Annotated in this window: 56 protein-coding genes and 1 tRNA gene (2 of these 57 cut by a window edge); 21 read left to right on the plus strand and 36 right to left on the minus strand. The window is 61.6% G+C overall.

Annotated features, from left to right (window positions below):
* Positions 1 to 36 (plus strand) — tRNA-Ile (locus tag NE851_RS26390) (it extends 40 nt beyond the left edge of the window).
* Positions 37 to 712: 676 nt separating this feature from the next.
* Here the strand turns inward: NE851_RS26390 and NE851_RS26395 are convergent.
* Together NE851_RS26395 and NE851_RS26400 are read right to left on the minus strand one after the other, a co-directional pair.
* Positions 713 to 1024, minus strand: coding sequence for a hypothetical protein (locus tag NE851_RS26395; protein WP_082849686.1), 312 nt, complete (start codon positions 1022 to 1024; stop codon positions 713 to 715).
* 329 nt (positions 1025 to 1353) lie between these two features.
* Positions 1354 to 2058 carry an FkbM family methyltransferase gene (locus NE851_RS26400; protein WP_028756004.1) on the minus strand — a complete coding sequence of 235 codons (705 nt, stop codon included), beginning with the start codon at positions 2056 to 2058 and terminating at the stop codon, positions 1354 to 1356.
* Between the two features lie 337 nt (positions 2059 to 2395).
* On the opposite strand from NE851_RS26400, the gene NE851_RS26405 reads away from it, so the two are divergent.
* Positions 2396 to 2590 (plus strand): hypothetical protein, encoded by a 195-nt coding sequence (locus tag NE851_RS26405; protein WP_080759842.1) that lies wholly within the window; start codon positions 2396 to 2398, stop codon positions 2588 to 2590.
* Positions 2591 to 2692: 102 nt separating this feature from the next.
* Here the strand turns inward: NE851_RS26405 and NE851_RS26410 are convergent, their stop codons facing one another.
* Positions 2693 to 2881, minus strand: a complete 189-nt coding sequence (locus tag NE851_RS26410; protein ID WP_028756005.1) for a hypothetical protein — start codon at positions 2879 to 2881, stop codon at positions 2693 to 2695.
* A gap of 253 nt (positions 2882 to 3134) precedes the next feature.
* On the opposite strand from NE851_RS26410, the gene NE851_RS26415 reads away from it, so the two are divergent.
* Entirely contained in the window at positions 3135 to 3281 is a 147-nt protein-coding gene (locus NE851_RS26415) for a hypothetical protein (RefSeq protein WP_164735911.1), read from the plus strand.
* Positions 3282 to 3344: 63 nt separating this feature from the next.
* Here the strand turns inward: NE851_RS26415 and NE851_RS26420 are convergent, their stop codons facing one another.
* On the minus strand, positions 3345 to 3896 hold the full coding sequence (locus tag NE851_RS26420) for a hypothetical protein (RefSeq protein ID WP_097542122.1): 552 nt from the start codon (positions 3894 to 3896) through the stop codon (positions 3345 to 3347).
* 328 nt (positions 3897 to 4224) lie between these two features.
* On the opposite strand from NE851_RS26420, the gene NE851_RS26425 reads away from it, so the two are divergent.
* Entirely contained in the window at positions 4225 to 4965 is a 741-nt protein-coding gene (locus NE851_RS26425) for an SIMPL domain-containing protein (RefSeq protein ID WP_028756007.1), read from the plus strand.
* A gap of 329 nt (positions 4966 to 5294) precedes the next feature.
* On the opposite strand, the gene NE851_RS26430 is transcribed toward NE851_RS26425, so the two are convergent.
* The 7 genes from NE851_RS26430 to NE851_RS26460 form a co-directional block, all read right to left on the minus strand.
* Positions 5295 to 5654 (minus strand): hypothetical protein, encoded by a 360-nt coding sequence (locus tag NE851_RS26430; RefSeq protein WP_018242957.1) that lies wholly within the window; start codon positions 5652 to 5654, stop codon positions 5295 to 5297.
* 175 nt (positions 5655 to 5829) lie between these two features.
* Positions 5830 to 6135: a hypothetical protein gene (locus NE851_RS26435; RefSeq protein WP_097542121.1), complete on the minus strand. Its 306-nt coding sequence runs from the start codon at positions 6133 to 6135 to the stop codon at positions 5830 to 5832.
* Between the two features lie 166 nt (positions 6136 to 6301).
* Positions 6302 to 6724: a secondary thiamine-phosphate synthase enzyme YjbQ gene (locus NE851_RS26440; protein WP_063474569.1), complete on the minus strand. Its 423-nt coding sequence runs from the start codon at positions 6722 to 6724 to the stop codon at positions 6302 to 6304.
* 97 nt (positions 6725 to 6821) lie between these two features.
* A complete protein-coding gene (locus NE851_RS26445) occupies positions 6822 to 7175 on the minus strand; it encodes a DUF1428 domain-containing protein (protein WP_028756010.1) in 354 nt (117 codons plus the stop codon).
* A 111-nt stretch (positions 7176 to 7286) separates the two neighbouring features.
* On the minus strand, positions 7287 to 7886 hold the full coding sequence (locus NE851_RS26450) for a DUF922 domain-containing Zn-dependent protease (RefSeq protein ID WP_028756011.1): 600 nt from the start codon (positions 7884 to 7886) through the stop codon (positions 7287 to 7289).
* Between the two features lie 83 nt (positions 7887 to 7969).
* Entirely contained in the window at positions 7970 to 9190 is a 1221-nt protein-coding gene (locus NE851_RS26455; protein WP_254958827.1) for an MFS transporter, read from the minus strand.
* A gap of 142 nt (positions 9191 to 9332) precedes the next feature.
* A complete protein-coding gene (locus NE851_RS26460; protein WP_028756013.1) occupies positions 9333 to 10052 on the minus strand; it encodes a Crp/Fnr family transcriptional regulator in 720 nt (239 codons plus the stop codon).
* Between the two features lie 133 nt (positions 10053 to 10185).
* Here NE851_RS26460 and NE851_RS26465 point away from each other — a divergent pair, with 133 nt between their 5' ends.
* The gene (locus NE851_RS26465) at positions 10186 to 10431 is read left to right on the plus strand and encodes a DUF6894 family protein (RefSeq protein ID WP_028756014.1); all 246 of its coding nucleotides are present in this window, start codon (positions 10186 to 10188) and stop codon (positions 10429 to 10431) included.
* A 145-nt stretch (positions 10432 to 10576) separates the two neighbouring features.
* Here NE851_RS26465 and NE851_RS26470 read toward each other — a convergent pair whose 3' ends face one another.
* From NE851_RS26470 to dnaG, 16 genes are all read right to left on the minus strand, one after another.
* Complete coding sequence (locus NE851_RS26470; RefSeq protein WP_063474566.1) at positions 10577 to 10834, minus strand: DUF6894 family protein; 258 nt, start codon at positions 10832 to 10834, stop codon at positions 10577 to 10579.
* Between the two features lie 75 nt (positions 10835 to 10909).
* Positions 10910 to 11308 (minus strand): DUF427 domain-containing protein, encoded by a 399-nt coding sequence (locus tag NE851_RS26475; RefSeq protein WP_063474565.1) that lies wholly within the window; start codon positions 11306 to 11308, stop codon positions 10910 to 10912.
* A 98-nt stretch (positions 11309 to 11406) separates the two neighbouring features.
* Positions 11407 to 12099 (minus strand): B3/B4 domain-containing protein, encoded by a 693-nt coding sequence (locus NE851_RS26480; protein WP_097542117.1) that lies wholly within the window; start codon positions 12097 to 12099, stop codon positions 11407 to 11409.
* 3 nt (positions 12100 to 12102) lie between these two features.
* On the minus strand, positions 12103 to 13002 hold the full coding sequence (locus NE851_RS26485) for a DMT family transporter (protein WP_028758341.1): 900 nt from the start codon (positions 13000 to 13002) through the stop codon (positions 12103 to 12105).
* An 83-nt stretch (positions 13003 to 13085) separates the two neighbouring features.
* Positions 13086 to 13889 carry a helix-turn-helix transcriptional regulator gene (locus tag NE851_RS26490; protein WP_132572662.1) on the minus strand — a complete coding sequence of 268 codons (804 nt, stop codon included), beginning with the start codon at positions 13887 to 13889 and terminating at the stop codon, positions 13086 to 13088.
* Positions 13890 to 13949: 60 nt separating this feature from the next.
* Entirely contained in the window at positions 13950 to 14747 is a 798-nt protein-coding gene (locus NE851_RS26495; protein WP_127430200.1) for an APH(3')-II family aminoglycoside O-phosphotransferase, read from the minus strand.
* A 102-nt stretch (positions 14748 to 14849) separates the two neighbouring features.
* Entirely contained in the window at positions 14850 to 15011 is a 162-nt protein-coding gene (locus NE851_RS26500) for a hypothetical protein (protein WP_165932205.1), read from the minus strand.
* A gap of 85 nt (positions 15012 to 15096) precedes the next feature.
* Positions 15097 to 16224: a DUF930 domain-containing protein gene (locus NE851_RS26505; protein WP_127430199.1), complete on the minus strand. Its 1128-nt coding sequence runs from the start codon at positions 16222 to 16224 to the stop codon at positions 15097 to 15099.
* 85 nt (positions 16225 to 16309) lie between these two features.
* Complete coding sequence (locus NE851_RS26510; RefSeq protein WP_127430198.1) at positions 16310 to 17050, minus strand: DUF930 domain-containing protein; 741 nt, start codon at positions 17048 to 17050, stop codon at positions 16310 to 16312.
* 167 nt (positions 17051 to 17217) lie between these two features.
* Positions 17218 to 17511 (minus strand): GYD domain-containing protein, encoded by a 294-nt coding sequence (locus NE851_RS26515; protein ID WP_018242976.1) that lies wholly within the window; start codon positions 17509 to 17511, stop codon positions 17218 to 17220.
* Between the two features lie 421 nt (positions 17512 to 17932).
* Complete coding sequence (gene rpoD / locus NE851_RS26520; RefSeq protein ID WP_047611085.1) at positions 17933 to 19990, minus strand: RNA polymerase sigma factor RpoD; 2058 nt, start codon at positions 19988 to 19990, stop codon at positions 17933 to 17935.
* Positions 19991 to 20454: 464 nt separating this feature from the next.
* Complete coding sequence (locus NE851_RS26525; protein ID WP_063474559.1) at positions 20455 to 20802, minus strand: GFA family protein; 348 nt, start codon at positions 20800 to 20802, stop codon at positions 20455 to 20457.
* Positions 20803 to 20812: 10 nt separating this feature from the next.
* Complete coding sequence (gene tdh, locus NE851_RS26530; RefSeq protein WP_028758333.1) at positions 20813 to 21850, minus strand: L-threonine 3-dehydrogenase; 1038 nt, start codon at positions 21848 to 21850, stop codon at positions 20813 to 20815.
* Between the two features lie 181 nt (positions 21851 to 22031).
* A complete protein-coding gene (locus NE851_RS26535; protein ID WP_254958851.1) occupies positions 22032 to 23219 on the minus strand; it encodes a glycine C-acetyltransferase in 1188 nt (395 codons plus the stop codon).
* 97 nt (positions 23220 to 23316) lie between these two features.
* The gene (recQ, locus tag NE851_RS26540; RefSeq protein WP_254958853.1) at positions 23317 to 25185 is read right to left on the minus strand and encodes a DNA helicase RecQ; all 1869 of its coding nucleotides are present in this window, start codon (positions 25183 to 25185) and stop codon (positions 23317 to 23319) included.
* The gene (gene dnaG / locus NE851_RS26545; protein WP_254958855.1) at positions 25185 to 27194 is read right to left on the minus strand and encodes a DNA primase; all 2010 of its coding nucleotides are present in this window, start codon (positions 27192 to 27194) and stop codon (positions 25185 to 25187) included. The genes recQ and dnaG overlap by 1 nt, the downstream gene beginning before the upstream one ends.
* Before the next feature lie 669 nt (positions 27195 to 27863).
* On the opposite strand from dnaG, the gene NE851_RS26550 reads away from it, so the two are divergent.
* Positions 27864 to 28751 (plus strand): hypothetical protein, encoded by an 888-nt coding sequence (locus tag NE851_RS26550; protein WP_063474556.1) that lies wholly within the window; start codon positions 27864 to 27866, stop codon positions 28749 to 28751.
* 3 nt (positions 28752 to 28754) lie between these two features.
* On the opposite strand, the gene NE851_RS26555 is transcribed toward NE851_RS26550, so the two are convergent.
* Positions 28755 to 29210, minus strand: coding sequence for a GatB/YqeY domain-containing protein (locus NE851_RS26555; RefSeq protein WP_028758328.1), 456 nt, complete (start codon positions 29208 to 29210; stop codon positions 28755 to 28757).
* 269 nt (positions 29211 to 29479) lie between these two features.
* Here NE851_RS26555 and carA point away from each other — a divergent pair, with 269 nt between their 5' ends.
* Complete coding sequence (gene carA, locus NE851_RS26560; RefSeq protein WP_097542371.1) at positions 29480 to 30685, plus strand: glutamine-hydrolyzing carbamoyl-phosphate synthase small subunit; 1206 nt, start codon at positions 29480 to 29482, stop codon at positions 30683 to 30685.
* A 129-nt stretch (positions 30686 to 30814) separates the two neighbouring features.
* The gene (locus NE851_RS26565; RefSeq protein WP_047611094.1) at positions 30815 to 31135 is read left to right on the plus strand and encodes an antibiotic biosynthesis monooxygenase family protein; all 321 of its coding nucleotides are present in this window, start codon (positions 30815 to 30817) and stop codon (positions 31133 to 31135) included.
* 17 nt (positions 31136 to 31152) lie between these two features.
* Here NE851_RS26565 and NE851_RS26570 read toward each other — a convergent pair whose 3' ends face one another.
* Both NE851_RS26570 and NE851_RS26575 read right to left on the minus strand, forming a co-directional pair.
* Complete coding sequence (locus NE851_RS26570; protein ID WP_047611097.1) at positions 31153 to 32556, minus strand: MATE family efflux transporter; 1404 nt, start codon at positions 32554 to 32556, stop codon at positions 31153 to 31155.
* A gap of 142 nt (positions 32557 to 32698) precedes the next feature.
* Entirely contained in the window at positions 32699 to 33943 is a 1245-nt protein-coding gene (locus NE851_RS26575; protein ID WP_063474554.1) for a TCR/Tet family MFS transporter, read from the minus strand.
* A gap of 410 nt (positions 33944 to 34353) precedes the next feature.
* On the opposite strand from NE851_RS26575, the gene NE851_RS26580 reads away from it, so the two are divergent.
* Entirely contained in the window at positions 34354 to 35349 is a 996-nt protein-coding gene (locus tag NE851_RS26580; protein WP_127430196.1) for an aldo/keto reductase, read from the plus strand.
* 58 nt (positions 35350 to 35407) lie between these two features.
* Here NE851_RS26580 and ypfJ read toward each other — a convergent pair whose 3' ends face one another.
* Complete coding sequence (gene ypfJ, locus NE851_RS26585; protein ID WP_028759077.1) at positions 35408 to 36328, minus strand: KPN_02809 family neutral zinc metallopeptidase; 921 nt, start codon at positions 36326 to 36328, stop codon at positions 35408 to 35410.
* Positions 36329 to 36406: 78 nt separating this feature from the next.
* On the minus strand, positions 36407 to 36937 hold the full coding sequence (locus tag NE851_RS26590; protein ID WP_127430195.1) for a DUF2306 domain-containing protein: 531 nt from the start codon (positions 36935 to 36937) through the stop codon (positions 36407 to 36409).
* A 47-nt stretch (positions 36938 to 36984) separates the two neighbouring features.
* On the opposite strand from NE851_RS26590, the gene NE851_RS26595 reads away from it, so the two are divergent.
* Together NE851_RS26595 and carB are read left to right on the plus strand one after the other, a co-directional pair.
* Positions 36985 to 37761: a LytTR family DNA-binding domain-containing protein gene (locus tag NE851_RS26595; RefSeq protein WP_254958867.1), complete on the plus strand. Its 777-nt coding sequence runs from the start codon at positions 36985 to 36987 to the stop codon at positions 37759 to 37761.
* Between the two features lie 273 nt (positions 37762 to 38034).
* Entirely contained in the window at positions 38035 to 41523 is a 3489-nt protein-coding gene (gene carB, locus NE851_RS26600; protein WP_047614239.1) for a carbamoyl-phosphate synthase large subunit, read from the plus strand.
* A 60-nt stretch (positions 41524 to 41583) separates the two neighbouring features.
* Here the strand turns inward: carB and NE851_RS26605 are convergent, their stop codons facing one another.
* Together NE851_RS26605 and NE851_RS26610 are read right to left on the minus strand one after the other, a co-directional pair.
* Positions 41584 to 43038 carry a UdgX family uracil-DNA binding protein gene (locus NE851_RS26605; protein ID WP_254958870.1) on the minus strand — a complete coding sequence of 485 codons (1455 nt, stop codon included), beginning with the start codon at positions 43036 to 43038 and terminating at the stop codon, positions 41584 to 41586.
* Positions 43038 to 44270 (minus strand): putative DNA modification/repair radical SAM protein, encoded by a 1233-nt coding sequence (locus tag NE851_RS26610; RefSeq protein ID WP_254962450.1) that lies wholly within the window; start codon positions 44268 to 44270, stop codon positions 43038 to 43040. The genes NE851_RS26605 and NE851_RS26610 overlap by 1 nt, the downstream gene beginning before the upstream one ends.
* A 270-nt stretch (positions 44271 to 44540) precedes the next feature.
* Between NE851_RS26610 and greA the strand changes: the two genes are divergently transcribed.
* A complete protein-coding gene (greA, locus tag NE851_RS26615) occupies positions 44541 to 45017 on the plus strand; it encodes a transcription elongation factor GreA (protein WP_017965278.1) in 477 nt (158 codons plus the stop codon).
* 27 nt (positions 45018 to 45044) lie between these two features.
* Positions 45045 to 46103 (plus strand): glycosyltransferase family 4 protein, encoded by a 1059-nt coding sequence (locus tag NE851_RS26620; RefSeq protein WP_082849685.1) that lies wholly within the window; start codon positions 45045 to 45047, stop codon positions 46101 to 46103.
* A 73-nt stretch (positions 46104 to 46176) separates the two neighbouring features.
* On the opposite strand, the gene NE851_RS26625 is transcribed toward NE851_RS26620, so the two are convergent.
* Positions 46177 to 47511 carry a dicarboxylate/amino acid:cation symporter gene (locus NE851_RS26625; RefSeq protein WP_047611120.1) on the minus strand — a complete coding sequence of 445 codons (1335 nt, stop codon included), beginning with the start codon at positions 47509 to 47511 and terminating at the stop codon, positions 46177 to 46179.
* A gap of 225 nt (positions 47512 to 47736) precedes the next feature.
* On the opposite strand from NE851_RS26625, the gene NE851_RS26630 reads away from it, so the two are divergent.
* Together NE851_RS26630 and NE851_RS26635 are read left to right on the plus strand one after the other, a co-directional pair.
* Positions 47737 to 49605 (plus strand): ATP-binding protein, encoded by a 1869-nt coding sequence (locus NE851_RS26630; protein WP_047611122.1) that lies wholly within the window; start codon positions 47737 to 47739, stop codon positions 49603 to 49605.
* A 4-nt stretch (positions 49606 to 49609) separates the two neighbouring features.
* Positions 49610 to 50956, plus strand: coding sequence for a sigma-54-dependent transcriptional regulator (locus NE851_RS26635; RefSeq protein ID WP_183903200.1), 1347 nt, complete (start codon positions 49610 to 49612; stop codon positions 50954 to 50956).
* A 21-nt stretch (positions 50957 to 50977) separates the two neighbouring features.
* Here NE851_RS26635 and NE851_RS26640 read toward each other — a convergent pair whose 3' ends face one another.
* Positions 50978 to 51445: an Lrp/AsnC family transcriptional regulator gene (locus tag NE851_RS26640; protein ID WP_017994786.1), complete on the minus strand. Its 468-nt coding sequence runs from the start codon at positions 51443 to 51445 to the stop codon at positions 50978 to 50980.
* A 231-nt stretch (positions 51446 to 51676) separates the two neighbouring features.
* Between NE851_RS26640 and trxB the strand changes: the two genes are divergently transcribed.
* From trxB to NE851_RS26670, 6 genes are all read left to right on the plus strand, one after another.
* Positions 51677 to 52651, plus strand: coding sequence for a thioredoxin-disulfide reductase (trxB, locus tag NE851_RS26645; RefSeq protein ID WP_028758411.1), 975 nt, complete (start codon positions 51677 to 51679; stop codon positions 52649 to 52651).
* A 22-nt stretch (positions 52652 to 52673) separates the two neighbouring features.
* Positions 52674 to 53570: a LysR family transcriptional regulator VtlR gene (locus NE851_RS26650; protein WP_003581089.1), complete on the plus strand. Its 897-nt coding sequence runs from the start codon at positions 52674 to 52676 to the stop codon at positions 53568 to 53570.
* 553 nt (positions 53571 to 54123) lie between these two features.
* Entirely contained in the window at positions 54124 to 54417 is a 294-nt protein-coding gene (locus NE851_RS26655; protein ID WP_028758410.1) for an ArsR/SmtB family transcription factor, read from the plus strand.
* 1 nt (position 54418) lies between these two features.
* Complete coding sequence (locus tag NE851_RS26660; RefSeq protein WP_254958895.1) at positions 54419 to 55585, plus strand: MFS transporter; 1167 nt, start codon at positions 54419 to 54421, stop codon at positions 55583 to 55585.
* Positions 55586 to 55610: 25 nt separating this feature from the next.
* The gene (locus NE851_RS26665) at positions 55611 to 56735 is read left to right on the plus strand and encodes an alkene reductase (RefSeq protein WP_047611133.1); all 1125 of its coding nucleotides are present in this window, start codon (positions 55611 to 55613) and stop codon (positions 56733 to 56735) included.
* Positions 56736 to 56813: 78 nt separating this feature from the next.
* A protein-coding gene (locus NE851_RS26670) for an aminoglycoside phosphotransferase family protein (RefSeq protein WP_047611136.1) crosses the window boundary here: on the plus strand, positions 56814 to 56834 show its beginning. The gene runs 780 nt beyond the window's last position; the window shows 21 of its 801 coding nt (coding positions 1-21); the start codon lies at positions 56814 to 56816; the stop codon falls past the right edge of the window.

The raw sequence follows: 56834 nt of genomic DNA on the forward strand, positions 1-56834 counted from the left end.
GCTTGGTTGGGGGTTCGAGTCCCTCCGGGCCCACCATTCAACTCTCTAAGATCCTATTTTTCCTGCATATATTTGCGTTCAAGGTCCCAGCTTTCAAGCTTAGACCCACCGAGTTAGACATTTTAGTTCTCGTTCCGATCCGGCAAGAGGAGCTTGGCGCCGTCTCCGGCTAGCTTCTTGCGACGTGCTGCGCGGGTGTAACCATCTGAATATTGCCTTGAGCTGATCGCTAGTCGCACCGTTTTTTTGCGGCGATCGAGGCTCCGGCCTTTCGCGGACAGGGCATAGCACCTTGTCCAACCATATGATCGAGCAGAGTGGCGCCTATGCCGACACAAGCCGCGGCGGCCACGCAAACAGGGCATGTTGGTCAATAGCCGCCGGTTGGTAAGGCTGACGGCGCGCTATGGTAGGGCTTCCGTTTTGCTGCCGCCGCGATGATCGACTGGACGGATCGGCCGAGCAACTAGCGCACTTCAGAGCGCGTGTCGTACTTCTCGTCGTACCGCGGTTATTGCGCCCCCTGCCTAGCTCTAAATCAGCAGCCCCCTAATCCTTGCGAAAATTCACGAGGCGCATAAATTCAATCTATCGGATAGCTTTTGCTGGTGACCACGGATGTACTGGCACCGTGCGATGCAATCAAAGAAAGGTCGGCGCGAGCATTCGCCCGACCTTTCTTTTTATAGGTTGGCGCCCGTGGCAGTGCCGACTAAAAATCGAAATACACAGTCACTCCTGACCGACGACGATAGGAGTAATCGTCGCGATAGCCGTAATAGTCGCGATGACCGTAATACCGCGGACGGTAGCACGAGCCATAATACCTGCAGTCGCGGTGGGCGTATCGCTGTTTCCAGTGGCGATTTGCATGCCATTTCCCATGTTTCCGGTGTTTGACCTGCTCGACGTCTGGGGTGTGCAGTTGTGCTGCGTTCGGCACGACAATCGGCGTGGCGTTTAGCGGCAGGGCGAACGATGCAGACAAGACAATGGCTGCAAGTGACGAAAAAAGCATCTTCATCGGATCATCCTTTCAGGCTTCGATTCTGGGTTAACAAGGATTAACCTCCGATGAACGCGCGCTTCTCAGAAAAACACCGGCCGTTGAACTTCCTTCGGCTCGGCGGACGTGATTTTTTGGAATTTTGACACGAGGTTCCCGAATTTTTGAAAAGCCCAATCAGGTCTTAAGGACGGCTCAAGGAGCGTTTAAACCGTTCTCAAAGGGCCGGCAAAATATCCTCCCGCCCGAGGTCCAATCCCGTCCGATTTCCGAGCGCTTTGCCGCGACGCGCCAGCGGTCATTGCCGCTGAAGGTCGGCCGGCGGGGGGTGGGCACACTAAGTGCGCTTATAGATCGTCGCGGATAGAAAAAACGTAGTTGTAAGGCGTTCCGGAAGAGCCTTTCCGGACCTCGTCGATCGACAGGGAACGAAATTTTCGATCTTTCAGGCAATATACAGAATATCCAAACGGCTTAAGATAGTCGATCACACTGCCGACAGCGTTGGGTCGATGTCGGTCTTCCGCTTCGATAAGCAGATTTGGGCGATCCCGGTGCAATATAGCCTCCGCGCCTTCGAGTACTTTTAGTTCGTGCCCTTCAACGTCGATCTTGATGAAGCCTACAGTGTCGAACTGATAGCTATCCAGGCGCCGGGTTGGAACGGAAATTTCTTCGACATTTTGCGTCGAAAGCCTATTCTGCTCCTCAATCGTGGCGCAGCCATCCATGCGCTGATCACTGGGGATCCGCATCGTTGCAACGCCAGCGCTGTCGGAAAGTGCGACCTGCTCCACCCGAACCGACGAACCAAGCGCGGCCTTCAGAAAAGCTACCATGTTAGGTTGAGGCTCGAAGGCGACGACATTGCGCGCATACTTGGTCAAGAACCAAGAATAGACACCGTAGTTCGCACCTATATCGATGGCAGTCTGGCTCCGACGGCATAATCGATCGAGGATCCGAAGCTCGGGCTCACCATGGCGCCATTCTCGTGAAGCGCGCGTCCATAGCCTGAACCGAGGTGGCGCAATCTTAGCAATATGAAGCATGTAGGCTCCCGGTAACTCGAAAGCATGTGCTATCCACTCGTCGAGCGGCGTGCCCCTGTTTCTTCACCTTCCGTGAATTGGCAACCAGTGGCTAGATCATCGATAGTTGATGCCTTGCGTGGCCGTTTCGCCAAGCCTAGTTCTTTAGGTGAAGCCGACGTAGCCGTGGATCCCTTCTGCAGGCATGGCCAAACAACCTTGATCGTGGCAGCAAGCGCTTGCGAAGGGGTTTTCAACAAATAACAAAATCTTGATCGGCAACGACAGTTATCAGGACGCCTCTTCGGCCCTACTTGCCACGAGTATACGGACACGTTGGACAGTGAAGGGTGGGGAGATGCTTCAAACTCGCAAACTATCGGGGGCCATGACAGCCGTCTTCGTCATTGCCATGTCGGCATCGGCCTGCACCACGAGCCCAAACGACTCGATGCAAACGGGCTCGGTCGGGTATACCGCCCGGAGCGCTGACTTTGACCTCCGGCCTGCCTGCCGCGATGGATTCGGCAATGATCGTCCGTGCAGCTATTAGCGCGGGAAAAATTGGAAGTCTGATTGCAGCGATAGTTCGCCTCCAGCGATTGCCAGTCAGACGACTTCATCCGGCGGCATCATGCCCGATCGGCGCAGATTTCTAATAGCTGCAAGAACGCCCATCGCTCGGCCTGAACCCACCACCGCAGGCTGGGTTGAGCGGCAGATCCTCGTGGTAGTAGCCGATCGAGGAGGTTTGGTCGACGCTTCCGGACGAAGTGCAGGCCGAGATGATCGAGGCAAGGCTGATCAGCGTTCCGGTCGCGATAAATGCGAAAAATCGGTTCATCTGAGCTTCTCCTTCGGAGGGGTATCGTTTTACCCCAAGCGGGCAATCTACCACGCCACGGCGACGACAGACGAGGATTTATCGTGGCCGACCGGCCTTAGCGGCCCGATCTAACGCCAATGTGATCAGCGTGCAGGCCATCTCCTCAAGCCATGCACTGTCGCATAACTGTCATGTGAAATTGCCCATTGTTCCGGCAGTCTGGGCAAAATATATGCTGTCGGCTAACAAAAAAAAGAATGAGTGAATTGCCATGAGTGCCATACAGAGACTTTTCCACCGCAATCTCCTGACCCGCTTCGTCTCCGGTCTCGGTGCGGTTCCCCAGCGCATTCGCGCCGCACGCGAAGAGCGCCAGCCCGCCATCCATCCATCCTTCATGGACGATTTCGGCGCCTAAGCGTCCAATACATTCCCCGGCCAACGGGTAGGGAAACGCCCCTACCCTCGCCGGCGCGCGTCCTTAGTTCACTGCGGGTGCAGCCGGTTCACCCCAGCTGGAAATGGCTTGGCCGGCCTTGGTCGCCACGCGCATGTCGTAGAGCGCCAGCGAAGCCTGGAGCTGCCGCATGTCGGTGCAGCGGTTGATGATGCCTCCGATATATTGCACGCAGTCGCTGGCGTTGCCCTGTACCGAGCCAGTCGCCCAATCCTTGACGACCCCGTCGGCGCCCACCAGGAAATAGGAAAGCCGGTTGTTCTGCGAAACGGTGGAGCTGCCGACCAGACCGACGAAATTCGTGCCGGTTTCGGTCTTGGCGCCGGGCGCCATGTGCCGGTAGATCGTCATGCCGTTCGTCAATGACGTCGCACCGATCATCGGCCCGAAGGTCGCTTCCGAGCCGGAAAGCCGCGCCATCGGCGACTGGCCGAGATTGGCGACCTCCGCATAGGGCTTGCCCAGCGCATAGCTGGTGTAAGAGCGGTTGGCGGCATTCTCCGCCTTTTCCGCCACCTGAGAGCAGCCCGCCAGATCGACGGCGAGGCTGATCGAAAGAATTGCCAAGAATCGCATGCTGCCCCCTTGCCGGCCGCACGATGTGCTGTGCGGCCGCCGCTTGTTCCTTAACCCGCCATATTTGCTATCAGGTTTGCGGAATTTGGGAAGCGGTGGCGTCGTCACGTCGGTTGATGCGAGGCGAAGTATCGTTTGCCTGCGCTTTACCGGTGTGCCGTGTGAGCCCCTCTGCCCGGCAGGGCAGAGAGGGTGACCGCGGCATATCCTCTCCTCGTTACTCCACATTTTTCTCGCGATGCGCATGCGCCTGTCTTTTCCGCCGCAATAGCTTCACAATCAACCGACAGAAAGCTGTTCAGGGAAACGACAACCAAGGAATGAAAACATGGCGCCGATCTACACCAGAACTGTTCTGATGACTGCCCTTCTGGCCCTGCCGCTGACCGCCGCAGCGCCGGCATTCGCGCAGGAGGTAAAGCCGCGCGAGCCGGTGATCTCGGTGACGGGCGACGGCGAATCGTCCGCAGCGCCCGATATGGCCGTCCTCAATCTTGCCGTCGTCAAACAGGCGAAAACCGCCCGCGAAGCGCTCGACGAGAACAACAAGGCGATGAACGACGTGCTGACCGCGCTGAAGAGCGGCGGCATCGCCGAGCGCGATCTGCAGACCTCCGGCTTTTCCATCCAACCACAATACAATTATCCGCAGCCCGTCGACGGCCAGCAGCAACAGCCGCAACTGGTCGGCTACCAGACCATCAATTCGGTCACCGTCAGGCTGCGCGATCTCGCCAAGCTCGGCCAGGTGATCGATCAGGCCGTCACCCTCGGCATCAACCAAGGCGGTGACATCCAGTTCACCAACGACAAACCGGAAGCCACTCTCGAAGAGGCACGCAAGGATGCCGTCGCCGATGCCGTCAAGAAGGCGAAGACGCTGAGCGAAGCCGCCGGCGTCAAGCTCGGCCGCATCCTCGAGATCAACGAGAATGTGCCGCGCGCCATGCCGCAGCCGGTCTATCGCGCCACGATGATGAAAGAGACCTCCGACACTGCCGTTCCCGTCCAGGGCGGCGAGAATAATTACAATGTCAGCGTCACCGTGACTTTCGCCATCGAGCAGTAAAAGGAGAGCACCGCGCGTTTGAAGAAACGTGCGGTGCTCAGGCTGCCGACAATACACGAGCAAGGGTTCAGCGTGACACGACCTCCCACCGCTTGGAGATCGACGAGAGGCAGCCCTCTATCCGCGTAAACCGGACAGCAGTGGCACAATTCCGAGGATGAGGCGGGGCGAGCGAGATTTGTCATTAAACGGAGCGCTCGGCGTCTTTTCAGACCCGCAGCGCTGTAAAAAGTCTTTCAAAAAGAAAACCGCCCTTGCCGATCCGGGAAGACTGGCAAAGGCGGTTCTGGCCGCCGCATCGGGGAGACGAGGCGGTATTCTACTTGATATCAGCGGCGCAGGGCGGGGCAGCCGCGCACGTTGCCGAAGCTCATTTCATCGGGACCACGACGCGTCCAGCCCTGGACGATCACGCGGCGCGGGGTGATGTCGACGACGCGGGCGCGGCGGAAGCCGTAATCCCGGGCGAGATTTTCGGCGAGCTGCGGATTGCAGCCGCGCGACGGGCGGCCGTAGCCCGGAGGCGGACGGTCATAGCCCGGAGGCGGACGGCGGTAATCCTGTGGCGGACCACGGTCCGGCTCGCCGATAATGATATTCAACTGGGCGGCGGCCGGGGCCACCGTGCCGGCAAGAGTGCCGGCTGTCAGCATGACGGCAAGACCCGCCTTTGCCAAAAACTGCATCATCGAAAAACCTTTCGTTTGAAAGTCGGAGCGGTCGAGCCGCCCTCCCCACTCTCCACATTACGCCGAAGCGTCATTTGAGAATCACTCATACAGATCAGAGAAGAGACGGCTGAAAGTGTCGCCGTCAAGGCAAAACGGACCGGAAGCGCCGCTTCGGCGCCTCCGACCGCAGTCCTCAGCGCCGGATCAGCGGGCAGCCGCGGACATTCGCGAAGACCATTCTGTCCCAGCCGCGACGGTCGCGCCCTGCGACGACGACGACGCGCGGCGACAGGCGGGTGACATGGGCTCTCCGCAGGCCGAAATCGCGCGCCTTATTCACGGCGTGTATCGGCGAGCAGCCGCGGATCGGCCGATGGTATTGTGCCTCGACGACGAAGCTCGTCTGCGGCCCCGCGGCGGCGGCCGTGGAAACAGTGGCCGGAATGGTGCAGAGGGCGAGCAGAGCGGCAAGCGAAGCCTTGGTGAGGAAATGCGTCATGGATGTCTCCGTCGATTGAATTCCAGGCTCTCCCTTCAGGGATTGTGTCGACAGTAAACGTTGCAAAATGAATGGTGTTCGAACCGGGCATTCAGTTTGCATTCACAACAGCATGATGCCGAAAACGTCGGCGGTTTCCGGCACTATCGACTCTCTCTTTCGATGTTCAGGGGCTGAGATGCAGCACGATCTCGCGCCGGTGCGGCCGGTCTCGATGTTCGAAGAGATAGAGCCCCTGCCAGGTGCCGAGCATCAGCCGCCCCCTGGCGACGGGAATGCCGATGGAGACCTGCGTCAGCGCCGCCTTGATATGCGCCGGCATATCATCCGGCCCCTCGGCCCTGTGCACGATCCAGCTCATCTGAGGATCGGAGGCCGGCGGCACGAGGCGGCGGAAGAAGGAGAGAAGATCGGTGCGCACATCGGGATCGGCATTTTCCTGGATCAGCAGCGAACAGGATGTGTGGCGCACGAAGACGGTCAGAAGCCCCTCCTCCCGCCCCGAGGCGTTGACGAAAGCGCTCGCCTGGTCGGTGAATTCGTAAAGGCCCTGTCCGCGTGTGGACAGGCTAAGGATCGTCTGGGGCAAGGCGCTCTCCCATCTCGCAATGACATTCCCCGCGAGTTGGCGCACCGCTGGCGGCGAGTCAAGCTTGCCGGGGGAAGTCAAAGGTTGCCTGGCGCCATCAGAGCTTGAGCAGCATCTCGAAGCCGCCATAGATCATCCGCTTGCCGTCGAACGGCATCTGCCATTGGTCGCCCTTGAGCCTCGGATCCTCCATCACCTTGGCATTGATATCGTCGCGCTCCCGGCGCGAGCCGTAGACGATCCAGGAAAACACCACCACCTCATCCGCCTTCGCCTGCACGGCGCGGGGAAAGGAGGTCAGTTCGCCATAGGGCACGTCGTCGCCGATGCACTCGACATATTCGAGGGCGCCATATTCCTTCCAGATCGTGCCGGCAAAGGTCGAGAACTTCTTGTAGGCCCCGACATTCTCCTTCGGCACCGCGACGATGAAACCATCGACATAGGACATTGCACTCCTCCTCTCATGTGTCTGTTATTGCGGGGGAGATAGGAGCCTTGCCGAGCGGGTCCAGCCCGGTGGCGAGTGGTTGACCGCGCCGCGCTATCAGCTTCGGCCCGATCAGGGACCATTCACCAGCTTCAAGATCAGTTGCTGGATATTGCCGCCGTCACCCATTTCGATCTTGTCGAAGTCGCGGCCGCGCTGGCGCTGGCGCATCGAGATCTCGCCGAGGCGCCGGGTCAGCTCGACCCGGATCTTCTTGCAATCGGGGTCATCGGCAACGGTGAGGCCGATGCTCGTCGCCTCGATTTCCTTGACCATTTCCTTGATGGTCACGCCATGCACCCGTTCATGGGCCGCAACACCCGATATGAAGGCCTGCCAGCTGCTGTCGACGGCCGCCGGCAGCTCGCTCGCCGGCTTCGGCAGCGTGTAGGTGATGATGAGCTTCGGCCGGTTGGTCACGATCACACAGGCATTGCCCTGCGGTTCGTATTTCCTCGTCCAGGTCAGCTTGAATGTCGTATGCGCGATCACCCGGCCCGTGACCCCGGCCTTCGGTCCCCGCGCCCCGATCGATTCGTAGAGTTCGGCCCCGGTCTTGCCCGATATGGAATAGGGCCGCACCTCCTCGACCGCCTGCCATTCGGCCAGCGCTGCCGCCGGCGCCAACGCGAAAAACGCCGTCAGCGCAGAAGATAGGAAATGTCTCGTCACGCGCCGCCCCGCCAAATGATTCCCGCCGCCGAACCTAATGGGACCGCTCCCGTCTTTCAACGCGGTTAAACGAGGCGCAAGCATCAGCCCTGCAGCGTCTTGACCCTGGTGAGATCGGGGAAGAGCCGCATCCACAGGACGACGACGACGATCGTGCCGAGCCCGCCGACGACGCCGGTGGCGACCGGCCCGAGGGCTGCAGCCATCATGCCGGATTCGAATTCGCCGAGCTGGTTGGAGGTACCGATGAACAGCGAGTTGACGGCGCTGACACGGCCACGCATCTCGTCCGGCGTCAGAAGCTGTACCAGCGAGCTGCGCACGACAACGCTCACCGTATCGGAGGCGCCGACGACAAGCAGCGCCGCGACGGAAAGCGCAATATTGGTGGAGAGCGAGAAGACGATGGTGGCGACGCCGAACACCGCGACGGCGGCCAGCATCTTGCGCCCGACATTGCTTTCGAGCGGCCGGCGGGCAAGCACGATCGACATGGCGAGCGCGCCGATTGCCGGCGCTGCGCGCAGCAGGCCGAGGCCCCAGGGGCCGGCATGCAGGATATCGCGGGCAAACATCGGCAACAGCGCGGTGGCGCCGCCGAGCAGCACCGCGAAGAGATCGAGCGAGATCGTGCCGAGCATGACAGGCCGGCTGCGGATGAAGGAGACGCCGGCAAAGACGGAAGCAAGCGTCACCGGCTCGCGCCTGGCAAGGCTCCATTGCATGCGGATCGAAATGACATTGAAGCTCGCAACGGCAAACAGCAGCGCCGCGATGGCAAAGGGCGCCACGGGATGAAGGCCATAGAGCAGGCCGCCGAGCGAGGGGCCGATGATCAGCGCCGTCTGCATCATCGAGGTGGACGTGGCGACCGCCTTCTGCAGCATCGAGGCCGGCACGATATTCGGCAGCAGCGCCGCCATGGTCGGCCGCTCGAAGGCGACGACGGCGCCAAGCACGGTGACGGCGGTAAGGATGCCGGCCGGCGTCAGCCATTGCTGCCAGGTGGCGATCGCCAGCACCAGCGCCGTCACCGCCTCGATCAACTGGCAGACAAGCCCGATGCGCCGCCGGTCGAACCGGTCGGCCACATGGCCAACGACAAAGGTCAGCACCGCCATCGGCAGGAACTGGCAGAAGCCGACGAGGCCGAGCGCAAAGGCGCTGTGCGTCTGATCGTAAATCATCCAGCCCATGGCGATGCCGATGGATTGGAAGGAAAGCGAGGAAAAGACGCGGGAGGCGGCGAAGTTCAGATAGCCGGGGTGGCGAAGAACGCTCCCCGGGCTTTGGGATATGTCCATTGCGATATCACCGGCCGACGCGGCGAAGCCGTGGCCTTCATGGGGTTTTCAAAAATATTGGCACGTGTTCTGCCCCAATAAATGGTTTGTCAATTGCAATGAGCTGTTGTCACCGGATTGTGCAATGCTCGGCCTCACAAAGTTAGCGCGGTTCCCTGGAGATGCTGAGATAGCCGGGGTCGAATTCGGCGATTTCCTGCAGGCGTTCCCAGTCGACGATGGTGATCGTCCGGTTCTCCCAGGTGAACACCCCCTCGCGCCTCAACGCCTGCAGCGTCTTGTTCAGATGGACGACGGAAACGCCGAGCACGTCGGCCATCTCGATCTGCGTCAACGGAAACTGGAAGCTTGCGCCGCGCGTCCGCTTCACCACCTGCAGCCGCACGAAGAGTTCGCAGACGAGGTGAGCGATATGGGCGCGTTTGGAGCGCCGGCCCATGGCGACGATCCATTCCCGGTGAATGGCGCCATCGACCAGCGTGTCGAGCCAGAGCAGCCGGGTCAGGTGCGGCATGCGCTCGGTGATCGCCCTGAGGTCGGCGTGATCGGCAAAGGCGACATGGCAGGACGACAGCGCAACGATGCCGTGATCCATCTTCTTGATCGGGAAAGCGTGCAGATCGACGAAATCGCCGGCGACATGCAGCGCCGTGATCTGGCGGCTGCCGTCGGCCATCACCTTGTAGCGCGCCGCAAAACCGTCGAGCAGTAGCGTGCTGTAGCCAGGCCTGCTTCCTTCGGAGACGAGATCCTCCCCGGCAGCAAAATACCTGTCTTTGACGATGATCGCCCTGAGATGGCTTTCCTCTTCATCCGACAGCACATCGCGGCTTCCAAGGTTGAGCAGCAGGGATTCAATCAAGGGCCTGCCCCCCGATATCGCGAGGGGCCCGACCGATTTCGATGCAACCCAGTTTTTCTATAAGAATCAATGCCTAGCCTCGGGAACAATTGTCTTCATCTGTGATTTCCCCTCTAACGCGTAGGGAAAAACCATGGCTCGCTACTATTTCGATCTACACAACGGGGAAGGTCCCACGCGCGATGAGCACGGCACCGAGCTCAGATCTCGTGAAGACATTCCGAAGGAAGTGACCCGCATCCTGCTGGATGTGGCCCGGGACGAACTGCCTGCGGGTGACCGCATGACGATCGCCGTCACCGTTCGCAACGAGAAAGGCGATCCGGTCACGGTTGCCAGCCTCGTCTTCAACAATGAATGGCTCGACATCTTGCGATAGCGGCCGCCGTTCAAGGGCTGCCGCCGGTCACACATACGCATCAATCCGACTCGGTCGATTGTGACGCGACGCTAAGACCCGTCTTCATAGCCGACAATTAAATTTGACATAGTCTTTCGATTGCTTCGGCTCGATCGACAGCTATTCAAGGCCGGCGCGCCGATCGCGGTTCTTTCGAAATTTCTTCGAGAACCAGCCGGATTTCCGCCAGCGGCCGCCGGCTTTCATCGAAGAGTTCCACCGACAGCATATTCAAAGGCGCAGCCGGCAGGCCTTCGGCGGCCATCTCCGCGAGCACGCGCCGCGCCTCCGCTTTGGCAGCCTCGACGGAGTCGAAATCATATCCCGTCTCGGTCGCCCCGACGCCATCCCGATCGAAAAGCTGAAAGTAGAATTTCGGCACGACACATCCCCCGCTAGGTGAGCCTAACGGGCCGGCGGCAAACATGTTCCGCCGGAACGGCTGCAACGGACGCCGTCAGAAGGTGCCGGCTTCCGGAGAGGCCATTTCCTCGATACCGTCGACACGGTCGGGGTAGAAGGCGAGATGGTCCTTGATATTGCTGACCGCGGCATTCGGCGCCTCATAGGTCCAGACGGCATTCTTCGACCGCTCGCCGCCTGCAATGATGCTGTAATAGGAGGCATCGCCCTTATAGGGGCAATGGCTGGTGTGGTCGGTGCGCTGCAGCAGCGACATGTCCACATCCCTCCGCGGAATATACTGCACCGGCGGATAGGAGGCCTCGCGCAGCGTCAGCGCATCGTGTGTATCGGCGATGATCTTGCCGCCGAGCGTGACGACGACGCGGGAGGGATTGTGCTCGACGGTGATCGGGTGGTCCGGCCCCGGGATCTTGATCGTCTTGTCTGACATGGTGGTTCGTCTCCAGGAGATATCGGCCCCTTGGAGATAGGGCGGGCACGCTGCCGGCCCAAGGCCTGGAATGCCGCCTTTGCTGAAGTGTCGCTCCCTTAGAATTCAAAATGCCGCGATTCTACGCTCAGCATCGCCGTTTTCGGCGCCGCCGGCCAATGGTGCGCGAGCGCATCGGCCACCGTGGCGACCAACCTCTCCAAGTCCTCACCGGCCGAAGCATGCAAGGCCTCGGCAACGATCAGCACCGAGCGCGTCGCCGGCCGCACGGCCGAAAGCCCACTCTGCCGGTTCGTCCAGCGCCGCGCATGCGCGTTCCCCGCCCCGTCTGCGAAGATCACCTCATTCGGCTCCGGATGTTCGCTCACGCCGCCGAAGGTCAAATAGGTCTCGTCACCCCCAGCCCGCCGAACCTCGAGATCGCCGACGATCATTTCGGCGTCGAAGACGGCGATCGGGATGGCAAAAGCGAGCGAAATCGCATTGCAGAGATCGATGAGCGGATGCAGGCGCGGCAGCGCATGGTCCTGACGGAAGCGGCGCAGCAGCGCCTCGGAAGCGCAGCGATATTGCGTCGGCTTCAACCCCATACGGGAAAAGCCACGCCGCCAGGCCTGGATTTCGGGGAATTCGCCTTCCTGCGTTTCGGCCAGCCGGGCCTCTGCGATCGCACTGAAACCTGCGATCGCCTCCTCGACATTGGCATCCGCATCGATGCCTCCCGCATGGAGCGCACCGGCGAGAAGCTCCGGAAAGACCTGCCATATGGTATCGGAATGGCTGAACTGCATGGTCTATCTCCCCTCGACGCGCTTCACCGCGACACGGCTCCCGGCAAAGGCCAGCCCGAGCACAGCGGCCAGCACGCAGGCGATGCCGGCGATCTGGCCAAGCCCGACCGGCTCGCCAAGAATGATGAAGGCAAGCATGACGGCGGAAACCGGAGCAAGCGCGGTGAAGAGCGCAGCTTCCGTGCCGCTCACCCTCTCCGCCCCCGCATACCACAATAGAAATCCGCCGACGGTCGGCACCAGCGCATAATAGACGACGGCGGCGACCGCGCTTCCCGACATGCCTTCTGCGAGAGGCGCTTCGAAAACAGCCGGGATGACGGCGACGATGAAGCCAATACCGGTCATCAGCGCCGACTGGGCAAGCGGCGCGATTTCCGTTTTCAGTTTTTTGTTCAGCAGGATGAACACTCCCTCGCAGACCACCGCCAGGAAGATCAGCGCATTGCCGGCAAGCGAGCCTCCTGCGGCCTCCGGCGTGGCGGCGATCGACAGCACGCCTGCCGTCGCCAGCGCCACGGCGAGAAGCAGGCCACGCTGCGGCCGTTCGCCAAGCAGCAGGATGGAGATTGCGGCCGACACCACCGGCAGCGTGCCGATGATGACACCGGCATCGGCCGCCGAGGTCAGGCTGAGGCCAGAAATTAGCAGCGTCGTATAGCCGACGCTACCGGCCCCGGCTTGAATGACGAGGATGAGGCGGTCTTTTCCGGAGAGCTTCGGCAGCCGCGCGCCGGTCGCCCGCATCAGCACGAGAAAGATGGGAAAGGCGATGGCGAAACGCAACGCGGTGGCGCTGAACGGCGGCAGGCCTGATGCGATGAGTTTGCTTGATACAACCGTGCTTCCCACAGTCAGCATGGCCAGCGCCAGATAGAGATAACCTTGAACCTGTCTCGACATTCAGCGTCTCCTGTTGGACGCGCCGAGAAAACAGCAGGAGCCCGTCAAAGGTCTTGAACGAAATTGCAGGCCTAGCCTGAGGTTCAGAGAAAGCCGCCGGCATAGAGGCGCGGCGACAGGCCGTATTTGCGCACGAAGACGCGCGTCATATGGCTCTGATCGGCAAAGCCGCTGGCAAAAGCCGCTTCCGCCAGCGGCATGCCCTGAGCAATCAGCCGCCGCGCGATATGGATGCGGGCCTGGACGAGATAGGCATGCGGTGTCAGTCCGGTCGCCTTGGCAAAACCACGCAGCACCTGGAAGCGGCTGAGCCCACTTTCCCGGGAGAGATCGGCAAGCGAGACGGCGGCAACCGGATCGTCATCGATCAGCTCTCGCGCCGCACGGATCGACGCCGGCACCGGCGGCCTCTGTTCGGCGCCGCCGCGCTCGCGCATGACGTCGGCGACGAGTTGCAGAAGCAGTTGCTCGCAGAGCAGCCCGTCCGCCGCGGCGTCGGTTGCCGCACGGAACAGCGTTTCGAAGCGGCCGGCGATCGCGCGGTTACGGATGACGGGATGCGGGATTTCCGATCGCCCTGCCCCGTCTTGGCCGATCTCTTGCGCCAGACCGGTGACGATGGCGGGATCAAAATAGAGGATGCGCCAGGATCGTCGCTGGCCGATCGGCGCGCCGTCATGCACTTCATTGGGATTGACGGTGATGATGTCGCCGGCCTCAGCCTCCACCATGCCGCGGCCGCTCAGCGACGACTGTGCCCCGGCGGACATCAGGCCGATGCCGAACTGCTCATGCGTGTGGCGCGCGAAGCTGTGATGCGTTTCCGCTTCTACCGCTTCGACGCCTATCAGCGCCGAGCGCAACATCCTGAACTGGTTTTTCGCCATCGTCTGTCCGCAGGTCCGATCACGGGCCACTCTGCCAGTCGGACGGAGAGGAGGCAACGCCTAGAAGAACTCGTCGAGCAGTTGATAGTAGCCGAGCCTCGCCGGATCCGTGGCCGGCAGGCCGTAGCGGTCGAGGAAGGGCCGCACCAGCGCCTCGCCGAAATTATAGGCGATGCTGCGGCAGGCAAGCGCGATATCCTGATAGCGGTCGGCGACGCCAAGGCGACTGCAGTCGATATAGCCGGAAAATCCCTTTTCGGAGGCGATGAAATTCGGCAGGCAGGCATCGCCATGGGTGACGACGAGATCCTCGCGGCCCGGCCTTCTGCTTTCGAGTTCGGCAAACAGGGCTTCGGCACTCTTTCCAAGCCGCGTCTCATCGAAATCGGTCTCGTCGACGATGCCGGCCTGCATCCGCGCTTTCGCCGCCGCAATGCGTCTCTCCAGCCGATGGTCGAAAGGGCAGGATGCGATCGGCAGCCGATGCAGGTCGAGAAGGGCTACCGCCAGCAGTTCGACCCGCGCAAACGGCGTCAGCGCCGACGCGCTGGCGAGGTCACGACCCGGCAGCGCGCTGATCAGCAGCCGGTTGTGCGCACCGTCGCTATCCTCTGTTATGACATCGGGACAGGGCAGACCGGACGCCTTGAGCCAACGAAGCCTGGCTGCCTCGGCGGCGAACTCGCCGAAAGGAGCGGCCTGTTCGACCTTCAGATAAAGCGTCGGCAATCCGGGAGCTTCGAGCCGGAAGACGCTCGCCGCAGAACGTCCGAGCGCATCGCGCTCGAACCGGTATCCGGCCAGGCGGGCATCAAGCGCGCCCGCTGCCAGCGGTTGATCGTCTTGGGAATTCGACATGATATCCGTGCCATTGACGCCGCCGCATTATCCCGACAGGCCGATGCACTGCAAGCGGCACGATCGGTCAGCACATATCGGCGCTGGACGCCCTCTGCGACCTCAATGAACAGTTTCGGGGGGCGCGGCTTCGAGAAGGATTTCGAAAGCCTCTTCCAGAGCAGCCACCAGAATATCGGTCAGCTCGTCGCCTTTGTTTTCCAGGAACAGCGCGCTCACGGCTTCGTCCTGACGCTCCAAAAAACGCTCGATCTCGTTCGACATATCATTTGTCCTCTTCTTCACCGGAAACATCACGGCCATGAGAAGAGGCTAGGTGCGGTTCCTTGCGCGTAGCTTGTAGCGAAGCTCATCGATGCTCAGCGTCGCCCATTGGATAGTGATAGCGCGCCCACTCACTTTTAGGGATTACATTCCCGACACCAAATTCAAACGATACAATCTTCGTCGCGTTGTCATTCACTTCGCAGCTAAACGCCAATTGGTGCAACTTCTGACCGTCATAGAATGCGCTTCCCTTGAGCGCGAGGAAATTGCCATTCGGGAGCTCGTATTGAGGCACCTCAATAATATTGGGATCATATGCGGCAGACGAATGAAGAAGCTGTTCTCTGAGCTCGCTCCAACAAAGCCGACCGCCTCGCGTTGAACGTGGCAAGTTGTTCATCGCCATCTTGACCGCGCGGTCTGAGACAAAGTCGTCGGTAAATAGCGTCTTCGCTTTCGTGAGCTTGTTCGATTCCTTAGCCTCTACGTCTGGTGGCTTTGAGGAGGTCGTTGCCGTCGAATTCGTCGACGGCTTTGCCGGCTCGAAATTCGTCTTTGCCTCATCGTGTCCTGTGGCAGCCGGCCCGTTCTTTTCCGGATTGGCCTCAGCAGTCTCTACCTCGGGAAGTTCGATATCCTGCGGCAGCGGATTCGCGGCAGGCACAGTGTCCTGAACCTCAGGCTTTTGGGGTTGCGGCGGTTCGGCGGGCGATGTTTCTTCGGGTTTTGTCTCGACGACCGGGGACTTCGGTGCTTCGGCCTGCTGCGGTATACCCCGCTCGCTTTGTTCCGGCGCTGAATCCTTCTCGGCAAACTCGAAAACCGGGCGGGCGACACGTTGTGGCTGGGGAGCGACTGGCGCTTCCGGTAGCTTCGCAGCTTTCGGCGGCGGTGGTGGCTGCTTCTTGGCCTCTTCCGGCGGCTTCGGCTCCGGTGCATTTTCCTCGGGCTTGGGCTCCGGCTTCTTCTCCTCCGGTGGCGGAACGAGTTCCACCTTGACGCTCTCGTCTTCGGCGGGCTTCGGATCGATCTTCGGCAGCCCGAAAATCAGAAGAGCAATGATGGGAATATGCGCGACAACGGACGCGACGATGCCCCAGCGGATTTCAGGCCGCTGTTTTCCCGTTTCATGCTGCGTTTCCGCTGGTTCCACGTCTTCTTCTGTCACAGCAGCGATGTGGCCTCTAAAGCCGGCAGCATCAAGCCACAAAAGAAAAAAACCGTGTGATCGCAGCAGCCATCTAACGTGCTACAGCACCCTTTGCGCGTCCGAAAAGACGCGCGGCGCTATAGTGTCATTGGTCGGCGGCTCCATCGTCGGCCACCAGATCGTGGACCTGCCATTCGCTTCGCGGAATGGCATCTCCGATGAGAAAGGCGAAGGACGCGACCTTGCCGGAGCCGGCATTGAGCTCGCATTTGAACTGAACATTGTACCACTTCCGTTTGCTGCGGAAGGCGCCGCCCTTCACCTCGACGCTGTTGCCGCTGACCTTCTCCGCCGCCATCGCATAGGGCGCGAGCGCATCCGGCGCCATCGCCGGCTGCGCGCGGCGCACCTGCTCCAGCGCCTCCAGGTCACAGAGCTGCAGATTGCGCTCGCTGCCGGCAAGGCCGCGCAACGCCTCGCGGGCGCGCCGGCTGCGCGGATCTGACAACACCGTCTCCGAAAACAGCTGGCCCGCCTGGACGAATACCTCAGGCTTCGGCGGCACCGGAGGGACGGAAGCCACTTCAGGCGACCTCGCGGCCGTCGGCGCCTTCTCCTGATGTGGCGGAGCAATCTCCTGGACCCACGCACTCGCGTCCGGCTTTGCCGTAGTGGGTGCAGGCGTCGCGACCCGCTGCGCTATCGCAGAAGGTTTGGCGACTTCCGGAACGATATCAACCGTAATGCCGTCGTCCGGCAACGGTGCCGGCGGCTCAGGTCTCGGAAGCAGCAGGAGCAGCAGTGCAAGCATGACGGCATGCAGAGCGAACGAGGCGAAAGCGCCCCGCTCGATACCTTCGCCCCGATTTTCCCACACCAGTGCCATCGCTCAGGAAGCAGCTGTCGGACAATCGAAGGCGGCCATAAAACCTGGGAACGCTTTCATCAAGAGCCCTGCCGATACGCCACGAGGAATTAAGGACAGGGCGACAGTGCCAGTCTGACGCGAGTTGCGCAACGCTTATGACCGCCGATAGCGGTCCTTTGTCGCGATCAACCAAGCGAGCCGATGATCTCACGATAGGCGGCCTCCGGAAATGCCTTCAGTGTCTGGGTGCGGACATTGCCGCCCATCGCGAGCGAGAGGCCAAACCGCGCCATGACGGCATCGTCAGGCGCTTCGCAGACAGCCACCATGTCGTGGCCGCCCATCGTCAGAAAGAACTGGTTGAAGGAGCCGCCCATGTCGCCGAGCAATTTCTTCGCCGCATCTAGCCGTTTTGACGAGTCGCGAACGTTGCGCACACCTTGGTCCGTCCAGTTGATCAACACAATGTAAGTGGTCATTTCGCACCTCCCAACGGAGGATTCGCCCGACGCGGGCATGCACCGGTCCTCGCTCGCGCATCGCGATCGATTTCTTCCCCCGTGGCCGGACTATAATCTTGTCACCACCCAGCGACAAGAAAGCCGCCGGGATCATTGGTATTAGGCATGTCGCCCAAAAGTGTGCAGAAAGTCGAGATAACCCCGCGTCTGGGACTGCGTACAAAATTTCTTCGTACACGGAGCGTCAGTGCGCGCTCGCGTGGCACCTAAAAGCGGACCTCTAAACGTTCGACATGGCAGCAGATCACAGATTGAGACGAGGCGAGCAATGTGGGGCCGAAACACCGGTTGCGAGATAACGACTGGATGACACAAAGACGGAAAGCAAAAAGCCGGACATGAAGCCCGGCTTTCGCAATCGTAGAGATCGTGTCGTCGCTCAGCTGTCGAGGAACGAGCGCAGCTTTCTGGAGCGGCTCGGATGCTTCAGCTTGCGCAGCGCCTTTGCCTCGATCTGGCGGATACGTTCACGGGTGACCGAGAACTGCTGGCCGACTTCTTCGAGCGTGTGGTCGGTGTTCATGCCGATGCCGAAGCGCATGCGCAGGACGCGTTCCTCGCGCGGCGTCAGCGAGGCCAAAACGCGGGTCGTCGTTTCGCGCAGGTTCGCCTGGATGGCGGCGTCGATCGGCAGCAGCGCGTTCTTGTCCTCGATGAAATCGCCGAGATGCGAATCTTCTTCGTCGCCCACCGGGGTTTCGAGCGAGATCGGCTCCTTGGCGATCTTCAGGACCTTGCGGACCTTTTCGAGCGGCATCGCAAGCTTTTCGGCCAGTTCTTCCGGCGTCGGCTCGCGGCCGATCTCGTGCAGCATCTGGCGCGAGGTGCGGACGATCTTGTTGATCGTCTCGATCATGTGCACCGGAATGCGGATCGTGCGGGCCTGGTCGGCGATCGAACGGGTGATCGCCTGACGGATCCACCATGTCGCATAGGTCGAGAACTTGTAGCCGCGGCGATATTCGAACTTGTCGACCGCCTTCATCAGGCCGATATTGCCTTCCTGAATGAGGTCGAGGAACTGCAGGCCGCGGTTCGTGTACTTCTTGGCGATGGAGATGACGAGGCGAAGGTTTGCTTCGACCATTTCCTTCTTGGCGATGCGCGCTTCGCGCTCGCCCTTCTGCACCATATGCACGATGCGGCGGAATTCCGAGATCGAGATCCCGGTCTCGGTCGCCAGATTCTGGATTTCCTGGCGGATGTCGCGGATCGTCGTGTTTTCGCCCCTGGCGAATTCCTTCCAGCCGCGAGCAGCCAGATTGCCGATCGACTTCATCCAGTTCGGGTCGAGCTCGGCGCCCTGGTACTGCTCCAGGAAGGAGTCGCGCTTGACGCCATAGGATTCGGCCAGACGCAGCAGGCGGCCTTCGTTGGAAACGAGGCGCTTGTTGATGTCGTAGAGCTGCTCGACCAGAGCATCGATGCGGTTCTGGTTCAGGGACAGAGACTTGACGGCCTTGATGAGCTCATCCTTGAGTTCCTTGTAGCGGCGCTCCTGGGCGGTAGACAGCGTGCCGGAAGCCGACAGCCGCTGCTCGACCTGTTGGTCCTGCAGCTTGCGCAGCTTCTTGTAGGTCTCGGCGATCGTATCCAGCGTCTCCATCACCTGCGGACGAAGCTCTGCTTCCATCGCCGCCAGCGAAAGGTTGGATTCGTCCTCGTCCTCTTCCTCCTCTTCGGGAGGCAGGCCTTCGCCGCCGACATCGGTAATGTCGTCGTCGCCGGAGCGGGCGCGGCGGGTCTTTTCCTTTTCCTCGGCGAGCTTGCGGTCGGCCTCGATCTTCTCCGGGCTCTGGAACTGCGGCGCAGCCTTGGCTTCAGGACCTGAATAGGTCGTTTCGAGATCGATGATCTCCCGCAGCAGCGTCGTGCCTTCGTTGAGTTCGTCACGCCAGATGATCAGCGCCTGGAAGGTCAGCGGGCTCTCGCAGAGGCCTGCGATCATCGTTTCGCGGCCGGCCTCGATGCGCTTGGCGATCGCGATTTCGCCCTCGCGGGAGAGAAGCTCCACCGAGCCCATCTCACGCAGGTACATACGAACAGGATCGTCTGTCCGATCTGTCGGTTCTTTCTTCTTGGCGGTCGCAAGCGCCGTGCCGCTCGAAGGCGCGAGTTCGCCGCCTTCGCTGTCCTCGTCGCCGCCGGCGTCGTCGTCATCGCCGCCGCCGGAAGCACCGGCTTCCTCGGCTTCTTCGTCTTCGATGACATTGATGCCCATGTCCGACAGCATCGACATCGTGTCTTCGATCTGCTCGGACGTCACTTCCTCGGACGGCAGGACCGCGTTGAGCTCGTCCATCGTCACATAGCCGCGCTTCTTGGCGGCCTTGATCATCTTCTTGACCGCGTCGTCGGAAAGATCGAGAAGAGGGCCGTCGCTTGCGCCGTCGCGTTCGACTTCCGCGTCTTCGTTCTCTTTGACCTTGGTTGCCATTTATATCGTCGCCTTCCTGACGCTATCCAATCTCGCTACGGTGAATGGGCCGTCTCAGGGCCTGACGCGTCGCTCGCGCCGCCCTCGAATCACCTTTGCCCACCTAACGGGATGACATTTAAAGCCTGATTAACCACGATCGCCGGCACCGGACAGCAAAGCTTTCTTGCTTTTGGATTTCCGGCCATGGTTGCGCGATCCGCCTTGACCCAGTTCACCGTTTCAACAAGTCGAACGGTGATTCCCACATTTTTTGTTCTCGTCAAGCTTTTCCAGAAAAAAAGCTCACGAAATATCGGAAAAAGCCTTATCCACAGGCTTTGAACCGCGGCAGCGATTGCGAAGCCTTATTTAAGATGCGGCGAACAAAAGACAAGGGCAGCAAATATTTTGCCCGCCATACCCGTTATTTCCACCATTTTTGCAGTTGTACCGACGATATATGCGCCTTCAGACTGAAGAATCTAACGCGCCGCGCCGTCATAGGCCTTCACCGTCAGCGCCCCGAGATCGACCGCGGGAATGCAGCGCAGATTGATCGAGGCCATCGCCGCGCCATCCGGGGTCACGGCTTCACCAAACGGCGCGATGCCGCAATTGGCGCAGAAGTGATGCCGGATGACATGGCTGTTGAAAGTATAGGTCGAGAGATTGGCCTCGGGCGTCTTCAGCACCAGCTTGTCGCGCGGCACGAAAGCGAGAAGCCCACCCCGCCTGCGGCAGAGCGAGCAGTTGCAATCCAGCGCCTCGGTGAATTCGCCTTCGACCTCGAAAGCAACGTTGCCGCAATGGCAGCTTCCTTCATAAATCATGTCGTCCTCCTCACATCCAATCCATGACGACCTTGCCGGAGTTGCCCGACCGCATCGCCTCGAAGCCATCGCGGAAATCGTCGATGCCGATCCGATGGGTGATGATGGGCGCAAGGTCGAGGCCGCCCTGGACGAAGGCGATCATCTTGTACCAGGTCTCGAACATCTCGCGGCCATAGATGCCCTTGAGATTGAGCATCTTGAAGATCACCTTGTTCCAGTCGATCTCGAAACCAGCAGGCGCGATGCCGAGTATGGCGATCTTGCCGCCATTGTTCATCTTGTCGATCATGTCGCGGAAGGCGGGGGCCGCTCCCGACATTTCAAGCCCGACGTCGAAACCCTCCGTCATGCCGATCGCCTTCATCACATCGGCGAGGTTCTCCTTGGAAGCATCGACGACGTGGTCAATGCCGAGTTTGCGCGCGAGATCCAGCCGGTGCGGATTGATATCGGTGATGACGACCTTGCGGGCGCCGGATCGCTTGGCGACGAGCGCGCCCATGATGCCGATCGGGCCGGCGCCGGTGACGAGCACGTCCTCGCCGACAAGATCGAAGGAGAGTGCGGTATGCACGGCATTGCCGAACGGGTCGAAGATTGCCGCGATCTCGTCTGATATATCGTCCGGGATCGGCACGACATTGCTTTCGGGAATGCAGACGAATTCGCCGAAGGAACCCGGGCGGTTGACGCCGACGCCAAGCGTGTTGCGGCAGAGGTGCCCCCTGCCCGCCCGGCAGTTGCGGCACTTGCCGCAGACGATATGCCCCTCGCCGGAGACGCGCTCGCCGACATGATAGCGGGTGACCGCCGAACCGATCTCGGCGATCTCGCCGGAAAATTCATGGCCAACCACCATCGGCACCGGAATGGTCTTCTGCGCCCACTGGTCCCAGTTCCAGATATGGACGTCGGTGCCGCAGATCGCCGATTTCTTCACCCGGATCAGCACATCGTTCGGCCCGACCTCGGGCACCGGCACATTCTCCATCCAGAGCCCGACTTCCGGTTTCGCTTTGACCAGTGCCTTCATCATGTTCGACATATCTGTATTCCTTGGCCCCGTATCTGTCGCAGCCCCTCATCCGCCTGCCGGCCCCTTCTCCCCGCAAGCGGGGCGAAGGGATATGCCGCACCGTTTCCGCATTCTCAAGCGGTCCGTTGGGCACGTCCCCTCTCCCCGCGAGCGGGGAGAGGGTTAGGGTGAGGGGCAGCATCGCCTATTCTCAAATCACACCCAATTCCCGCCCTGCCTCGGCAAAAGCCGCGATCGCCCGCTCCACATCCGCCTGCGAATGCGCCGCCGACATCTGCGTGCGAATGCGGGCCTGGCCTTTCGGCACCACGGGGAAGGAGAAGCCGATCACATAGATCCCCTTCTTCAGCATCAGGCCCGCCATGTCCTGGGCGAGCTTGGCGTCACCCAGCATGACGGGGATGATCGGATGGCCTTCGCCGGCAAGCGTGAAACCGAGCTTGGTCATCTCTGTGCGGAAGAGATCGGCATTGTCGGAAAGACGCTTGCGCAAGATATCGCCGTTTTCGATGAGATCGAACACCTTGAGCGAGGCCGCGGCGATGACAGGCGCCAGCGTGTTCGAGAACAGATAGGGCCGCGAGCGCTGCCGCAGCCATTCGACGACTTCAGCCTTGGCCGAAGTGTAACCGCCCGAGGCGCCGCCGAGCGCTTTGCCGAGCGTGCCGGTGCTGATGTCGATCCGGCCCTCGACACCGCAATGTTCGGCCGAACCGCGGCCGTTCTTGCCGACGAAGCCGACGGCGTGGCTGTCATCGACCATGACCATCGCGCCGTATTTCTCGGCGAGATCACAGACACCGCCGAGATTGGCGATGATGCCATCCATCGAGAAGACGCCGTCGGTGGCGACCAGCTTGAAGCGGCTGCCTTCGGCCTTTTTCAATTCCTCTTCGAGTGCTGCCATGTCGTTGTTGGCGTAGCGGAAACGCTTGGCCTTCGAAAGCCTGACGCCGTCGATGATCGAGGCGTGGTTCAGCGCGTCCGAGATGATCGCGTCCTCTTCGGACAGCAGCGTTTCGAACAGGCCGCCATTGGCATCGAAGCAGGAGGAATAGAGGATCGTGTCTTCCATGCCGAGGAAGGTGGAGATGCGCGCCTCGAGTTGCTTATGCTCCTCCTGCGTGCCGCAGATGAAGCGCACCGAAGCCATGCCATAACCGTAGCGGTCGAGCGCCTGCTTGCCGGCCTCGGCCAGTTCCTCGTTGTCGGCAAGGCCGAGATAGTTGTTGGCGCAGAAATTCAGCACCCGCTCGCCGGTGGAAATGCCGATCTCGCCCGCCTGCTTGGAAGTGATGACCCGCTCGGATTTATAGAGGCCGGCATCCTTCAGCACCGAAATCTCGTTGCGGAGATGGGAGAGAAATTGCGAGGTCATGGGGCGGCCCTTCGTGAAGATTTCCGTGCCAGCCGGGTTAGCATATCGCCGCCGGCTTGTCTTCTTCAGCGCTGGACCGAGATCAGCCGTGAGCCGTTCAGCCCTTGTCGTGCGAGAGAATGATCTCGAGAAAGGCATCGCCGTAGCGTTCGAGCTTCGCCTGCCCGACGCCCGATATGGCGAGCAATTCCTTGCGGCTGCGCGGCTTCTCCGTGGCGAAGGCGATGAGTGTCGTATCGGGAAAGACGACATAGGGCGGCACGCCGAGCGATTTCGCGATCGCCATGCGCTCGGCCCGCAGCGCTTCGAAGAGAGCGCCATCGGCGCCCGACAAGCCGGATTTGCGCTCGCCGCGCTCCGCCTTCTTCGTACGCCGCTCCGAGGCCGGGCGGTCCTTGCGAAAGAACACCTGCCGCTCGTGCTTGAAGACGGCCCGTGCCTCCGGCTCCAGCTTCAGCGCGCCGAAAGCTTCGTGATCGACGCGGATCAGACCCATGGCGAGCAGCTGACGGAACACGGATTGCCAGACACGCGCCGGAATATCCTTGCCGGCACCGAAGACCGGCATCTCGGCGTGACCGAAACGCTCGGTCTTTTCGTTGACGTTGCCGAGGAGCACGTCGACGACATGGCCGGCGCCGAAACGCTCGCCGGTGCGATAGATGGCGGCCAGCGCCTTGATCGCCGCCTCTGTGCCCTCCCAGGTTTCGACCGGCTTCAGGCAGGTGTCGCAATTGCCGCAATGGCCGGCATGCGCTTCGCCGAAATGAGCAAGGATCGCCTGGCGCCGGCAGGAAGCCGTCTCGCAGATGGCCAGCAATGCGTTGAGTTTGGCGCGTTCGACCCGCTTGATCTCGGCGGCGGCACTGCCCTCGTCGATCATCCGGCCGCGCTGGATGACGTCGGCCATGCCATAGGCCATCCAGACGTCCGACGGCAGGCCGTCGCGCCCGGCGCGCCCGGTCTCCTGATAATAGGCTTCCACCGAGCCCGGCAGGTCGAGATGGGCGACATACCGCACATTCGGCTTATCGATGCCCATGCCGAAGGCGACGGTGGCGACCAGGCAAAGATTCTCTTCTTTCAGGAAGGCATCCTGATTGGCGTCGCGAACCGCCCTGTCCATGCCGGCATGATAGGCGAGCGCGCGGATGCCCTGCCCGTTCAGCCAGTCGGCCGTATCCTCGACCTTGGCGCGCGACAGGCAATAGACGATGCCGCTGTCGCCCTTATGGCCGGAGAGGAACCGCAAGAGCTGCTGGCGCGGCTGGTCACGCTCGACGATCTCGTAGGCAATGTTCGGCCGGTCGAAACTGGTGGTGAAGATCTCCGCGGCATCGAGCCCCAACCGCTCGATGATGTCGTCGCGCGTATGCGGATCGGCCGTCGCCGTCAGCGCCACGCGCGGCACGCCGGGATATTGTTCGCCGAGCCGGCCGAGGGCACGATATTCCGGCCGGAAATCATGGCCCCATTGCGAGACGCAGTGGGCCTCGTCGATGGCAAAGAGCGCGATCTTCTCGTTGGCGATCAGCTCGCGGAACCCGTCGGTCAGAATGCGCTCGGGCGTCACGTAGAGAAGGTCGAGCTGGCCTGCCGAGAGCGCGCGACGAACCTCGACGAATTCCTCGCGCGACAGCGACGAATTGAGCGCTGCGGCACGGATGCCGAGCTGCTTCATCGCCTCCACCTGATCGCGCATCAGCGCAATCAGCGGCGAAACGACGACGCCGACGCCATCGCGGCAAAGCGCCGGGATCTGAAAACACAGCGATTTGCCGGCACCTGTGGGAAAGAGCACGACGGCGTCGCCGCCGGAAACCACATGTTCGACCACCTGCTGCTGCTTGCCGCGGAAGGAGGAATAGCCATAGACCTGCTTGAGGATAGCGAGTGGCGAGCGGCCGGAAGAAAACAGCGCGCCGGAAGCGGAAAAGCCCGGTTCATTGCGTTCGGTCAGCGACATCAGTGGTTCGCCGCCCCTTTGACGCGGCCGGAAAGCACCCCGAAGCCATCGATGATCGCCTCCTGGTTCTCAAGGCGCACCCCTTCGAAATGCACTTCCTGCTGCGCGCGCATCAGTTGAACGATCGCCTCGCCGTCGCCGGCTTCGGTCGCCAGCGCGATCTCTCGCTCGAGTTCGATCTTCTGCCGGCGCAGCGCCTTCGCCCGCTTGTGGAAGGCCAGCGCCTGGCGATAGCCTTCGCGCGCATCCTCCATCGCCGCCTCCTCGGTCGCCGTCCAGAGCCGGGCATTGCGCACCTGCTGATCGAGGCTCTTGATGAGCGGACCGAAACCCTCGAATTCCAGCCGTTCGGTCAGATATTCGCGTGTCAGATGCGGGCCGGCGACGGCAGCGGCAGCCCCGAGCATCGCCGACCAGAGCCGCTGCAGCTCGCGGCTGTCATAGTCGATCGCGGCGATTTCGTCATAATCGTCGATCATCAGCGAAGGATGATTGATGACGGTCAGCGCCAACACGCTTTCGCGCAACGCCGTATTGTCCCGGTGGCCGCGCACGGGGCCCGAGCGGGCGAGCCGGTCGGAAATGATGCTGGGGCTTTTCGGCCCCGCCTTGCCGGCATTGTCGCGGCCCGGGCGGTAATTGCCATTGCCCGCGAAGCCGCCGCGGCGCTCGCCATTGTTGCGGTTCTGGAACTGCGGCTGGAAGAAGGCGTTCAGCCGGTCGCGAATATCCTGCTGGTAGTGGCGGCGCACATTCTCGTCGGCGATGACGGCGACGAGCTGTTTCAGCCGCGCCTCGAGTTCGGCGCGCGCCTCAGGCGTATCGAACTTGCCGGTATTGATCTCCCGGCTCCACAGCATCTCGGAAAGCGGCTTTGCCTGGCTCATCACCTTGTCGAAGGGCGCGCGGCCCTCGTCACGCACCAGATCGTCCGGGTCCTTGCCGTCGGGCAGAAGCGCGAAGCGGACGGAACGGCCGGGCTTCAGATGCGGCAGCGCCAGTTCGGCGGCGCGATTGGCGGCGCGGATACCGGCCCCGTCGCCATCGAAGCAGAGTACCGGTTGCGGCACCATCTTCCAGAGCAGTTCGAGCTGGTTTTCGGTAAGCGCCGTGCCGAGCGGCGCAACGGCATTCTCGACGCCGGCCTGATAGAGCGCGATCACGTCCATATAGCCTTCGACGGCGATGATGGTGCCCGTCGCATTGTCATCCTGAGGGTCGCCGCGGCCCGGTCCCTGGATCGCGCGCCGCGCACGGGCGAAATTATAAAGAACATTGCCCTTGTGGAAGAGCTCCGTCTCGTTCGAGTTCAGATATTTCGCCGGCGCATCCGCAGACATGGCGCGGCCGCCGAAAGCGATGACCTTCTCTCGCGACGAAAGGATCGGGAACATGATGCGGTCGCGGAAGCGATCGTAGGAAACCGCCACGTTTTCATGGACGACCAGGCCACAGGCCTCGATCTGCTCCTTGAGCACACCCTTGCCGGCAAGAAATTCCTTCAGCGCATTGCGGCTGTCGGGCGCATAGCCGAGACGGAAGGTCTCGATGGTGCGTCCCGTCAGCCCGCGGTCGCGCAGATAGGCGCGTGCCCTCGCCCCATTCGCCGTCTGTAGCTGGTCCTGGAAAAATTGCGTCGCCATTTCCATGACGTCGATCAGCGAGCCGCGCTCCTTCTCACGCTTCTCCATGACAGGATCGGCCAGCGGCATCGGCATGCCGGCCATATCGGCGATCTGCTGCACCGCCTCGGGAAAACTCAGGCCCTCGAGTTCGGTCAGGAAGCGGAAATGGTCGCCGGTGACCCCACAACCGAAGCAGTGATAGCGGCCCTTTCGGTCCTCGCAGTGGAAGCTCGGCGATTTCTCGCCGTGGAACGGGCAGCAGGCCCAATAATCGCCGCGCGATACGTTGGTCTTGCGCTTGTCCCAGCTGACGCGGCGCGCAATCACGTTCGAAATCGGAACGCGGTCGCGGATCTCATCGAGAAAGGTGTTGGAAAAGCGCATCTATACCTCTTGGCCAAGCTCCATATAAGCTGCTTTGCCGCTCCATGCCACGAAACTTGTCATGAAAACCCGCTATTCACAGGCAAGTGCACCGGTTGCTTGCGATGTCGGTTTTCCAATCAACAACACGTTATCGCCCCTGCGACAGGGGTGCGACATTATTGTCCTCGCAGATCGGGAACGGCACCGTCGTGAGTGCTCCACAAAGAGCCAAAGCCTGCCGAATTCCCATATTAAATCCTTTAAAAACAGTGACATATCAATTCCGACGCTCGGACACCCCCGTCTTACAGCCTACTGCCCGACCTCCGCTTTGATGCCCCCCAAACCGCCGTTTTCGCCAATCATTATTTTTTTGTAATTTGAATAAGCAGCCAGCCCGCAATAGGTTCGATCTCAACAAAGCGATCCCCGAGCGAAGCACCATCCCTACCCCCGGCGCCGCTTCGCAAGGGTGCCTTTGCAAATACCCTCCGGCTTGGGCCTCGGCCCTGCGTTGCCGGCGGAAGCAAAGAGCAAGAAGGCAGGAGCGCCCCCAGCTCCTGCCTTCTTAAATTTCTGGCTCCCTCTGCGACAACTCTCCCTTTGAAATTAACCGCTTATTGACAAAACCGTTGACAGGCGGCGCTGGCATGAAAGATGTATGCGCCGAACTCCTGGACCTCTCCAATGGCTTTTACCGCGGAAAATCTTGCAGCAGACGATCGATTTTTCGCTGCGATCCTGCAGTGCGCCGATCAGATGCTCGCCATCTATCGCGAGAGCCCGCGCATCGCCTCGATCTTCGCCGCGCAGCAGCGCTGGCTGATGGCCCATGCCGGTTTCGCCCTTCACTACGGTCATCCCGACGGCGGCAAGAGCGGCCTCTATTCCGGCCGCTTCATCGATTTCGCGGTCAAGAACGATATCGCCAGCCGCAACACGGCCGCAGCCTTCATGCAGGAAATGCTGGCCTATCGCTTCCTGCGACCGGTTCCCGGCCCCGACAAGCGCACACGCTACCTGGAGCCGACCGAAATCGCCGAGCAGCATTTCACCCGTTGGCTCGTCACCCATATGATGATCCTCGATAGCCTCGACGGCGGTGAGCGCGCCGACAAGATCACTGCCGATCCCTCGGCGATGATGGCAGCGATCCAGCCGCTGATCGCCAAGGCGATCATCGGGAGTGAAGCGGTGCGCAATCCAGGCCCGACCTTCAACCTCTTCAACTGGGCAAATTCCGGCGGACTGGTGATGGACTACCTGATCTCGCGCCTTCCGGAATTTCCCCGGACGGCCGACCGCGTCGTTCTCGGCCCTCTATCGCTCAGGGAACTGCGCGAACAGTTCATGATCTCCAACACCCATCTCAAGCGGCTACTGACGCAGGCGGCGACCATGGAAAGCGTCGGCTGGACAGAACTCTCCCGCAAGGGCGACTTCTGGCTGTCGGGCCACTTCATCCGCGAATATTGGAATTATCAGGCGGCGAAATTCGCCATCGTCGATGCCGCCGCCGAAGCGGTGCTCGGGCCTGCGGTCCGTGACGAACCGCAGGCAAGACGCGTTATCTGAAACTTATCCGTTCAACAGTTCCTTGACGGTCGCCGAGGCCTTGGCGAAATCCATCTGGCCGGCATAACGCTCCTTCAGCGCTGCCATCACCTTGCCCATATCCTTGGCGCCTGCGGCACCCGTCTCGGCGATGATCGCCGAGACGTTGGCGCGCACTTCACTGTCGGAAAGCTGCTTCGGCATGAAATCCTGGATGACGGTGATTTCGGCGCGCTCCTTGGCGGCAAGCTCCGGTCGGGAATTCTCCTCGTAGATCTTTGCCGATTCGTCGCGCTGCTTCACCATCTTGGCGAGAATCTGCAGGATCTCGTCGTCGCTCGCCTGCTCCTTGCCGGTGCCGCGATTGGCGATATCGCGGTCCTTGACCGCGGCCTGAATCAGCCGGACGGTGGAAAGCCGCTCCGCATTCTTGGCCTTCATCGCCTCTTTCAGCTGGGTGGCGAGTTGATCGCGCAGCATGGTCTTCACTCCTGTTTTGATGCCGCTTCATAAACCACGCTGATGCGGCGGATCAAATAAATTGCGCGGTCGTTGCGACAAAGCGCAGGAAAACAGCGGCAATCTCGGCTACAAAGATTGACGCTAAGCGATTGCGTGGCTATTTACCGCCACCTGCACCAAAATTCGTGATCAGGCCTGAAGCGCGCGGCATTGCCGTGTCCACACGCCTGCGAGATCAAATGGCGACGAGCGCGGCAACGCGCCCACCTGCCGGAAACGGGATGAAGATGACCGCGACAGCACCCTGGACAATCGAAAAGCCGACCGCCCTGCTCGTTCTTGCCGACGGCACGGTCATCGAAGGCAAGGGCATCGGCGCCACCGGCAAAGTGCCGGCCGAAGTGGTCTTCAACACGGCGCTGACCGGCTATGAGGAGATCCTGACGGACCCCTCCTATCTCGGCCAGATCGTCACCTTCACCTTCCCGCATATCGGCAATATCGGCACCAACGAGGAAGACATCGAGGATCTGACGCCGGCCGCCCGGCACGGCGCCGTCGGCGTCATCTTCAAGGCCGACATCACCGACCCTTCGAACTACCGCGCCGCCAAGCACCTCGACCAATGGCTGAAGGCACGCGGCGTCATCGGCCTCTGCGGCATCGACACGCGCGCGCTGACAGCCTGGATCCGCGAGAACGGCGCCCCGAACGCGGTGATCGCCCACGATCCGAACGGCGTCTTCGACATCGAGACGCTGAAGGCCGAAGCCAAAGCCTGGAGCGGCCTCGAAGGTCTCGACCTTGCCAAGATCGCCTCGTCGGGCCAGTCCTCGCAGTGGACCGAAACGCCGTGGGTCTGGAACGAAGGTTACGGTGAACTCAAGGCTACGGACGCCAAATTCCACGTCGTCTGCCTCGATTACGGCGTCAAGCGCAACATCCTGCGCCTGTTTGCCGGCCTCGACTGCAAGGTGACCGTCATGCCGGCCACAACGAGCGCCGAAGACGTCCTCGCCATGCAGCCGGACGGCATCTTCCTGTCGAACGGCCCGGGCGATCCGGCGGCAACCGGCGAATATGCCGTGCCTGTCATCAAGACGCTGATCAAGACCGACATCCCGGTTTTCGGCATCTGCCTCGGCCACCAGATGCTGGGTCTCGCACTCGGCGCAAAGACCGAGAAGATGCATCAGGGCCATCACGGCGCCAACCACCCCGTCAAGGACCATACGACGGGCAAGGTCGAGATCGTCTCGATGAACCATGGCTTCGCGGTCGACTCGAAGTCGCTGCCTGATGGCGTTGAAGAGACTCACATTTCGCTTTTTGACGGCACCAATTGCGGCCTGCGCGTGCTCGGCAAGCAGGTCTTTTCCGTCCAGCATCATCCGGAAGCCTCTCCCGGCCCGCAGGACAGCCACTATCTCTTCCGCCGCTTCATCAACATGGTGCGCGAAAAGAAGGGCGAACCGGCACTCGCCGAACGCTGATTTCAAGCCACAGCGATTTCCGATGAAGGCTCGCCCAGGCGGGCCTTTTTCTTTATCCGCCCCTTGACCTCAGCTTAAGTTGAGGAATTACAGATCTGCCTGCAAACATCTGATGCAGGAGAAAACTGGATGAGCGGAGCTTTCTACAGGATAGACAAGTTCGTCGTGCCGGCAGCGGCGCGAGAAGAATTTCTCGTCAAAGTGATGATGACCCACAAGCTGTTGGAGGCGCAGGACGGTTTCATCGATCACAGGGTACTGGAACAGGTCGCCGGCCCAGGCGAATTCAATTTCGTCACGATCGCCGAATGGGAAAATACGGAGGTCGTCGAGCGCGCGCGGGCGGCCGTTGCAGCGGCCCATAGGGCCGCCCATTTCGATCCGCAGGAAATGTTTGCACGTCTCGGCATTCGCGCCGATATCGCCAGTTACAAGCCCGTCGCGGCCTGACGGCAGAGGCGGACGGCTCAGGCGTGGGCCAGTTCCGCCTCCCGGCGAAGGAGAAGGTAGAAGCGCGCACAGAGCATGACGGCGGCGGCTGCCAGCCCGACGAGGAAGCCGAACCAGATGCCGATACCGCCGAAACCCAGCGGGAAGGCAAAGGCCCAGGCCAGGAAGAAGCCGATCGGCCAGTAAGCGATCAACGCCATGATCATCGGTACGCGCGCGTCCTTGAGACCGCGCAGCAATCCATTGGCGATCACCTGCAGCCCGTCGACGAGCTGGAAAAGCCCGGCAACGACGATCAGCGGCCCGGCATAGGCAAGCACCTCCGGCGCTTCGGGCGAGTTGACGTCGAGGAACCAGCTGCCGAGGAATTGCGGCATGGTCGCAAAGAGTACCGAGCCCACCGCCGAAATGGCGCAGGCGAGGATGAGCACCATGATCGAAGCCCGCACCAGCCCCTGATGGTCGCCCTGCCCGTGCGCGACGCCGACGCGCACCGTCGCCGCCTGGCTGAGGCCGAGCGGGATCATGAATGCGATCGACGCCCATTGCAGGGCAATGCCGTGAGCCGCAAGCTCGATGGTGCCGATATAACCCATCAGCAGCGAGGCCACCGTGAACAGGCTGACTTCGGCAAGGATGGTGACGCTGATCGGGAAACCAAGCCGGATGACCTCCAGCAGCGCATGCCAGTCGGGTTTCCAGAACCGCACGAAGATCTCGTAGCGCCGGGTCTCTTCCCGCCGCTGCACGAAAGCCAGGATGAAGAGGAAGCCTGCCGTCTGCACGACGACCGAAACGATCGCCGCGCCCTCGAGCCCCATTGCCGGAAAGCCGAAATGGCCGAGCACGAGCATATAGGCGAAGATCGCATTCATCACCAGCGTGGCGATGGTGACGTTGAGGATGATGCCCGCCTTGCCGATGGCGCTGACCAGCGCCCGCATGACGTTGAAGAGCAGCGCCGGCAGCACGCCGAACTGGCCGATCATGATGTAGCCGTGGGCGAGTTTGGCCACCTCGGGCTTCTGCTGTGCGAAGAGAAGGACCTGCTCCGAATTGAAGAAGGCCGGCTGCATGATCACCCAGTACCCGATCACCACCCACAGACCCATGCGCAGCGACCGGCGCACCGAGACAACGTCGCCGCGGCCGTAGGCCTGCGCCACCATCGGAATGACGGCGATGGCAAAGCCCGAGCCGAAGATCAGGATCGTGAACAGGAACTGCGCCGCAAGCACCATCGCCGCCAGATGCTCGGCGCCGAGCCGGCCGACGATCATCACGTCGGTGGTGTTGATGCCGAGCTGGGCAAGCTGCGCGCCGATCAGCGGAATGCCGAGCGCCAGCGTTGCACGGAAATGTGCGCCCCAACGATTATCGGTTGTCGGCGCAAGCCTGCGCGCGTCGATCGGCGTGTCCATGACACCAGTCCTGTGATTGAAATATGCGTCGCCGCAGGTTGCGGCGAAATAACATCCGGACTTAGAGCAAAGCCCCGCAAAGAACTACCCCAGATGAGGCAGATGATGAAAAATTCATCATCGCATCAGCGTTTCTGATCGATCAACCTGCCGCTTCCAGTGCCTCGGCCGGTTCACGGACCCGAACCCGCATGAGGAACACGCCGGCGGCCACCAGGATGAACAGGGCAGCGGTCAGATAGGGTGCCCCGGCGAAGGTGACCGGCGCCTCGGGCCGCGTGAAATAACCGAACATCTGCGTGAAGATCAGTGGCCCAAGGATGGTGGTGATGCTGCTGAGGCTGGTCAGCGCGCCTTGCAACTCGCCTTGCGCCGAGGGCGGCACCTTGCCGGCGGCGATGCTGCGCAGCGGCGGATCGGCGACGTTTTCCATGACGGTCGCAACGATGATGACATAGACGACCCAGCCCTCCCAGGCGAAGGCATAGCCGGTGAGCCCGACGGCCGAGAAGCAGAGGCCGAGAAGAGCGGTCTTCCACTCGCCGAGTACCGGCACGATCCGCGGCAGAACCAGCCCCATGACGATCACCGCGCCGATGCCATAAATGCCGAGCGACAGGCCGATCTGTCCCTCGCTCCAGCCGTAACGATAGGTCGAGACGAACGACCAGACCGAGGGATAGACGGCATGCGCCAGGAAAAACAGGAACATGACGAGGCTGACCCAGCCGATGCCGGGATAATGGCGCATCTGGCGCAACGCGCCGAGCGGATTGGCGCGTTTCCATTCGAACCGGCGGCGGTTCTTCGCCGCCAGCGTTTCCGGCAGCAGGAAGCAGGCGGCGATGAAATTGATGAGCGATAGCGCGGCCGCGCCGAGGAACGGCACACGCGGGCCGAATTCGCCGAGGAAGCCGCCGACGACGGGGCCGATGGTGAAGCCGACGCCGAACGCAATGCCGATCAGCCCGAAATTCTTCGCCCGGTTCTCCTCGGTGCTGATATCGGCGATATAGGCCGAGCAGGTGGCGAAGCTGCCGCCGCTGATGCCGGCAAGCACGCGGCCGACGAACAGCATCCAGAAACTGGTGGCGATGCCGCAGATGAAATTGTCGATCGCAAAGGTCAGCACCGAAAGCAAAAGAATCGGACGACGGCCGAAACGGTCGGACAGGTTTCCGAGCAGCGGCGCGAACAGGAATTGCATACCGGCATAGACGAGCATCAGCCAGCCGCCGTCGATCGCCGCATCGCTGACGCTGCCGCCGGTCAACTGCTCCAGATAGGCGGGCAGCACCGGCATGATGATGGCGATGCCGATAATGTCGAGGAAGAGGATGATGAAGACCAGGAAAAGGCCGCGGCGAACGAATTTGGGGTCCAGCATGAGGCATCTCTACAGCGGTTGGTTCTGAAAAGACGATCTCATCGCCGAGAAAGTGACATAGCTCAGAAAAGAAACCGAAACAATCCGTGAACATTTCAAAGTTTTTGATAATGCTAGGCGGGAAGTTCATGAGATGCCTCAACCGGAGGGCGCGCGCTGCCGTTCCAGCTTCAGGAGATCGAGAGCCGCCCAGCCGATCGCCGGGCGACACGTTCCCTTGCAATCGCTGCGACGGCTTCCAGATCACCAGAGAACACCGGTAAAAAGACTGGTCATTGTGCATTTCGCCGCACAGCCCGTCCTGTGCCGCCCGATTATCGCCCGCATGCGAAAGCGGTAGAACGGCATCGAGGACACCCCGGCGCGGATACCCGATTGCGCCGCGTGGCGCAAACTGATGGAGAAGACAAATGCAGACTTATCGTTTGGGAAAGACCGGACCCGATGTCTCGGCCATCGGTCTCGGCTGCATGGGCATGTCGGGCATGTACGGTCCCTCGGATCGCGCAGAAAGCATCGCGACGATCCATGCCGCGCTCGATGCCGGCATCAACCTGCTCGACACCGGCGATTTCTACGGCATGGGCCACAATGAAATGCTGATCGGCGAGGCATTGAAAGGCCGTAGGCGCGAGAGCGCCGTCATCAGCGTCAAGTTCGGCGGCCTGCGCGATCCCGTCGGCGGCTGGAACGGCATCGATGCCCGCCCGGTCGCGGTGAAGAACTTCCTCAGCTACACGCTGCAGCGCCTCGGTGTCGACTATATCGACATCTACCGCCCGGCCCGCCTCGATCCGAACGTGCCGATCGAGGACACGGTCGGCGCCATCGCCGACATGGTCAAGGCAGGTTACGTCAGGCATATCGGCCTGTCGGAGGTCGGTGCCGATACGATCCGCCGCGCCGCCACTGTTGCCCCGATCATCGACCTGCAGATCGAATATTCGCTGATCTCGCGCGGCATCGAGGAGAAGATCCTGCCGACGACACGCGAACTCGGCATCTCGATCACCGCCTACGGCGTGCTCTCGCGCGGCCTGATCAGCGGCCACTGGCAGAAGGGCCAGGGTGCGACGGCCGGCGATTTCCGTGCCTACAGCCCGCGCTTCCAGGAAGGCAATATCGAACAAAACCTCGCTCTGGTGGAGAAGCTGCGCGAGATCGCCGAGGCAAAGAGCGTCTCGGTCGCCCAGATCGCCATCGCCTGGGTCGCCGCCAAGGGCAAGGATATCGTCCCGATCATCGGCGCCCGCCGCCGCGACCGGCTGAGCGAGGCGCTCGGCTCACGCGCGGTCGACCTGTCACCAGACGATTTCGCCGCCATCGAACGCGCCGTGCCGAAGGATGCGGCTGCAGGTGGGCGTTATCCCGAACATATGCTGCAGGATATGGACAGCGAGAAGTAAGCAAAAGGATTGAAACGGCTGCGTGGGCGCGTGCTACGCGCCTCTACCTCTCACCCTCTCAGATCGGCCCGGAAAACGTATCGCAGGCCGACAGCTGGCCGCTGTCGAAACCGCGCTTGAACCATTTGACGCGCTGCGCCGAGGTGCCGTGGTTGAAGCTTTCCGGGACGACGTAGCCCTGCGACCGTTTCTGCAGCGTGTCGTCGCCGATCTGCTGGGCAGCGTTCAGCGCTTCCTCCAGGTCGCCGGACTCCAAGAGGCCCTTCTGCTGGGTATATTTGCCCCAGATGCCGGCAAAGCAATCGGCCTGCAACTCGACGCGCACCGACATCTTGTTGGCTTCCTCCTCGCTCATGCGCTGGCGGGCCTGATTGAATTTCGGCAGGATGCCGAGCAGGTTCTGCACATGATGGCCCACCTCGTGGGCAACGACATAGGCCTCGGCAAAATCGCCCGACGCGCCGAACCGGTCGGAAAGCTCCTGGAAGAATTCGGTGTCGAGATAGACCTTGTGATCGCCAGGGCAGTAGAACGGCCCGGTAGCCGATGATGCGGAGCCGCAGGCCGATGCGGTCGAACCCGAGAACAGCACGAGGCGCGGCTCCTCGTAATTCTGGCCCTGCGCCTGGAAGATGCCCTGCCAGGTATCCTCGGTCTCGGCAAGAACGGTGCGCATGAAAGCGGTCATCTCGTCATTGGCAGGCGTGCGCGTTCCGCCCGACTGGCTCTGCTCGTAGCCGGGGCCGGTCGTCACGCCGCCGGTGTCGAGCACCTGCAACAGGTCGATGCCCATCATCTTGAAGATGAAATAGATGACGACGAGGAAGATGATCGTGCCGATACTGAGGCCGCCGCCGGCGCGGCGAACGCCACCGCCGGACGGAAAATTGAAGCCGCCCCCGCGGCCGAAACCTCCGCCGCCCGGATCACCGCGGCGATCCTCGACATTGTCGGACTGACGCCGGCCTCTCCATTCCATCTTCGCTCTCCCCGGCAATGCCCCGTGCTTGCACTCAAGGAATCTATATATCCGTCAGCGGCCGGATTTCCAGCGGCTTCATCGAGCCATCAGGCGCCCGCGCCGGCGACGCAGCGCGATTGCAGCCAGGATCGAGCCGATCACCGCCGCGGCAAGGGCCGCCGGCCATTGCCCGCCGGTGAAGACGACCGCATGCATGATCCGGCCGGGCAGGAAGGTAAACAGGCCGGCAAGAACGATGCCGCCGAAATAAAGACCGGCGACGATGCGCCTGTGAACACGGATATCGCCGCGACGAGCCGCCGCGATCGCATTCCAGCTGCCGAACAATGTTGCGATGGACAGAAGATGGATCGGGCTGAACCCGTAGAAAAGATCGAGCTCATGAATGAAGAAGCTCGATATCGCCGTCACGACCATCAGCGCCATCCAGATCCTACCGAACAGCCGGTGGCGCGGCGTGCCTTTGGGGCGCAGCAGGATATAGGCGCCGAGAAGTGCTGCCGGCGTAACGGCGGCGACATGGATCTGGACGGCAAGCGGGGCGTCGAGGAGCGGTTCGAGGGTCATGGGCGGCATCCGGTTGAATTCGATCCGTCTTTCCGCCAAGACTGCATCTGCCTCAATCCGAACCGCGCGAACGGCAGGAAAACTTCGTGATTCACCCCTTCTTGCAATCCACGCTTCGCGAATTGCAGGTCTTTCTCCATTCCCGGCGCTTCTGGGGAACCTTTGCCGCGATCGTCCTGCTCTTTGCCGTCACCGGCCCCTACGGCACGATGGAAAGCATGGCCTTCGGCGAACGCCTCGCCTACTGGCTGACCCTGCATGCCCTTGCCTGGGCGATCGCCATTCTCTGCGCGGTCATCGCCGAAAGACTGTTGCGGGAGGTGGTCGCTTCGATGTTTGCCCGCATGATGGCCGGTTCGCTCATAGCCGCCCTGCCGATCGGTTTTGCCATCGGCCTCGTCGACTACGCCTTCACCGGTGAAGCGACGACGCTGGAAAGCGGCCTCTACCGCGCGCTCTTCGCCATCCCTCTCTGCGCTCTTTTCTGCCTTCTGACTTACATGGCGATGAGCCAGAAAATCGCCGAAGCCGCAGTTCCTGAGGAAACCAGCCCCCGCCTCTCGATCCTCGATCGGCTGAAGCCTGACAATCGTGGCCCTCTGCTGCGCCTTTCCGTCCAGGATCACTATACCGAGGTGGTGACCAGCCGCGGGCGCGAACTGCTGCTCCTGCGTTTCGCCGACGCGCTGAAGGAAACCGCCGCGACGCCTGGTCTTCGTGTCCATCGCTCGCATTGGGTGGCCGACGCCCATATCGAAAGCCTGAAACGCGACAATGGCAGGCTGCTGATCCTCACCCGTGACGGCACGCAAATCCCGGTCAGCCGCAGTTATGCCGAGGACGTGCGCCGCCGCTTCACCTAAAGAAGACGCACGGCGCCGCAGGCCCTTGGCGGGACTCCCGCTTTCGCTCGTCCCGAAGCAAGGCTAGGGATTCCGGCTGCTCGTCGGGCCGGACGCTAAATAGCCGTTCGCGCCGTGTTGGATTCCTGTCGATTCCGCGATTTATGGGGTTCCGTTTGCAAATACATTTGCCTATAAGCCGCTTCTAGCCTGAAAAGACCCTCAATGCGCGACCCGACCCGGTGATCTCCCACCCTGGCCGGCTTTTTGCGCAGCTAGAAATGGATATCGCCCATGCCGAAGCGCCAAGACATCAAATCGATCCTCATCATCGGCGCGGGACCGATCGTCATTGGCCAGGCTTGCGAGTTCGACTATTCCGGCACCCAGGCCTGCAAGGCGCTGAAGGAGGAAGGCTACCGCGTCATCCTCGTCAACTCCAACCCGGCGACGATCATGACCGATCCGGGCCTTGCCGACGCCACCTATGTCGAACCGATTACCCCCGAGGTCGTCGCCAAGATCATTGCCAAGGAGCGCCCGGATGCGCTGCTGCCGACCATGGGCGGCCAGACGGCGCTGAACACCGCGCTTTCGCTGAAGCGCATGGGCGTGCTCGATCGCTACAATGTCGAGATGATCGGCGCCAAGCCCGCCGCTATCGACATGGCCGAAGACCGCGCGCTGTTTCGCGAGGCGATGGCCCGTATCGGCCTGGAAACGCCGCGTTCGATGCTGGCCAACGCCACCGACATCAAGGACCTCGACCGCAAGACGCACGAGGCCGAGCGCAACAAGCTGCGCGAAAGCCTGTCCGGATCCGAGCTCGACAAGGCGCTGGACGAACTGGAAAACCAGTGGAACCTCGGCGAGAGCGACCGCAAGCAGCGTTACATGAGCCATGCCATGGCGATCGCCGCCCAGGCCATCGATCATGTCGGCCTGCCCGCCATCATCCGCCCCTCCTTCACGCTCGGCGGCACCGGCGGCGGCATCGCCTACAACCGCTCGGAATTCTTCGAGATCGTCGGCGGCGGCCTCGACGCCTCGCCGACCACCGAAGTGCTGGTCGAGGAATCGGTGCTTGGCTGGAAGGAATATGAAATGGAGGTCGTCCGCGACAAGGCGGACAACTGCATCATCATCTGCTCGATCGAAAACATCGATCCGATGGGCGTCCATACCGGCGATTCGATCACCGTCGCGCCGGCGCTGACGCTGACCGACAAGGAATACCAGATCATGCGCAACGCCTCGATTGCGGTGCTGCGCGAGATCGGCGTCGAAACCGGCGGCTCGAACGTCCAGTTCGCCGTCAATCCGAAGGACGGCCGTCTCGTCGTCATCGAAATGAACCCGCGCGTCTCGCGCTCGTCGGCGCTCGCCTCCAAGGCCACCGGCTTCCCGATCGCCAAGATCGCCGCCAAGCTCGCGATCGGTTATACGCTTGACGAACTGGAAAACGACATCACCGGCGGCGCAACGCCTGCCTCCTTCGAACCGTCGATCGACTACGTCGTCACCAAGATCCCGCGTTTCGCCTTCGAGAAATTCCCCGGCGCTTCGCCGGTGCTGACCACGGCGATGAAGTCGGTCGGCGAAGTCATGGCGATCGGCCGCACCTTCGCCGAATCGTTGCAGAAGGCGCTGCGCGGTCTCGAAACCGGCCTGACCGGCCTCGACGAAATCGAGATTCCTGATTTCGAGGAAGGTGAATCCAGTCAGAACGCCATCCGCGCCGCCATCGGCACGCCGACGCCGGACCGCCTGCGCATGGTTGCCCAGGCGCTGCGCCAGGGCCTCAGCATCGAAGAGGTGCATGAAGGCTGCAAGATCGACCCGTGGTTCCTCGCTGAGCTCAAGAACATCGTCGACATGGAAGCCCGCATCCGCGAGCACGGCCTGCCGGAGGATGCCACCAACCTGCGCATGCTGAAGGCCATGGGCTTCTCCGACGCCCGCCTGGCGACGCTGACCGGCAAACGCCCGAAGGAAGTCGCCGAACTGCGCAACGGCCTGAACGTCCGGCCGGTCTTCAAGCGCATCGATACCTGTGCCGCCGAATTCGCTTCGCCGACTGCCTATATGTATTCGACCTACGAGACGCCCTTCGCCGGCGCCGCCCGCTCGGAGGCCGAAGTCTCCGACCGCAAGAAGGTCGTCATTCTCGGCGGTGGCCCGAACCGCATCGGCCAGGGCATCGAGTTCGACTATTGCTGCTGCCATGCCGCCTTCGCGCTGAAGGATGCCGGTTATGAAGCGATCATGATCAACTGCAATCCCGAAACCGTCTCGACCGACTACGACACGTCGGACCGCCTCTATTTCGAGCCGCTGACCGCCGAAGATGTGATCGAGATCCTGCGCGCCGAGCAGGAAAAGGGCGAAGTCGTCGGCGTCATCGTCCAGTTCGGCGGCCAGACGCCGCTGAAGCTTGCCGAGGCGCTGGAAAAGAACGGCATTCCGATCCTCGGCACCGCGCCTGACATGATCGACCTTGCCGAAGACCGCGACCGCTTCCAGAAGCTCCTGATGAAGCTCGATCTCAACCAGCCGAACAACGGCATCGCCTATTCGGTCGAGCAGGCCCGCCTGGTCGCCGCCGAAATCGGCTTCCCGCTGGTCGTGCGCCCGTCCTACGTGCTCGGCGGCCGCGCCATGCAGATCCTGCATTCTGAGGGCCAGTTGCAGAGCTACTTGCTCGACACGGTTCCGGAACTGGTGCCTGAAGATATCAAGCAGCGCTATCCCAACGACAAGACCGGCCAGATCAACACCCTGCTCGGCAAGAACCCGCTGCTCTTCGACAGCTATCTCTCTCATGCGATCGAAGTCGACGTCGACTGCCTCTCCGACGGCACCGACGTCTATGTCGCCGGTATTATGGAGCATATCGAGGAAGCCGGCATCCATTCCGGCGACAGCGCCTGCTCGCTGCCGCCGCGCTCGCTGCCCGTCGAACTGATCGACGAGCTGGAGCGCCAAGCCAAGGCGATGGCCAAGGCGCTCAATGTCGGCGGCCTGATGAACGTCCAGTTCGCCATCAAGGACGGCATCGTCTACGTTCTCGAGGTCAATCCGCGCGCCTCGCGTACCGTGCCCTTCGTCGCCAAGACCATCGGCGCGCCGATCGCCAAGATCGCCGCCCGCGTCATGGCCGGCGAGAAACTCGACGCGACCTTCGCCGCCTACGGCGAAAAGCCCGATCCGCGCAAGCTGAAGCACATCGCCGTCAAGGAAGCCGTCTTCCCCTTCGCTCGTTTCCCCGGCGTCGACACCCTGCTCGGCCCGGAAATGCGCTCGACCGGCGAAGTCATCGGCCTCGACACCGATTTCGCCCTTGCCTTCGCCAAGTCGCAGCTCGGCGCCGGCGTAGAGCTGCCGCGTGACGGGACGGTCTTCGTCTCAGTGCGCGACGAGGACAAGCCGCGCGTGCTGCCGGCGATCCGCATCCTTGTCGAGCAGGGCTTCAAGGTGCTGGCGACCGGCGGCACCGCCCGCTTCCTCGGCGAAAACGGCATCACCGCCACCAAGATCAACAAGGTGCTGGAAGGCCGTCCGCACATCGAGGACGCAATCCGCAACCGGCAGGTCCAGCTTGTCATCAACACCACCGACGGCAACAAGGCGATCTCGGACTCCAAGTCGCTGCGCCGTGCAACGCTGATGCAGAAGGTGCCCTATTATACGACGATGGCAGGTGCCGAGGCCGCCGCTCAGGCGATCAAGGCGCTGAAGGCCGGCAATCTCGAAGTGCGGCCGCTGCAGAGCTACTTCGCCTGAGATAGGGCAGCATCACCGCTCGATGAGCGGTGATGCACACCTCGAAGCTCCGGAATCGATTTATCCAGCCGCTGCCATAAGCCGCTGGATTTTCGCCATATCTTCGCGAAACCGCGCCAGCTCCTCGGCTTTCAGCCGCTCGTCGGGAATACGCAGCAGGTAGGAAGGATGCACCGTCACGAAGAGCGTTCGCCTGTCGTCGATCGCAATGGCTTTCCCCCTGACATCCTGCAACCGCTGCTTCGCATCGGTCAGCGCCGCCAGCGCCGTCGCTCCCATGGCAACGATGAGCTTCGGTTTGACCAGCGCCATCTCCAGATCGAGCCACCAGCGGCAATGGTTCACCTCGCCCATATTGGGCTTCTGGTGGATACGACGCTTGCCGCGCGGCTCATATTTGAAATGCTTGACGGCATTGGTGACATAGAGCCGCGAGCGGTCGATCCCCGCTTCTGCGATCACCTGATCCAGCAGCCGGCCGGCCGGACCGACGAAGGGACGCCCTGATATATCCTCCTGGTCGCCTGGCTGCTCGCCGACGAACATCACCTCGGCATCGCGTGGCCCCTCCCCGAATACGGTTTGCGTCGCCGTCGCATGCAGCGGACAGCGGGTACAGACGGCAGCGTCCGCGCGCAGCGCTTCCAGCGTGCCCGCCGGCGCTTCGGGCACGACAGGAATATCGCGCGCGGCCTCCTGCAAGCGATCGTGGAAGGGCAGTGACTGCGTCGCCTCCCGTGCGGCCATGGCCCGCACCTTGCTCTCCGCCGAGGCGATCAGCCCGGGGATGAGATCGGCTTCCGGCAGGTTCTTCCAGTATTTTTTCGGCATCTCCGACTGCATCGCCTTCAGCTTCAATCGCGCTGGGTTGAAGATACTGGCGTAATAGGTGCGCCATAGTTCATCGGTGGTATCGGTGAGATTGGGCTTTTCACACGGCGCGTCGTTTAGCATCAGCCGCTCGCCGTCCCAGGCGGCTGACCCTTTGGGCGTGGCGATCAGCCAGTCCATGTCGGTGAAGCGTCGTTGGAAGAAGGGCGCTGTGCGCCTGACGATATGGTGGTCCGGCTCGAACCAGGCGAGGAATTTCCGACGGTCTGCCGATACCGCACCCACTTCCTTGAAGCGGACGAAAGCCGTCATCTTGTGCGCGTCGCGTCGAACGTTTTTCGCCATCAGCCTGGCACGGACAACGTCCTCGTCGGAGGCCACTTCGAGCAGCTGCCGGTCCAGCTGCAGCCGCCAGAGCAACCGGTAAAGCAGGGAAAACCGCACCGGATCGGAATGGCAGAGAACGGTCTCGGCAAGATCGATGAAGGCGGTCGGCACTATCATCGGCTTGCGTGCCATGATCGGCGCCGGCGGCATGGCGTCGCGCTGAAAAGCGAGATCGGCCTCTTCATCTTTTTCGCGCCAATCGATCTCTTCAGGCGATATGCCGGCGGCAGCAAAGGCCCGCGCGGCATCACGCCATTCGGCAAGATCCCCGCGTCCTGCCAGCACGACCCGGCGCATCACAGCAACGACAATTGTTCAGGTTGCGGCTCGAACATGGCGCGAAGGTCGGGGCGGTCGATCAGACGGCGCGGCGACCAGCCTTCCGCTGAAATAAAGGACTGGACCTTCTTGATCGAAATGCCGAGCCGCTGGAGATCGTCGATCCGCAGGCGGCGAAAACGGCGAGCCGAAACGATCGCTTTGACGGTCTTGGTGCCGAGACCGGGCACGCACAGCAACCGCTCGCGCTCGGCTTTGTTGATATCGACAGGAAATTCGGCCCTGTTGGCGAGCGCCCAGGCAAGTTTCGGGTCGAGGGTGAGATCGAGCATGCCTCCCGCCTGGTTCGCGGTGATCTCATCGATGCCGAAACCGTAGAATCGGTAGAGCCAGTCGGCCTGATAAAGCCGGTGTTCACGCATCAGCGGCGGCTTGATCAGCGGCAGGTTTTTCGACGAATCCGGGATCGGGCTGAAGGCGGAATAATAGACGCGCTTCAGGCCATAGCTGCTGTAAAGCCGGCCGCTGGTGGCAAGGATCGTCGCGTCGTTGGCGCCATCGGCGCCGACGATCATCTGCGTGCTCTGACCGGCCGGCACAAAACGCTGACGCTTCTTCGTCCGCAGCGTCGGCTCGCCGGCGGCCTCGATCTTCAGCCTCAGATCCCCCATCGATCGCCTTATATTGGCGGGCTTCTTTTCCGGCGCGAAACGGGTAATGCCGCTATCCGTTGGCAACTCGATATTGAGGGACAGCCTGTCGGCATGAAGCCCCGCCTCCTCGATCAGATGCGGTGATGCTTCAGGGATCGACTTCAGATGGATATAGCCGCGAAAATTATGCGTCACACGCAGTTCGCGGACGACGCGAACCATCTGTTCCATCGTGTAATCGGACGAACGAATGATGCCGGAAGAAAGAAACAGGCCCTCGATATAATTGCGGCGATAGAATTCCAGTGTCAGCCAGATGACCTCTTCAGGCGTAAAGCGCGCCCGTTCGACATTGCTCGACGAGCGATTGACGCAATAGGCGCAGTCGTAGATGCAGAAATTGGTCAGCAGTATTTTCAGCAGCGAAATGCACCGTCCATCCGGCGCATAGGCATGACAAATGCCGGATCCCTCGGTCGAACCGAGGCCGCCGCTTGCGTGAGAATCACGTTTCACCGTGCCGCTGGAAGCGCAGGAAGCGTCATATTTCGCAGCATCGGAAAGGATGGCCAAGCGTTCTGTTAGCGACTTCTTCATTAGTATGTTCACTATATGTTCTTATATGCAAAGTCAATGGGAGCGACGTCACCTTTGCCCATCTTTCAGGCGCGCCACCGGATGCCGCGGTGGGTTGCGTTTCGTTTATGCGAATTTTCTGGAAATCGGCCTTGGCGATCTGCTATAAGCACTTAACTAGGATTGTGGCACGGTTCCGAAGCTCCCCTTCGGGACCTGTTTTCTTTTGTGTCTGCGGCTGATTGCTCGAAAAGCACGGACGAGCGGATACAAGGAGTGAAGGACAGAAAAATGGTTGAAAAGGTACCGATGACACAGGGTGGTTTCGTCAAGCTGCAGGAAGAGCTGCGCTGGCGTCAGCAGGAGGAGCGCCCCCGAATCATCGAGGCGATCGCCGAAGCCCGTGCTCATGGCGACCTTTCCGAAAACGCCGAATATCACGCCGCCAAGGAAGCCCAGAGCCATAATGAAGGCCGCATCAGCGAACTGGAAGACCTGACGGCGCGTGCCGAGGTCATCGACCTCACGAAGATGTCGGGCGACAAGATCAAGTTCGGCGCCAAGGTGAAGCTCGTCGACGAGGACACCGAGGAAGAAAAGACTTATCAGATCGTTGGCGACCAGGAAGCCGACGTCAAGGCCGGCCGCATCTCCATCTCTTCGCCGATCGCCCGTGCGCTGATCGGCAAGGAAGTCGGCGACTCCATCGAGGTCAATGCGCCGGGCGGCTCCAAGGCCTACGAAATCCTCCAGGTTTCCTGGGGCTGATCGCCCGCCAGCCGCGAGACCTATCCCTTGCCCGATATGCGTGACGTCGAGATCATCGCGCCCAATTTCAAGCGCCGGCTCTCCGGCGTCACGTCGACCATTGTTCAGCTCATTCCCTGCCAGATCCGGCTCGGCATAAAGATCGCAACCCTTGGCCCCGGCCTGCCGGAAGGCCTGCCGAAACTGAGGTGGCGCCAGCTTCTTGGCCTCTGGCGCCCGCCGGCACGCCGGCGCCAGCGTGTCTGGCACGCGCGCCGCAACAACGAGATGGCCGTCGGCATCCTGCTTCGCCATCTCATGCGCATGCCGCTGAAGCTGCTCTTCACCTCGGCTGCCCAACGCCGCCACACCGCCTATACGAAATGGCTGATCCGCCGCATGGACGCCGTCATCGCGACCAGCGACCGTTCCGGCTCGTTCCTCGAGGTGCCGCACACGGTCATCCAGCACGGCGTCGACCTTGCCCTCTTTCATCCGCCGGAAACGGCAGAGGACGGCATCGCCGCCACCGGCCTGCCCGGACGCCATCTTATCGGCTGTTTCGGCCGCGTGCGCCACCAGAAGGGCACCGATCTTTTCGTCAAAGCGATGATCGAACTGCTGCCGCAGAATCCGGAATGGACAGCGATCGTCTCCGGCCGCGTGACGGCGGAGCATGCGGCATTCGGTGACAAGCTCAAGGCCGATGTCGCCGCCGCCGGGCTTAGCGACCGTATCCTCTTTCTCGGCGAAGTGCCCGATATCAAGATCTGGTATCGCCGCCTGACGCTTTACGTCGCGCCCTCCCGCAACGAGGGCTTCGGCCTGACGCCGCTTGAAGCCATGGCTTCGCGCACCGCGGTGGTGGCATCGGATGCGGGCGCCTACGCCGAGCTCATCGTTGAGGGCGAGACGGGTTCGGTCGTTGCCGCCGGCGATGGCGAGGCGCTGACGCGGGCAATCGCGCCCTATATCACCGATCCCGCCTTGGCGATTGCGCATGGCGAAAATGCGCTGCGGCATGTCAGGGCGAATTTCGCGCTGGAGAAGGAAGCAGGCGCGATCGCCGCCGTTTACAACAGCCTGCTCGGCGACAACCGCGGCTGAAGCAGAAAAGAGAAACGGCCCGCTGAAGAACGGGCCGCTGCAGGATTTTCAAGACTGTGAACGTCCTGGCCGATTACTCGGCCGGCTGGAGCCCGGCAGCCGGAGCGTCCTCGCTTGTCTGGCCGTCCAGCGCCGCGGCCAGCTGCGCCGTATCCAGCTCATTTTCCCAGCGTGCCACGACGATCGTTGCAACCGCATTGCCGACAAGGTTGGTCAGCGCCCGGCATTCCGACATGAAACGATCGATGCCGAGGATGAGCGCCATGCCGGCGACCGGTACGGAGGGGACGACGGAGAGCGTCGCTGCCAGGGTGATGAAGCCGGCGCCGGTGATGCCTGCGGCACCCTTGGAGCTCAGCATCGCCACCAGGAGCAGCAGGATCTGGTCACCCCAGGAGAGATGGATGCCGGTTGCCTGGGCAATGAAGAGTGCAGCCAGCGTCATGTAGATGTTGGTGCCGTCGAGATTGAAGGAATAGCCTGTGGGGATGACGAGGCCGACGACCGAGCGCTTGCAGCCGGCCTTTTCCATCTTGTTCATCAGGCCCGGAAGCGCCGCCTCCGAAGACGAGGTGCCGAGAACCAGCAGCAGCTCTTCCTTGATGTAGCGCAACAGCGCCACGATCGAGAAGCCGTTGTAGCGGGCGACGGCGCCGAGAACGATGAAGACGAAGAGCAGAGAGGTGACGTAGAAGGTGCCGATCAGCATGGCGAGGTTGGCGATCGATCCGACGCCGTACTTGCCGATGGTGAATGCCATGGCGCCGAAGGCGCCGATCGGGGCAGCCTTCATGAGGATGGCGACGAGCTTGAAGACGGGAGCCGTCAGGGAATTCAGGAAATTGACGACCTGCTCGCCCTTTTCGCCGACCATGGCGAGCGCGATGCCGAAGAGCACCGAGAAGAACAGGACCTGCAGAATATCGCCATCGGCAAAGGCGCCGACAATCGTCGTCGGGATGATATTGGTGAGGAAGCCGACGATGCTCTGCTCATGCGCCTTGGCGGCAAAGGTGGCGACGGCGGCCGGATCCAGCGAGGCCGGATCGATGTTCATGCCGGCGCCAGGCTGGACGACGTTGGCGACGATCAGGCCGATGATGAGCGCCAATGTCGAGAAGGTCAGGAAGTACAGCATCGCCTTGCCGGCGACACGGCCAACCTTCTGCAGATCGCTCATGCCGGCAATGCCGGTCGCGACGGTCAGGAAGATGACCGGGGCGATGATCATCTTGACGAGCTTGATGAAGGCATCGCCGAGCGGCTTCAGCTGGGTGCCGAGTTCGGGGTAGAAATGGCCGAGAAGGATACCCGCAGCAATGGCCACGAGAACCTGAACGTAAAGATGGCTATAAAAGGGCTTCTTGCCCTTGCTGCCTGCGACTGCATCGAGTGGTGCTGCGATCATGATGTCCTCCTAATGGCTCGCCCGGAACGAACTCCGGCCTCCCGAGCCGTTCGCTTCAAGTCCAACAGCTCAGCCGTTGTTGCCATCTCCTTCGCAATCACCGTGCCAGTTTCACGCCGACCAACCAACAGATTGAATTTATTAATGAAAAATTTACGGGGCTGCTGACAGCTAATTAAGCAATGCGGAAATCCGCACAAATCCATTTGCGTTTCGTGCAGAAAAATGCACAAATCCGCCATGTCCGTGTCGCCGAAATTGTGGCCTTCCCTGCCCCTGCAGCACCGCATCCACCGGATGTGGTGGACCTATGCCGTGTTCGCCCTCCTCGCCGTCGTCGCAAGCCTCTGGGCTGGCGGCGAGATCGGCCGGCACCGGGCGGAGGCCGCCCTTGAGGAACAGGCCCGCATGGATGCGAGACTGAATGCGGCTTTGCTGCGCACGGTTCTCGAAAAATACCGGGCGCTTCCCTTCGTTCTGTCGCAGGACGCAGCACTCGCCGCGGCGCTGGCCGGAAAGGATGCCGGCGCGTTCGAGCGGCTCAGTCAGAAGCTGGAAAATTTGGCGGCGGGCACGAAGGCCGCCGTCATCTATGTCATCGACAAGGACGGCATGGCGGTTTCGGCCAGCAACTGGCGCGAACCGACGAGCTTCGTCGGCAATGACTACCGCTTCCGCGAGTATTTCCAAGGGGCAGTCGAACGAGGACAGGCCGAGCACTTCGCACTTGGCACGGTCAGCAAGAAGCCGGGCCTCTATATCTCCCAGCGGATTTCGGGCAGCAATGGCCTGCTGGGTGTCGTCGTGGTCAAGGTCGAATTCGACGACGTCGAGGCGGATTGGAATGCCTCGGGCACCCCGTCCTATGTCGTTGACGAGCGCGGCATCGTCCTCATCACCAGTCTTCCATCATGGCGGTTCATGACGATCGGCCGGATCGCCGAAGACCGGCTGACTGCGATCCGCGAAAGCCTTCAATTCGGCGCTGCGCCGCTTCAGCCCCTGCCGCTCGATCTTATCAGGAACCTCGGGGACGGCCTTGACGTCGTTGAGATCGTCATGCCCGGCGATGCCGGAAAAACCAGGTTTCTCGATGTCGGGATGCCGGTTCCGGCCACCGGATGGCAGCTGCAGCATCTCGTGACGCTCGGGCCGTCCGTCGATGCGGGAATTCGCGAAGCCCGCATGCTGGCCTTGCTCATCCTCTTGCCGCTGTTGGCCGCAGCAGCCTTCCTGTTGCGCCGCCGGCATGCGATCACCCTGCGGATATCCAGAGAACAGCAGGCGCGGGAGGAACTGGAACGGCGGGTAGTCGAGCGGACGCTGGATCTCAGCCAGGCGCGGGACCGGCTGCAGGCCGAAATCATCGGCCATAAGAGCACAGAGCAGAAGCTGCAGGCGGTGCAGCAGGATCTGGTGCAGGCCAACCGGCTGGCCATCCTGGGCCAGGTGGCGGCCGGCGTCGCTCATGAGATCAATCAGCCGGTGGCGACCATCCGTGCCTATGCAGACAATGCCCGCACCTTCCTCGATCGCGGCCAGGCGGCGCCAGCCGGCGAAAATCTCGAAAGCATTGCGGCGCTGACGGAGCGCATAGGTGCGATCACCGAAGAGCTGAAGACCTTTGCCCGCAAAGGCCGAGGCAGCGCCGAACCGACAGGATTGAAGGACGTCATCGAGGGTGCTGTGATGCTGTTGCGCAGCCGGTTTGCCGGGCGAATGGATTTGCTCGACATCGACTTGCCGCCGCCTGAGCTGCAGGTGATGGGAAACCGGATCCGTCTCGAACAGGTGCTGATCAACTTGCTTCAGAATGCCCTGGAGGCGGTGGCGCCGAAGGCCGGAGAGGGCCGCGTCGAGGTCAGAACGTCAGCCGATGCGGAGATGATAACGGTGACGGTCGCCGACAACGGCCCCGGCATTCCGCCTGACATTCGCAAAGGCCTGTTCACCCCGTTCAACACCTCGAAAGAGAGCGGTCTCGGTCTCGGGCTGGTCATCTCCAAGGATATCGTCGGCGATTACGGCGGCCGGATGGAGGTCGTCAGCGACAGCGGGGGAAGCCGCTTCATCGTTCATCTGAGGAAGGCTTGAGCTCATGGACACACTGAGCCCCGTTGCGCTGATCGACGACGACAAGGATTTGCGCCGCGCCACCGCCCAGACGCTCGAACTCGCCGGTTTCACCGTGTCCGCCTATGACGGGGCGAAAGCCGCATTGGCGGACCTGCCGGCCGACTTCGCCGGCCCCGTCGTCACCGATATCCGCATGCCGGAGATCGATGGACTGCAACTCTTCGCCACGCTGCAGGGCATGGATGCCGACCTGCCGGTGATCCTGATGACCGGCCACGGCGATATTCCGATGGCCGTTCAGGCGATCCAGGACGGCGCCTATGATTTCATCGCCAAACCCTTCGCGGCCGATCGGCTCGTCCAAAGCGTGCGTCGCGCCAGCGAGAAGCGGCGGCTTGTTCTGGAGAACCGCATGCTGCGCAAAGCAGCCGAGGATGCGCAGGAGAACTTGCCGCTGATCGGCCAGACGCCTGTCATGGAAAACTTGAGAAACATTCTTCGCCATATCGCCGATACCGATGTGGACGTGCTGGTCGCCGGCGAAACGGGCAGCGGCAAGGAAGTGGTTGCCCAGATCCTGCATCAGTGGAGCCACCGCCGGAAGGGCAATTTCGTGGCGCTCAACTGTGGCGCTCTGCCCGAAACCGTCATCGAAAGCGAACTGTTCGGCCACGAAGCCGGCGCCTTTACCGGCGCTCAGAAGCGCCGCACGGGCCGCATCGAACATGCAAGCGGCGGCACGCTTTTCCTCGACGAGATCGAGAGCATGCCGGCCGCCACGCAGGTCAAGATGCTGCGAGTGCTGGAGATGCGCGAGATCACGCCGCTCGGCACCAACGAGGTGCGCCCGGTCGATCTTCGCGTTGTCGCGGCTGCCAAGATCGACCTCGGGGATCCCTCGGTGCGCGGCGATTTTCGCGAGGATCTCTATTACAGGCTGAATGTGGTGACGATCTCCATTCCGCCGCTGCGAGAACGCCGCGACGATATTCCGCTGCTGTTCTCCCATTTCGCCGCCCGTGCCGCGGAGCGGTTTCGCCGCGAGGTCCCGCCGCTTTCGCCCGGTGTGCGGCAGCATCTCGCCTCGCATACATGGCCCGGCAATGTCCGCGAACTCTCGCATTATGCCGAACGCGTGGTGCTTGGTGTGGAAGGCGGTGGAGCGGCAGTGGTCCCTGCGCAGCCGGCGGGCGCCACGCTTCCCGAACGACTGGAACGCTACGAGGCGGAGATCATCCGCGACACGCTGTCGGCCAATGACGGCGACGTGCGCCGCACCATCGAAGCGCTCGGTATTCCGAGAAAGACGTTCTACGACAAGCTCCAGCGCCACGGCATCAACCGGGGCGGCTATATCTCGCGCAAGTAATGGACGGGAGCAATTGGGAGTCTAGACTTCCACCAGTCCCAGCTTCTTCACCTGCCGGATCGTCAGCATGGTGCGCACGGTATCGACATGTTCGTTCGCCGTCAGCACCTCGATGACGAAATCCTGGAAGCGGGTGAGGTTCTCCGCCACGCAATGCAGCAGGAAATCGCTGTCGCCGGAGACCATCCACGCCTGGCGCACCAGCGGCCATTCGGTGGTGGCGGCGGCAAAAGCCTTGAGATTGCCTTCCGACTGGTGCTTGAGGCCAACCATGCAGAAAGCGACGAGGTCGAAGCCGAGCTTCGGGCTGTTCAGCATCGCGTGATAGCCCTCGATGATGCCGGCTTCCTCGAGCTTGCGCACCCGGCGCAGGCAGGGCGGCGCCGAGATGCCGACGCGATCGGCGAGCTCCACATTGGTCATGCGGCCGTCGGCCTGCAGCTCCCGGAGTATCTTTATGTCGATGACGTCGAGTTCGGCGCGACCCACATCATTGCCTTTCTTTAATTCTCCGCGGGGAGCTTCTATATAAAGCGGCGGAATACGCAAGAATGTTTCACGCCGATGACGGATTCTTGCACATCCTGGCGATTTGCCTTGTTGGTAACGCAAGGCTGCCCTTGAATAAAAGCATTGGACGTTCATAAATGGCCCATGGACCGCGAAACGGCCGCAATCACCACTTAGCCGCCGCCCTCCTGCCAGTCGAAAGGAAATGACATGCCCGCCCGCCATACCAAGGTGCTCATCATCGGTTCCGGACCCGCAGGCTATACTGCCGCGGTCTATGCCGCGCGCGCCATGCTGAAACCGGTTTTGATCGCCGGTCTCGAACAGGGCGGCCAGCTGATGATCACCACCGATGTCGAGAATTATCCGGGCTTTGCCGATCCGATCCAGGGTCCCTGGCTGATGGAACAGATGCTGCAGCAGGCAAAACATGTCGGCGCCGAGATCGTCAACGATCTCGTGACCGAAGTCGACATGAACCAGCGTCCCTTCGTCGCCCGCACCGACAGCGGCCAGGTCTGGACCGCGGATACACTGATCATCGCCACCGGCGCCAAGGCCAAATGGCTCGGCATCGAGAGCGAACAGCATTTCCAGGGATTCGGCGTTTCGGCTTGCGCCACCTGCGACGGCTTCTTCTATCGCAACAAGGATGTGATCGTTGTCGGCGGCGGCAACAGCGCCGTCGAAGAGGCGCTCTATCTCTCCAACATCGCCAAGTCGGTCACCGTAGTGCACCGCCGCGATTTCTTCCGGGCCGAGAAGATCCTGCAGGAGCGTCTGTTCTCCAAGGACAATGTCAAGGTGCTGTGGAACACCGAAGTGGCAGAGATCACCGGCACGCCGGCCAAGCCGCCGATGCCGCAATCCGTATCCGGCGCCCGCCTGCGCGACACGCGTACCGGGGCGATCACCGAGGTTACGATCGACGGCGTCTTCGTCGCCATCGGCCACGCGCCGGCAACCGAGCTCTTCAAGGACAAACTGAAGCTGAAGGACAATGGCTATCTCTGGACCGCACCGGATTCGACCGCGACCAGCCTGGAGGGGGTGTATGCTGCGGGCGACGTGACCGACGACACGTTCCGCCAGGCGATCACCGCCGCCGGCCTGGGCTGCATGGCAGCACTGGAAGCCGAGCGATATCTGACGGGCCACATGCCCGTCGCCGTGGCCGCGGAGTAAGATCGGCATGAGGGGTGGGGGAATGCCATTGGATTGGGACAAGCTGCGTATTTTCCACGCAGCTGCCGAGGCGGGTTCGTTCACGCATGCGGCGGATAAACTGCATCTGTCCCAATCCGCCATCAGCCGCCAGGTAAGCGCGCTGGAGCAGGATGTCGGCACCAAGCTGTTTCACCGCCATGCGCGCGGCCTGATTCTGACGGAGCAGGGCGAACTGCTTTATCGCACCGCCCACGACGTGCTGCTGAAGCTCGAAACCGTCAAGATGCAGCTCACCGAGACGACCGAGACGCCGTCCGGCAAGCTGCGCGTCACGACGACGGTCGGTCTCGGCCAGGGCTGGCTGACCGACAAGATCCAGGAATTCCTGCAGCTCTATCCCGATGTGCAGATCCAGCTGATCCTCGACAACGAGGAAGTGGATGTGAACATGCGCCATGCCGACTGCGCGATTCGCCTGCGCCAGCCGCAGCAATCCGACCTCATCCAGCGCAAGCTCTTCACCGTGCACATGCACGTCTATGCGGCTCCGTCCTATATCAACCGCCATGGCGAGCCGCAGAAGATCGAGGATCTCGACAATCACCGCATCATCACCTTCGGCGAGCCGGCGCCGAGCTACCTGCTCGACGTCAACTGGCTGGAGGTCGCTGGCCGCTCGTCCGACAACAAGCGCATCCCGCATCTGCAGATCAACAGCCAGACCTCGATCAAGCGAGCCGCCCTGCTCGGCATCGGCGTCGCCTGCCTGCCGGATTACATCGTCGGTCGCGACCCCGGCCTGATTCAGCTGGCGATCAATGCCGACGTCCCCTCCTTCGATACGTATTTCTGCTATCCCGATGAAATCAAGAACGCCGCCAAGCTGAAGGCCTTCCGCGATTTCATCGTCAGCAAGGCTAGAAACTGGAACTTTTAAGCCCGATTTTGTCGACGTTTTGCATACTATGCAGAAGGCGCATGACTGGCATGCACAAATGAGGGTTGCCGTTTGCCCATTAAACCACCATATCGCACATAGCTGATGCACATGGTGGCTTTTCCTCCCAGTTCCACCGCATTAGCTGTTCCCCTCTGGAGGTTTTTGACCTTCACACTTATAAGGGCCCTGGTTTTCCAGTGGCCCTCTTTTTTTGCCTTGCTTGCCCAGGGAAATGCCGCACCGCAAAAAAATTGTGCGGCGCATAGCAGACATGCACAAAAAAGCATTGAAACCTGCTCAAGGAAGCACCATATCCATCTCAGCTGATGCATCTTGTGGTTTCTCTCCCAGTACCACCGCATTAGCTGTTCCCCTCTGGAGGTTTTTGACCTTCACAATTACAAGGGCCCTGGTTTTCCGGTGGCCCTCTTTTTTTGCCCAAAAATTGCGCACCCACTAAAAGCCGCCACCTCACGCCTCCGTGATTTGCATATCGAGTTGCGACGATCAATATATCGGTCAAACACGATTTATAGTTCGGCGAACGACGATGGACAAAGACGAGATTATCAAGGCACTCGCTCATCCCGCCCGGATGGACATTCTGAACTGGCTGAAAAACCCCGAGCAACATTTCCCCTCGCAGGAGCACCCTTTCGAAATGGGTGTCTGCGCCAGTCAGTTCGAGCGCTGCGGCCTGTCGCAGTCGACGGTCTCGGCTCATCTCGGGACGCTGCATCGCGCCGGCCTCGTCACCACCAAACGCGTCGGCCAGTGGATCTTCTACAAGCGAAACGAAGAAACGATCGCCGCTTTTCTCAAGCAACTGACGCAGGACCTTTAGAATGCCCCTCGCCCTCCTCGTTCTCGCCTTGAGCTCGTTTGCGATAGGCACCACCGAATTCGTCATCATGGGTTTGCTGCCTGAGGTCGCCGCCGATCTGTCGGTGACGATCCCGCAGGCCGGATGGCTGGTAACCGGTTATGCGCTGGCGGTCGCGATCGGCGCACCCGTGATGGCCGTTTCGACTGCGAAGCTGAAGCGCCGCACCGCCCTGATTGCGCTGATGGCCTTCTTCATCGCCGGCAACCTGCTGTGCGCTCTGGCGAGCGGCTACTGGGTGCTGATGATCGCCCGCATCGTGACCGCGCTTTGCCACGGCGCCTTCTTCGGCATCGGCTCGGTCGTCGCCGCCGGACTGGTCGCCGAAGACCGCAAGGCTCGCGCCGTCGCGCTGATGTTCACCGGCCTGACGCTTGCCAATGTTCTCGGCGTGCCGCTCGGCACCGCGATCGGCCAGGCCTATAGCTGGCGCGCCACCTTCGGTGTCGTCACCGTCATCGGCATCGTCACTATATCAGGCCTGATCGCCATTTTGCCGAGGGACAAGCAGCAGGAAAACGGCAGCATCCTGCGCGAGATCGCGGCACTCCGGAATGGCGGCCTGTGGCTGGCGCTCTCCACCACCGTCTTCTTCGCCGCCTCGATGTTCGCCCTCTTCACCTATATCGCGCCGCTGCTGCGCGACGTCACCGGCGTGTCGCCCGAAGGCGTCACCTGGACGCTGTTCCTGATCGGCCTCGGGCTGACCGTCGGCAACCTCGTCGGCGGCAAGCTTGCCGACTGGCGGCTCGGCGCGACGCTTGCCGGCGTCTTTGCCGCGATCGCCATCACCTCGATCGCCTTCAGCTATACGAGCCGCTTCTTCATCCCGGCCGAAATCACCCTCTTCCTTTGGGCACTGGCAAGCTTTGCCGCCGTGCCGGCGCTTCAGGTCGGCGTCGTCGGCTTCGGCAAGGACGCCCCGAATCTTGTTTCGACGATCAACATCGGCGCCTTCAACACCGGCAATGCGCTCGGCGCCTGGGTCGGCGGCCTGGTCATCGACGCGGGCTTCGATCTCACCCGCGTTCCACTCGCCGCAGCCTTGATGGCCCTAATCGGCCTCGGCGCGACGGTGCTCACCTATCTCTCCGCCAGGGGCCGAGCCGCCCTCGCTCCTGCCGAGTGATCCTCCCGCAAAAGAAAGGACCATCATGGCCAAGCTTTTCGAACCCACGAAAGTCGGCGACATCCCCGTCAAGAACCGCATCGTCATGGCGCCGCTGACCCGCAACCGCTCGCCGGGCGCAATCCCCAACGACCTCAACGTCGAATATTACCGCCAGCGCGCCAGCGCCGGCCTGATCATCACCGAAGCGACAGCCATCACACATCAAGGCCAGGGTTATGCCAATGTGCCGGGTCTCTATACCAAGGAGGCTCTCGACGGCTGGAAGCGCGTCACCGACGCGGTCCATGCTGCTGGCGGCAAGATCGTCGTGCAGATGTGGCATGTCGGACGCATCTCGCACACGACGCTGCAGCCGAACGACGGCAAGCCGGTTTCCTCGACCAACCGCGTCGCCAAGGCCAAGACCTATCTGGTCAATGCCGACGGCACCGGCAGCTTCGCCGACACCTCCGAGCCGCGCGCGCTTGAAACCGCCGAAATTCCCGGCATTATCGAGGATTACCGCAAGGCCGCCCGGGCCGCGATCGACGCCGGCTTCGATGGTGTCGAGATCCACGGCGCCAACGGCTACCTGCTCGACCAGTTCATCCGCGACGGCGTCAACGACCGTAGCGATGCATATGGCGGCTCGATCGAAAACCGTGCCCGCCTGACCTTCGAAGTCGTCGATGCCGTGGTCAAGGAAATCGGCGCCGGCCGCACCGCGATCCGTATCTCGCCGGTGACGCCGTCCGGCGAAAGCTACGATTCCAATCCGCAGGCGACCTTTACACACATCGTCGAAGGCCTGGCCAAATACGACCTCGCCTATCTCCATGTCATCGAAGGCCAGACCGGCGGCGACCGTGACTACAAGCAGGGCGATAATCCCTCCTTCGAATACAAGGCGCTGCGCCAAGCTTACGAAAGGGCCGGCGGCAAGGCCGACTGGATGGTCAACAACGGCTACGACCGTGATCTGGCGATCGACACCGTCGAAAGCGGCCGCGCCGATCTCGTCGCCTTCGGCAAGCCCTTCATTGCCAATCCCGACCTCGTCGAGCGCCTGGAACACCATCTGCCGCTCAACACGCCCGACCAGTCGACCTTCTACGGCGGCACCGGCAAGGGCTATATCGACTATCCTATCCTCGAAAAAGTCGCCTGAGCCTTTTGCAATGCAAACCGCGAAATCCCGCCGAAAGGCGGGATTTCCATTTTCGATGCATCTTTGTAGCGTGTCGCCATGTTCGATTCTTATCTCCAT

The sequence above is a fragment of the Rhizobium anhuiense bv. trifolii genome, from assembly GCF_024346605.1.
Taxonomy (GTDB): Bacteria; Pseudomonadota; Alphaproteobacteria; order Rhizobiales; family Rhizobiaceae; genus Rhizobium; species Rhizobium anhuiense.

Bases quoted from the DNA above. Each gene is read 5' to 3' on its own strand.
- NE851_RS26415 (WP_164735911.1), top strand. From the start codon at position 3,135: ATGAGTGCCATACAGAGACTTTTCCACCGCAATCTCCTGACCCGCTTC.
- NE851_RS26635 (WP_183903200.1), top strand. From the start codon at position 49,610: ATGGACACACTGAGCCCCGTTGCGCTGATCGACGACGACAAGGATTTG.
- NE851_RS26575 (WP_063474554.1), bottom strand. From the start codon at position 33,943: ATGCTGGACCCCAAATTCGTTCGCCGCGGCCTTTTCCTGGTCTTCATC.
- NE851_RS26515 (WP_018242976.1), bottom strand. From the start codon at position 17,511: ATGACCACTTACATTGTGTTGATCAACTGGACGGACCAAGGTGTGCGC.
- rpoD (WP_047611085.1), bottom strand. From the start codon at position 19,990: ATGGCAACCAAGGTCAAAGAGAACGAAGACGCGGAAGTCGAACGCGAC.
- NE851_RS26420 (WP_097542122.1), bottom strand. From the start codon at position 3,896: ATGCGATTCTTGGCAATTCTTTCGATCAGCCTCGCCGTCGATCTGGCG.
- NE851_RS26475 (WP_063474565.1), bottom strand. From the start codon at position 11,308: ATGTCAGACAAGACGATCAAGATCCCGGGGCCGGACCACCCGATCACC.
- NE851_RS26395 (WP_082849686.1), bottom strand. From the start codon at position 1,024: ATGAAGATGCTTTTTTCGTCACTTGCAGCCATTGTCTTGTCTGCATCG.
- NE851_RS26565 (WP_047611094.1), top strand. From the start codon at position 30,815: ATGAGCGGAGCTTTCTACAGGATAGACAAGTTCGTCGTGCCGGCAGCG.
- greA (WP_017965278.1), top strand. From the start codon at position 44,541: ATGGTTGAAAAGGTACCGATGACACAGGGTGGTTTCGTCAAGCTGCAG.
- NE851_RS26480 (WP_097542117.1), bottom strand. From the start codon at position 12,099: ATGCAGTTCAGCCATTCCGATACCATATGGCAGGTCTTTCCGGAGCTT.
- NE851_RS26555 (WP_028758328.1), bottom strand. From the start codon at position 29,210: ATGCTGCGCGATCAACTCGCCACCCAGCTGAAAGAGGCGATGAAGGCC.
- carB (WP_047614239.1), top strand. From the start codon at position 38,035: ATGCCGAAGCGCCAAGACATCAAATCGATCCTCATCATCGGCGCGGGA.
- NE851_RS26425 (WP_028756007.1), top strand. From the start codon at position 4,225: ATGGCGCCGATCTACACCAGAACTGTTCTGATGACTGCCCTTCTGGCC.
- NE851_RS26410 (WP_028756005.1), bottom strand. From the start codon at position 2,881: ATGAACCGATTTTTCGCATTTATCGCGACCGGAACGCTGATCAGCCTT.
- NE851_RS26455 (WP_254958827.1), bottom strand. From the start codon at position 9,190: ATGGACATATCCCAAAGCCCGGGGAGCGTTCTTCGCCACCCCGGCTAT.
- NE851_RS26500 (WP_165932205.1), bottom strand. From the start codon at position 15,011: ATGTCGAACGAGATCGAGCGTTTTTTGGAGCGTCAGGACGAAGCCGTG.
- NE851_RS26660 (WP_254958895.1), top strand. From the start codon at position 54,419: ATGCCCCTCGCCCTCCTCGTTCTCGCCTTGAGCTCGTTTGCGATAGGC.
- NE851_RS26605 (WP_254958870.1), bottom strand. From the start codon at position 43,038: ATGCGCCGGGTCGTGCTGGCAGGACGCGGGGATCTTGCCGAATGGCGT.
- NE851_RS26405 (WP_080759842.1), top strand. From the start codon at position 2,396: ATGCTTCAAACTCGCAAACTATCGGGGGCCATGACAGCCGTCTTCGTC.
- NE851_RS26550 (WP_063474556.1), top strand. From the start codon at position 27,864: ATGGCTTTTACCGCGGAAAATCTTGCAGCAGACGATCGATTTTTCGCT.
- dnaG (WP_254958855.1), bottom strand. From the start codon at position 27,194: ATGCGCTTTTCCAACACCTTTCTCGATGAGATCCGCGACCGCGTTCCG.
- NE851_RS26445 (WP_028756010.1), bottom strand. From the start codon at position 7,175: ATGTCCTATGTCGATGGTTTCATCGTCGCGGTGCCGAAGGAGAATGTC.
- NE851_RS26525 (WP_063474559.1), bottom strand. From the start codon at position 20,802: ATGATTTATGAAGGAAGCTGCCATTGCGGCAACGTTGCTTTCGAGGTC.
- NE851_RS26610 (WP_254962450.1), bottom strand. From the start codon at position 44,270: ATGAAGAAGTCGCTAACAGAACGCTTGGCCATCCTTTCCGATGCTGCG.
- ypfJ (WP_028759077.1), bottom strand. From the start codon at position 36,328: ATGGAATGGAGAGGCCGGCGTCAGTCCGACAATGTCGAGGATCGCCGC.
- NE851_RS26400 (WP_028756004.1), bottom strand. From the start codon at position 2,058: ATGCTTCATATTGCTAAGATTGCGCCACCTCGGTTCAGGCTATGGACG.
- carA (WP_097542371.1), top strand. From the start codon at position 29,480: ATGACCGCGACAGCACCCTGGACAATCGAAAAGCCGACCGCCCTGCTC.
- NE851_RS26495 (WP_127430200.1), bottom strand. From the start codon at position 14,747: ATGTCGAATTCCCAAGACGATCAACCGCTGGCAGCGGGCGCGCTTGAT.
- NE851_RS26535 (WP_254958851.1), bottom strand. From the start codon at position 23,219: ATGACCTCGCAATTTCTCTCCCATCTCCGCAACGAGATTTCGGTGCTG.
- NE851_RS26665 (WP_047611133.1), top strand. From the start codon at position 55,611: ATGGCCAAGCTTTTCGAACCCACGAAAGTCGGCGACATCCCCGTCAAG.
- NE851_RS26465 (WP_028756014.1), top strand. From the start codon at position 10,186: ATGGCTCGCTACTATTTCGATCTACACAACGGGGAAGGTCCCACGCGC.
- NE851_RS26655 (WP_028758410.1), top strand. From the start codon at position 54,124: ATGGACAAAGACGAGATTATCAAGGCACTCGCTCATCCCGCCCGGATG.
- NE851_RS26485 (WP_028758341.1), bottom strand. From the start codon at position 13,002: ATGTCGAGACAGGTTCAAGGTTATCTCTATCTGGCGCTGGCCATGCTG.
- NE851_RS26435 (WP_097542121.1), bottom strand. From the start codon at position 6,135: ATGACGCATTTCCTCACCAAGGCTTCGCTTGCCGCTCTGCTCGCCCTC.
- NE851_RS26630 (WP_047611122.1), top strand. From the start codon at position 47,737: ATGCACAAATCCGCCATGTCCGTGTCGCCGAAATTGTGGCCTTCCCTG.
- NE851_RS26625 (WP_047611120.1), bottom strand. From the start codon at position 47,511: ATGATCGCAGCACCACTCGATGCAGTCGCAGGCAGCAAGGGCAAGAAG.
- recQ (WP_254958853.1), bottom strand. From the start codon at position 25,185: ATGTCGCTGACCGAACGCAATGAACCGGGCTTTTCCGCTTCCGGCGCG.
- NE851_RS26430 (WP_018242957.1), bottom strand. From the start codon at position 5,654: ATGATGCAGTTTTTGGCAAAGGCGGGTCTTGCCGTCATGCTGACAGCC.
- NE851_RS26490 (WP_132572662.1), bottom strand. From the start codon at position 13,889: ATGGCGAAAAACCAGTTCAGGATGTTGCGCTCGGCGCTGATAGGCGTC.
- NE851_RS26510 (WP_127430198.1), bottom strand. From the start codon at position 17,050: ATGGCACTGGTGTGGGAAAATCGGGGCGAAGGTATCGAGCGGGGCGCT.
- tdh (WP_028758333.1), bottom strand. From the start codon at position 21,850: ATGTCGAACATGATGAAGGCACTGGTCAAAGCGAAACCGGAAGTCGGG.
- NE851_RS26580 (WP_127430196.1), top strand. From the start codon at position 34,354: ATGCAGACTTATCGTTTGGGAAAGACCGGACCCGATGTCTCGGCCATC.
- trxB (WP_028758411.1), top strand. From the start codon at position 51,677: ATGCCCGCCCGCCATACCAAGGTGCTCATCATCGGTTCCGGACCCGCA.
- NE851_RS26570 (WP_047611097.1), bottom strand. From the start codon at position 32,556: ATGGACACGCCGATCGACGCGCGCAGGCTTGCGCCGACAACCGATAAT.
- NE851_RS26650 (WP_003581089.1), top strand. From the start codon at position 52,674: ATGCCATTGGATTGGGACAAGCTGCGTATTTTCCACGCAGCTGCCGAG.